This window comes from Pseudoalteromonas sp. SG45-2 (assembly GCF_014164115.1).
Lineage (GTDB): Bacteria > Pseudomonadota > Gammaproteobacteria > Enterobacterales > Alteromonadaceae > Pseudoalteromonas > Pseudoalteromonas distincta.
In genome coordinates this window covers 1-56,677 of record NZ_JACJEO010000028.1, presented here as the reverse complement: position 1 = coordinate 56,677, position 56,677 = coordinate 1, and the positions used below count along the sequence as shown (strand labels likewise).

Annotated in this window: 54 protein-coding genes; 21 read left to right on the top strand and 33 right to left on the bottom strand. The window is 39.6% G+C overall.

The annotated features are described in order from the left end of the window. Positions 1-393: 393 nt before the first annotated feature. The 24 genes from H5116_RS17770 to rpmH form a co-directional block, all read right to left on the bottom strand. Complete coding sequence (locus tag H5116_RS17770; protein WP_182716747.1) at positions 394-2,178, bottom strand: choice-of-anchor I family protein; 1,785 nt, start codon at positions 2,176-2,178, stop codon at positions 394-396. Positions 2,179-2,334: 156 nt separating this feature from the next. Further along, positions 2,335-2,940 carry a DUF1240 domain-containing protein gene (locus tag H5116_RS20435; RefSeq protein ID WP_182716746.1) on the bottom strand — a complete coding sequence of 202 codons (606 nt, stop codon included), beginning with the start codon at positions 2,938-2,940 and terminating at the stop codon, positions 2,335-2,337. After that, positions 2,937-3,299: a hypothetical protein gene (locus H5116_RS20430; RefSeq protein ID WP_259398866.1), complete on the bottom strand. Its 363-nt coding sequence runs from the start codon at positions 3,297-3,299 to the stop codon at positions 2,937-2,939. The genes H5116_RS20435 and H5116_RS20430 overlap by 4 nt, the downstream gene beginning before the upstream one ends. Then, positions 3,299-3,598: a hypothetical protein gene (locus H5116_RS20425; protein ID WP_259398865.1), complete on the bottom strand. Its 300-nt coding sequence runs from the start codon at positions 3,596-3,598 to the stop codon at positions 3,299-3,301. Before H5116_RS20425 ends, H5116_RS20430 begins: the two co-directional genes overlap by 1 nt. A 247-nt stretch (positions 3,599-3,845) precedes the next feature. Then, positions 3,846-5,204: a bifunctional UDP-N-acetylglucosamine diphosphorylase/glucosamine-1-phosphate N-acetyltransferase GlmU gene (glmU, locus tag H5116_RS17755; RefSeq protein ID WP_182716745.1), complete on the bottom strand. Its 1,359-nt coding sequence runs from the start codon at positions 5,202-5,204 to the stop codon at positions 3,846-3,848. Between the two features lie 304 nt (positions 5,205-5,508). Then, positions 5,509-5,931, bottom strand: coding sequence for a F0F1 ATP synthase subunit epsilon (locus H5116_RS17750; RefSeq protein ID WP_004335277.1), 423 nt, complete (start codon positions 5,929-5,931; stop codon positions 5,509-5,511). A 13-nt stretch (positions 5,932-5,944) separates the two neighbouring features. Continuing rightward, on the bottom strand, positions 5,945-7,330 hold the full coding sequence (atpD, locus tag H5116_RS17745; RefSeq protein ID WP_004335274.1) for a F0F1 ATP synthase subunit beta: 1,386 nt from the start codon (positions 7,328-7,330) through the stop codon (positions 5,945-5,947). Positions 7,331-7,363: 33 nt separating this feature from the next. Continuing rightward, positions 7,364-8,224 (bottom strand): F0F1 ATP synthase subunit gamma, encoded by an 861-nt coding sequence (gene atpG, locus H5116_RS17740; RefSeq protein WP_024597176.1) that lies wholly within the window; start codon positions 8,222-8,224, stop codon positions 7,364-7,366. Positions 8,225-8,284: 60 nt separating this feature from the next. Then, positions 8,285-9,826, bottom strand: a complete 1,542-nt coding sequence (atpA, locus tag H5116_RS17735; protein ID WP_004335270.1) for a F0F1 ATP synthase subunit alpha — start codon at positions 9,824-9,826, stop codon at positions 8,285-8,287. Positions 9,827-9,840: 14 nt separating this feature from the next. After that, positions 9,841-10,374: a F0F1 ATP synthase subunit delta gene (atpH, locus tag H5116_RS17730; protein WP_004335267.1), complete on the bottom strand. Its 534-nt coding sequence runs from the start codon at positions 10,372-10,374 to the stop codon at positions 9,841-9,843. A gap of 16 nt (positions 10,375-10,390) precedes the next feature. Continuing rightward, on the bottom strand, positions 10,391-10,861 hold the full coding sequence (gene atpF / locus H5116_RS17725) for a F0F1 ATP synthase subunit B (protein WP_004335264.1): 471 nt from the start codon (positions 10,859-10,861) through the stop codon (positions 10,391-10,393). Positions 10,862-10,902: 41 nt separating this feature from the next. Continuing rightward, entirely contained in the window at positions 10,903-11,136 is a 234-nt protein-coding gene (gene atpE / locus H5116_RS17720; RefSeq protein WP_004335261.1) for a F0F1 ATP synthase subunit C, read from the bottom strand. Between the two features lie 56 nt (positions 11,137-11,192). Beyond that, entirely contained in the window at positions 11,193-12,050 is an 858-nt protein-coding gene (atpB, locus tag H5116_RS17715; RefSeq protein ID WP_024597178.1) for a F0F1 ATP synthase subunit A, read from the bottom strand. A gap of 14 nt (positions 12,051-12,064) precedes the next feature. Beyond that, positions 12,065-12,445 carry an ATP synthase subunit I gene (locus H5116_RS17710; protein ID WP_004335240.1) on the bottom strand — a complete coding sequence of 127 codons (381 nt, stop codon included), beginning with the start codon at positions 12,443-12,445 and terminating at the stop codon, positions 12,065-12,067. Positions 12,446-12,587: 142 nt separating this feature from the next. After that, positions 12,588-13,514 (bottom strand): ParB/RepB/Spo0J family partition protein, encoded by a 927-nt coding sequence (locus H5116_RS17705; RefSeq protein ID WP_182716744.1) that lies wholly within the window; start codon positions 13,512-13,514, stop codon positions 12,588-12,590. Positions 13,515-13,534: 20 nt separating this feature from the next. Continuing rightward, positions 13,535-14,320, bottom strand: coding sequence for a ParA family protein (locus H5116_RS17700; RefSeq protein WP_004335235.1), 786 nt, complete (start codon positions 14,318-14,320; stop codon positions 13,535-13,537). A gap of 14 nt (positions 14,321-14,334) precedes the next feature. Then, positions 14,335-14,955 carry a 16S rRNA (guanine(527)-N(7))-methyltransferase RsmG gene (gene rsmG / locus H5116_RS17695; RefSeq protein ID WP_004335232.1) on the bottom strand — a complete coding sequence of 207 codons (621 nt, stop codon included), beginning with the start codon at positions 14,953-14,955 and terminating at the stop codon, positions 14,335-14,337. Between the two features lie 15 nt (positions 14,956-14,970). Beyond that, complete coding sequence (mnmG, locus tag H5116_RS17690; RefSeq protein WP_004335230.1) at positions 14,971-16,860, bottom strand: tRNA uridine-5-carboxymethylaminomethyl(34) synthesis enzyme MnmG; 1,890 nt, start codon at positions 16,858-16,860, stop codon at positions 14,971-14,973. Positions 16,861-17,288: 428 nt separating this feature from the next. Further along, the gene (mioC, locus tag H5116_RS17685; RefSeq protein WP_024604761.1) at positions 17,289-17,738 is read right to left on the bottom strand and encodes an FMN-binding protein MioC; all 450 of its coding nucleotides are present in this window, start codon (positions 17,736-17,738) and stop codon (positions 17,289-17,291) included. 1,061 nt (positions 17,739-18,799) lie between these two features. After that, a complete protein-coding gene (gene mnmE / locus H5116_RS17680; protein WP_007584209.1) occupies positions 18,800-20,164 on the bottom strand; it encodes a tRNA uridine-5-carboxymethylaminomethyl(34) synthesis GTPase MnmE in 1,365 nt (454 codons plus the stop codon). Between the two features lie 134 nt (positions 20,165-20,298). After that, the gene (yidC, locus tag H5116_RS17675) at positions 20,299-21,936 is read right to left on the bottom strand and encodes a membrane protein insertase YidC (protein ID WP_024597181.1); all 1,638 of its coding nucleotides are present in this window, start codon (positions 21,934-21,936) and stop codon (positions 20,299-20,301) included. 8 nt (positions 21,937-21,944) lie between these two features. After that, positions 21,945-22,220 carry a membrane protein insertion efficiency factor YidD gene (gene yidD / locus H5116_RS17670; RefSeq protein WP_004335219.1) on the bottom strand — a complete coding sequence of 92 codons (276 nt, stop codon included), beginning with the start codon at positions 22,218-22,220 and terminating at the stop codon, positions 21,945-21,947. Positions 22,221-22,349: 129 nt separating this feature from the next. Next, positions 22,350-22,772 carry a ribonuclease P protein component gene (gene rnpA, locus H5116_RS17665; RefSeq protein ID WP_004335217.1) on the bottom strand — a complete coding sequence of 141 codons (423 nt, stop codon included), beginning with the start codon at positions 22,770-22,772 and terminating at the stop codon, positions 22,350-22,352. A gap of 7 nt (positions 22,773-22,779) precedes the next feature. After that, positions 22,780-22,914 carry a 50S ribosomal protein L34 gene (rpmH, locus tag H5116_RS17660; RefSeq protein WP_004335215.1) on the bottom strand — a complete coding sequence of 45 codons (135 nt, stop codon included), beginning with the start codon at positions 22,912-22,914 and terminating at the stop codon, positions 22,780-22,782. A gap of 518 nt (positions 22,915-23,432) precedes the next feature. Between rpmH and dnaA the strand changes: the two genes are divergently transcribed. The 7 genes from dnaA to H5116_RS17625 all read left to right on the top strand — a co-directional run bounded on the left by dnaA (position 23,433) and on the right by H5116_RS17625 (position 33,119). Beyond that, complete coding sequence (gene dnaA / locus H5116_RS17655; RefSeq protein ID WP_004335207.1) at positions 23,433-24,815, top strand: chromosomal replication initiator protein DnaA; 1,383 nt, start codon at positions 23,433-23,435, stop codon at positions 24,813-24,815. A gap of 13 nt (positions 24,816-24,828) precedes the next feature. Beyond that, positions 24,829-25,932: a DNA polymerase III subunit beta gene (gene dnaN / locus H5116_RS17650; protein ID WP_004335206.1), complete on the top strand. Its 1,104-nt coding sequence runs from the start codon at positions 24,829-24,831 to the stop codon at positions 25,930-25,932. A gap of 15 nt (positions 25,933-25,947) precedes the next feature. After that, entirely contained in the window at positions 25,948-27,042 is a 1,095-nt protein-coding gene (gene recF / locus H5116_RS17645) for a DNA replication/repair protein RecF (RefSeq protein WP_024597182.1), read from the top strand. Between the two features lie 12 nt (positions 27,043-27,054). Further along, positions 27,055-29,481, top strand: a complete 2,427-nt coding sequence (gene gyrB / locus H5116_RS17640; RefSeq protein ID WP_182716743.1) for a DNA topoisomerase (ATP-hydrolyzing) subunit B — start codon at positions 27,055-27,057, stop codon at positions 29,479-29,481. 140 nt (positions 29,482-29,621) lie between these two features. After that, positions 29,622-30,524 carry a glycine--tRNA ligase subunit alpha gene (gene glyQ, locus H5116_RS17635; protein WP_004335201.1) on the top strand — a complete coding sequence of 301 codons (903 nt, stop codon included), beginning with the start codon at positions 29,622-29,624 and terminating at the stop codon, positions 30,522-30,524. Between the two features lies 1 nt (position 30,525). Then, on the top strand, positions 30,526-32,595 hold the full coding sequence (gene glyS / locus H5116_RS17630; RefSeq protein ID WP_182716742.1) for a glycine--tRNA ligase subunit beta: 2,070 nt from the start codon (positions 30,526-30,528) through the stop codon (positions 32,593-32,595). A gap of 74 nt (positions 32,596-32,669) precedes the next feature. Continuing rightward, positions 32,670-33,119, top strand: a complete 450-nt coding sequence (locus H5116_RS17625) for a hypothetical protein (RefSeq protein ID WP_182716741.1) — start codon at positions 32,670-32,672, stop codon at positions 33,117-33,119. Positions 33,120-33,142: 23 nt separating this feature from the next. Here H5116_RS17625 and H5116_RS17620 read toward each other — a convergent pair whose 3' ends face one another. The 5 genes from H5116_RS17620 to fadB all read right to left on the bottom strand — a co-directional run bounded on the left by H5116_RS17620 (position 33,143) and on the right by fadB (position 39,176). Continuing rightward, on the bottom strand, positions 33,143-33,802 hold the full coding sequence (locus H5116_RS17620; protein ID WP_182716740.1) for an RloB family protein: 660 nt from the start codon (positions 33,800-33,802) through the stop codon (positions 33,143-33,145). Next, entirely contained in the window at positions 33,802-35,202 is a 1,401-nt protein-coding gene (locus H5116_RS17615; protein WP_182716739.1) for an ATP/GTP-binding protein, read from the bottom strand. Before H5116_RS17615 ends, H5116_RS17620 begins: the two co-directional genes overlap by 1 nt. 107 nt (positions 35,203-35,309) lie before the next feature. Continuing rightward, positions 35,310-35,549 (bottom strand): sulfurtransferase TusA, encoded by a 240-nt coding sequence (gene tusA / locus H5116_RS17610; RefSeq protein WP_077536528.1) that lies wholly within the window; start codon positions 35,547-35,549, stop codon positions 35,310-35,312. A gap of 293 nt (positions 35,550-35,842) precedes the next feature. Further along, positions 35,843-37,012 (bottom strand): acetyl-CoA C-acyltransferase FadA, encoded by a 1,170-nt coding sequence (gene fadA, locus H5116_RS17605; protein ID WP_024597185.1) that lies wholly within the window; start codon positions 37,010-37,012, stop codon positions 35,843-35,845. Positions 37,013-37,016: 4 nt separating this feature from the next. Then, a complete protein-coding gene (gene fadB / locus H5116_RS17600) occupies positions 37,017-39,176 on the bottom strand; it encodes a fatty acid oxidation complex subunit alpha FadB (RefSeq protein ID WP_182716738.1) in 2,160 nt (719 codons plus the stop codon). A gap of 193 nt (positions 39,177-39,369) precedes the next feature. Here fadB and H5116_RS17595 point away from each other — a divergent pair, with 193 nt between their 5' ends. The 8 genes from H5116_RS17595 to H5116_RS17560 all read left to right on the top strand — a co-directional run bounded on the left by H5116_RS17595 (position 39,370) and on the right by H5116_RS17560 (position 47,132). Continuing rightward, a complete protein-coding gene (locus tag H5116_RS17595; protein WP_182716737.1) occupies positions 39,370-41,256 on the top strand; it encodes a transglycosylase SLT domain-containing protein in 1,887 nt (628 codons plus the stop codon). Positions 41,257-41,533: 277 nt separating this feature from the next. Next, a complete protein-coding gene (pepQ, locus tag H5116_RS17590; protein ID WP_024597188.1) occupies positions 41,534-42,856 on the top strand; it encodes a Xaa-Pro dipeptidase in 1,323 nt (440 codons plus the stop codon). An 86-nt stretch (positions 42,857-42,942) separates the two neighbouring features. Next, on the top strand, positions 42,943-43,557 hold the full coding sequence (locus H5116_RS17585) for a YigZ family protein (protein WP_004335181.1): 615 nt from the start codon (positions 42,943-42,945) through the stop codon (positions 43,555-43,557). A gap of 96 nt (positions 43,558-43,653) precedes the next feature. After that, positions 43,654-45,105: a TrkH family potassium uptake protein gene (locus H5116_RS17580; RefSeq protein WP_004335179.1), complete on the top strand. Its 1,452-nt coding sequence runs from the start codon at positions 43,654-43,656 to the stop codon at positions 45,103-45,105. A gap of 45 nt (positions 45,106-45,150) precedes the next feature. Beyond that, on the top strand, positions 45,151-45,810 hold the full coding sequence (locus tag H5116_RS17575) for a flagellar brake protein (protein WP_182716736.1): 660 nt from the start codon (positions 45,151-45,153) through the stop codon (positions 45,808-45,810). A 465-nt stretch (positions 45,811-46,275) separates the two neighbouring features. Continuing rightward, the gene (locus tag H5116_RS17570) at positions 46,276-46,488 is read left to right on the top strand and encodes an EF-hand domain-containing protein (protein ID WP_004335175.1); all 213 of its coding nucleotides are present in this window, start codon (positions 46,276-46,278) and stop codon (positions 46,486-46,488) included. 140 nt (positions 46,489-46,628) lie between these two features. After that, complete coding sequence (locus H5116_RS17565) at positions 46,629-46,841, top strand: calmodulin (protein WP_004335174.1); 213 nt, start codon at positions 46,629-46,631, stop codon at positions 46,839-46,841. A gap of 75 nt (positions 46,842-46,916) precedes the next feature. Further along, entirely contained in the window at positions 46,917-47,132 is a 216-nt protein-coding gene (locus H5116_RS17560; RefSeq protein ID WP_024597191.1) for an EF-hand domain-containing protein, read from the top strand. A gap of 81 nt (positions 47,133-47,213) precedes the next feature. Here the strand turns inward: H5116_RS17560 and trkA are convergent, their stop codons facing one another. The 4 genes from trkA to def form a co-directional block, all read right to left on the bottom strand. Continuing rightward, positions 47,214-48,590 carry a Trk system potassium transporter TrkA gene (trkA, locus tag H5116_RS17555; RefSeq protein ID WP_154904167.1) on the bottom strand — a complete coding sequence of 459 codons (1,377 nt, stop codon included), beginning with the start codon at positions 48,588-48,590 and terminating at the stop codon, positions 47,214-47,216. 86 nt (positions 48,591-48,676) lie between these two features. Then, entirely contained in the window at positions 48,677-49,972 is a 1,296-nt protein-coding gene (gene rsmB / locus H5116_RS17550) for a 16S rRNA (cytosine(967)-C(5))-methyltransferase RsmB (protein WP_004335167.1), read from the bottom strand. Then, positions 49,965-50,918 carry a methionyl-tRNA formyltransferase gene (gene fmt / locus H5116_RS17545; RefSeq protein WP_024594985.1) on the bottom strand — a complete coding sequence of 318 codons (954 nt, stop codon included), beginning with the start codon at positions 50,916-50,918 and terminating at the stop codon, positions 49,965-49,967. The genes rsmB and fmt overlap by 8 nt, the downstream gene beginning before the upstream one ends. Before the next feature lie 21 nt (positions 50,919-50,939). Continuing rightward, the gene (gene def, locus H5116_RS17540) at positions 50,940-51,446 is read right to left on the bottom strand and encodes a peptide deformylase (RefSeq protein WP_138489866.1); all 507 of its coding nucleotides are present in this window, start codon (positions 51,444-51,446) and stop codon (positions 50,940-50,942) included. A 118-nt stretch (positions 51,447-51,564) separates the two neighbouring features. Between def and H5116_RS17535 the strand changes: the two genes are divergently transcribed. From H5116_RS17535 to hemF, 6 genes are all read left to right on the top strand, one after another. Further along, positions 51,565-52,683, top strand: a complete 1,119-nt coding sequence (locus H5116_RS17535) for a LysM peptidoglycan-binding domain-containing protein (protein WP_182716735.1) — start codon at positions 51,565-51,567, stop codon at positions 52,681-52,683. A gap of 31 nt (positions 52,684-52,714) precedes the next feature. Next, on the top strand, positions 52,715-53,806 hold the full coding sequence (dprA, locus tag H5116_RS17530) for a DNA-processing protein DprA (RefSeq protein ID WP_182693018.1): 1,092 nt from the start codon (positions 52,715-52,717) through the stop codon (positions 53,804-53,806). Position 53,807: 1 nt separating this feature from the next. Next, positions 53,808-54,281, top strand: a complete 474-nt coding sequence (locus H5116_RS17525; protein ID WP_182693017.1) for a DUF494 family protein — start codon at positions 53,808-53,810, stop codon at positions 54,279-54,281. Between the two features lie 114 nt (positions 54,282-54,395). Further along, positions 54,396-54,971: a type I DNA topoisomerase gene (locus H5116_RS17520; RefSeq protein WP_004335155.1), complete on the top strand. Its 576-nt coding sequence runs from the start codon at positions 54,396-54,398 to the stop codon at positions 54,969-54,971. Positions 54,972-54,996: 25 nt separating this feature from the next. After that, positions 54,997-55,560, top strand: coding sequence for an L-threonylcarbamoyladenylate synthase (locus H5116_RS17515; RefSeq protein ID WP_004335153.1), 564 nt, complete (start codon positions 54,997-54,999; stop codon positions 55,558-55,560). A gap of 1 nt (position 55,561) precedes the next feature. Continuing rightward, positions 55,562-56,512, top strand: coding sequence for an oxygen-dependent coproporphyrinogen oxidase (gene hemF, locus H5116_RS17510; protein ID WP_182716734.1), 951 nt, complete (start codon positions 55,562-55,564; stop codon positions 56,510-56,512). Positions 56,513-56,677: the final 165 nt, after the last annotated feature.

Below are 56,677 nucleotides of genomic sequence, written 5' to 3'. Positions count from 1 at the left end.
AAGAACGTTTTGAGTCGCTTTAGCGTCTCAAGGGATGCGAATAATACACCCTTTATTTTTCGAGTCAACACTTTGTTTTAAACTTTCTTTTTAGAAGATTTAAAACCGAAGTTTTATTTAACTCTGTGAGTAGTTCGTGCCTCGCTATGCGTTGCTGTTTCCCGTCTCAGTGGGGTCGCATTATAGGGAGATTCGAGCGGGGGTCAATGTTTTATTTCAGCTTTTTGACAATTAAATGAATTTAGTATGAAAGCTATACAAATAAAGGGCTACAGGATACTTTTAGTTTAAAAAACACGCACAATATAAGTATCTATTGATGAGGTATTAGTAAGGTTTAAACTAAGCTGTATGTTAAACAAACAACACACAGCTTTATTTTAAATTAAAGGTTTATTTAGATGCTATTTCCCATACGGCAATGGAGCCTGATATTTCATTTCCAACGATTAATAGTGGGTTTCCTGTAGCACTTTGCTCAGCTGGAACGAATTCCATTCCTTCAGGCGCTAAATCGCCTGTAATATTAGCGTCTTTAATTAAGCCTCTATTATAGAAGTAGTCTTCAAACTGCACATTATATGGATTGGTAATATCATAAACCATAATCCCACCCATACGCTCGAGCCCTATAAAAGCAAATGTACGATCGTCAATTTTACCAATAGTCAGCGCTTCTGGCTCTGCGCCTTTATCATCTGAACGTGAGTCACCTTTGTTTTCATCTTCATTGTTGTTAAATGCTTCACCATGAACCGATGCAGTAATACGACCTATATCATCGCCTGAATCAAACACCACCAGCCCATTGCTGTCCAAAATGGTAAACGAACGTGCACCATAAGCATAAAGCGATTCGTATTGACCATCATTATTAGTATCGCCTTTTATTGTTGTTACTTTTAAGCGACCAATATCGTTATCGTCGTTATTTAAGTAATCAAAATTAGCTGCAAGCGTTAAGTCTTCAACGCGGCTCTCATCTATATAAGCTAAGCAGCCGTCGTCTTTATCGTAATCAAGTCCCCCCTTTGCTATACAATCTGCTTCATCCGTTGTATCAAAAAAGTATTCTCTTGCGTCACCTTCGTTGGCAGTGACTATAAAGTTAGCGCCTTTCCAACTAAAGCTTGAGATAGTATCGGGCTGGTACATACCATAGAGCCCTGGGTATGATTTAAAATTAACGCCGCCATCTTTATCTGAGGCATCAAGTTGTAAGCTTGACCAATCTTTAAAGCCTAAGCCCTTTAGCTCAAGGCTGTTGTCTTGTAGGTTAACTATTGCAAGTGCATTGTTTTCTTGAATAGATACATAAGCGTATTTGTTATCTTTAGAAATGCTAACGTACTCGGGCTCTAAATCCATAGCTACTGTGGTATTTATCAGATTACCGTTAATAGTACGACCATTGGGGTTTGCAAAAACGACCCCTTGCGCTTCTAGTTCGGTTTGTTTGTTGCTATAGGCTTTAAAATCAATATTTATTGCCGTATCGGCTATTACATTATTTGTTATATCGATAATACTAATAGAACCTTCAGGATCTACGCTGTAGTCGCCACTTGGTTCACCTTCGTTAGCAACCACTGCCTTTGCGCCATCATGGGTGAACGTCACCATGTCTGGTAAAAATCCGACTGTAACATTTTTAATAAATACAGGTGAGTCGCCGCTTATATCGTAAAAAGCAATTTGACCTGCATCACCCGTGCTTTTAGCAGCCATTGCGACCGCTAGTAAATTATTATTTTCATCAATAGCAATGCTGTTTGCATCGCCTTGGGTATGCTCGTTTAAAGACAACGTAATAACGGACGTTAAATTTGTGGCGCTGATAACCCCTTCGTTATCTTTAACGAGTGCGGCAGTATCAAAGGTATCGGCGGGTAAAATATTAATAACAGCGTCATCGCCTGAACTGTTAATAGCGTAAATCCATTTTTTAGATGCTTGGTAAGCAACTATTTCAGCGGCACCTTCTGGACTTTGTGCATTTAATACTCCTCTTCCTACGAGGCTAATATTTAATACTGAATTAGCATTTACACCATTTATCCCATTTGCGCCTTGTTCTCCCTGTAATCCTTGAGAGCCGTTTTGGCCATCGTCACCATCAAGTGAGCAACCAGTAAGAACAGATATAAGTGACAGCGCAATAATTGATTTTTTAAACATTTGATTTTCCTTAGTATTGTATTTGCTAAATATCAACACACAGGCATGACAAGATTATGGCAATTTTATTTTGATTAGCTTTCGGCAATAAAAAAGCGAGTATATAACTCGCTTGAAGCTAAGGAGTACTTATTGCCCATGAAAGCAGGTTTGTAGCTAAAACCTATTAATATACTCATTACGCCTTTTTCGAGTTTCTTTTATAAACTCTTTTAGCTCATCAACAGAAGGCTCAATACCTTGTTGGTTTTTTTGCTCGAACCAATCGGCTATATCACTGATTATGACAGAGCCATCTTGTAAGCATAACTCATCGTTTTTTAGCCAAACATCAGGTGCTCGAAGTGAGGATCCTGTATACCAACTACAATAAGTGTAACCTTTGCTTTTTAAATTAGACTCTATGACAAGATTCGTCGGGATTGATAGAATTAATAAAACAATTAAACCTACAACTGCACTTTTAAATGCATTAATTAAAGTTAACTTTATATCAAACCCCAAAAAACGCTGTAAAGTCGATAAAAACGTTAGAAATAGGCAAGGTAATAATAAAAAAGATAATAGTATGGTGGCTTGCTCTTTGATAAAAAATTGAGGCTGACTAACTAAAAATATAGTTTCCACTTCGGAAAAAAAGTTTAAGGCTATTTTGTAGCACAGCCCTCCACTAGCAATTAACAAGAAAAAAACAGATGCTAATTCTTTAATATTTACAAGAGATAACTTTTTATCTGCTTTTTTCCATTCTAAAAACTTCACAAGTTATAAGACCTAGTTTTTTTAAACATAGGAACTCCAAAGATTTCATGTAAAAATTCATTTGGATTTTCTTTATATTCGCTATTAATTTTTTGCGCTCCAGCCTTAATTTTAATTACACCACTCTGTATCTTATTTTCAATATTTCTTAACTCATCAGAAAGTACTTTTACATAATTACTGGTATCCGAAAATGCAATTGAAAAAGCCACCCCTACGATTACAACAACCAACAAGGGCATTAATAATGTAGCAGCAATTATTGTTGCTAAACCAGCTGCCGATGCGACACCTAATATTGTACTAATAGTCACAATAGCGGCTCCAACTACAGCCATATCTACGGCTACACCTGCCACTAAGTCATGCCATTTTTTTGATCGTTTAAAAGATAGTCTGTAGCATGAAATGTCACTGAAATTACTAGAGTGAGTACAAACCCACCCTTTATGGCTTTTACAGCTTCTAATTTACCGACACCGATAGTAAAAAGTTTGGGGTTACTTGCTAAATAACGAGTACCCGTTAAATGAGCTCTGATACCAGGGTAAGAAGACATTATAATAGCGGGGGAACCATTATAAACTTTAATTTTAAACTTACCGAAAACACTACCTTGGCGCTGCATTGCAGCCGCTATAATGGCTAATGCCTTCATATCATCAAATAAAGGGTATAACCCACCTCCTGTCTTTAATGGATCGTTAATTCGTTTCTATTTACCTGATAGAAGACTTTTAATTTGATTTTGACGTTGCCTTTCGGCAATAGCACAGCGAGCATATGCTGATATAAGAGTTCCTTGAGGGTATTTTTTAATCCGTTAACCATTAGTTTAAATAACAGCCAAAATATAAACAATAAAAAAGCGAGTATATAACTCGCTTTAAAAAGGTGTTGGCTTATTATTTTTTAACTGGGCGTTTCCAACCCGTTAAATTACGCTGTTTAGAGCGTGCTATTGCTAATTGGTTATCTTCAACGGTACTGGTGATCACAGAGCCTGCACCAATTGTTGCAGTTGCACCTATATTTACTGGGGCAACGAGTGATGAATTAGAGCCAATAAAAGCATTATCGCCAATAATAGTTTTTGATTTATTAACACCATCGTAATTGCAGGTAATAGTACCAGCGCCAATATTCACCTTTTCGCCAATTTCAGCATCACCTAAGTAACTTAAGTGGTTGGCTTTTGAGCCTTTGCCTAAACGGGTTTTTTTCATCTCAACAAAGTTACCAATGTGTGAGTCTTCTTCCATAACAGCGCCAGGGCGAAGGCGAGCATAAGGGCCCAGCGTACATTTAGCAGCTACGCTTGCATCTTCAATTAGGGTATTAGCCTTTATTACCACGTTATCGCCTATGGTACAGTTTTTAAGTACACAGTTAGGGCCAATTTGTACATTGTTACCAAGGGTCACATTACCTTCAAAGATAACGTTTATATCAACTAATACGTCTTCGCCTGTTTTAACATTGCCACGCACATCTATACGGGCAGGGTCGGCCAGGGTAGCGCCATTTAACATTAACTCTTCTGCTTGCCATGCTTGGTAAGCGCGCTCTAAGCCTGCAAGTTGTACACGGTTATTTGCGCCTTCAACTTCCATTGCATGATCTGGCTGCGCGGAAGTGATCTCTACGCCTTCACTGTGAGCCATTGCAACGATATCTGTTAAGTAGTACTCGCCTTGTGCATTATTGTTAGATAAGTTACCTAACCATGTTTTTAATAGCTTACCGTTAACAGCCATAATGCCTGTATTTACTTCGTTAATAAGTAACTGCTCTGAGCTTGCATCTTTTTGCTCAACAATACCGACTAACTTACCACCAACACGAAGCATGCGACCATAGCCATTTGGGTTTACCAAATTTACCGTTAATACCGCTAAACCATTTTTAGGTGTTGCAGCTAATAAACGCTCTAGAGTTGATTGTTTTGTTAGCGGTACATCGCCGTATAAAATCAATACTGTGTCTTCATCGTTAATATGAGAGTTGGCTTGCGCTACTGCGTGGCCAGTACCGAGTTGTTCTGCTTGAAGTACCCAATTTACATCGTTATCGGCAAGTTGTTGTTGTAATAGATCGCCGCCGTGTCCGTAAACTAAGTTTGTAGTCGTTGCACCTAATGCCATCGCATTATCAATAACGTGCTGTACCATTGGTTTACCTGCAACATTGTGCAAAACTTTAGGTAGAGCAGAGCGCATACGAGTACCTTTACCCGCAGCAAGAATAACAGTTGTTAGAGCCATTAAAACAATTTCCTTTTTCCGTTGTTTTAGCTAAATAAGTATTATGTTTGTGCAGAAGATTACGTAAATCACTTCTTGTGCAGATACTCAGTAGGTTAGTTTATTCGTACTGAATCTTGACTGAAAAACACACTTAATTGGATGACGTTATTGTAGCGAGGATTGGTGAAGGATATAAGTGATAAAGCACAGATAATAGTCTGATAGACCTGTTATTTAACAATTATAAATAAGCGATACACCATGTTTAAATTACAGACACAAAAAAGCCCACATAAAGTGGGCTTTTCAAAACCGGATAGGCTTACTTGTGACGTAATTGCTGAATTACGCGTAACTGAGCAACTGCTTCTGCCAGTCGCGTAGCCGCTTGTTGATAATCAAACTCAACAGCTGACGAATTCGCCATATGTTCTTCAGCTTCACGTTTAGCTTTTTGTACAGAATCTTCATCTAAATCTTCACCACGAACCGCAGTATCTGCAAGAATCGTGATGTGATTTGGTTGAACTTCTAATGTACCGCCAGCAACATATAACACATCTTCGTGACCATATTGCTTAACTAAACGTACCATACCAGGTTTAAGGGCAGTTAGTAGTGGAGCATGACCTAGGTTTACACCCAGCTCGCCTTCACTACCAGATACTTGAATCGATTCAACAAGACCAGAGAACAAGCTCTGCTCTGCGCTTACTACGTCAAGATGTACAGTCATAGCTGTCATACTACCCTCCTAGTTACATGCCTTTGGCTTTTTCTTGAGCTTCTTCGATAGAGCCAACCATGTAAAACGCTTGCTCTGGAAGCTCATCAAACTCGCCGTTTAAAATGCCTTTGAAGCCAGCAATTGTATCTTTCAGTGATACGTATTTACCAGACGCGCCTGTAAACACCTCTGCCACGAAGAATGGCTGAGATAGGAAACGTTGGATTTTACGTGCACGAGATACAAGTTGCTTATCTTCGTCAGAAAGCTCGTCCATACCTAGGATTGCAATGATGTCTTTAAGTTCTTTGTAACGCTGAAGAACTGTTTGAACGCCACGTGCTGTATCGTAGTGCTCTTGACCAATTACTTGTGGGTCAAGTTGACGCGAAGATGAATCAAGTGGATCTACCGCTGGGTAGATACCAAGTGATGCGATATCACGTGAAAGTACTACTGTTGCGTCTAAGTGAGCAAAGGTAGTTGCTGGAGATGGATCCGTTAAATCATCCGCAGGTACGTATACCGCTTGGATTGATGTAATTGAACCAGTCTTAGTTGAAGCGATACGCTCTTGAAGCACACCCATTTCTTCAGCAAGTGTAGGCTGGTAACCTACCGCTGACGGCATACGACCAAGAAGTGCAGATACTTCAGTACCAGCAAGTGTATAACGGTAGATATTATCTACGAAGAAAAGTACATCGCGACCTTCATCACGGAACTTTTCAGCCATAGTAAGGCCTGTTAACGCTACGCGTAAACGGTTACCTGGAGGCTCGTTCATCTGACCGTATACAAGCGATACTTTATCAAGTACGTTTGAATCGTTCATCTCATGGTAGAAATCGTTACCCTCACGTGTACGCTCACCAACACCTGCGAATACTGAGTAGCCGCTGTGCTCGATTGCGATGTTACGGATAAGTTCCATCATGTTTACAGTTTTACCAACACCGGCACCACCGAATAAACCAACTTTACCACCTTTAGCAAACGGACATACAAGGTCGATAACCTTGATACCAGTTTCTAAAAGCTCAACTGAACTTGATTGCTCTTCGTATGAAGGCGCTGCACGGTGAATAGACATACGGTCTTCTTCGCCGATTGGACCCGCTTCATCGATTGGCTCACCAAGTACGTTCATGATACGACCAAGTGTTGCTTTACCAACTGGAACTTGAATCGATTCACCTGTATTCATAACTAAAGCACTACGACGTAAACCATCAGTAGTACCCATAGCGATAGTACGCACTACACCGCCACCTAGCTGTTGTTGAACTTCTAAAGTCAAACCAGCTAAATCGCCATCTGTTACTCTTAGTGCGTGGTATACCGCTGGCACGCTATCTTGTGGAAATTCAATATCCACAACGGCGCCGATAATTTGGACGACCTTACCTAAACTCATGTCTATTCCTCTCGTTAATCTTTACCCGAAGCATTAAACTGCTGCTGAGCCAGAACAAATCTCACTAATTTCTTGTGTGATTGCTGCTTGGCGAGCCTTGTTATAAACAAGCTGTAGCTCGTCCATAAGGTCACCTGCGTTATCAGTTGCAGCTTTCATTGCAACCATACGAGCAGCCTGTTCTGAGGCAGCATTTTCTACCACACCTTGGTATGCTTGAGACTCAATAAAGCGTACTAACAAAGACTCTAAAATAGCCTCTGGGTTTGGCTCGTATAAGTAATCCCATGTGTGAGCAGATACTTCTTCTTCAGCTTTTGGCAAAGGGAGTAACTGATCTATAATTGGCTCTTGCTTCATGGTATTAACGAATTTGTTATATACCAAGAATAAACGGTCTATTTTGCCTTCAGAAAATGCATCAAGCATAATTTTTACAGGACCAATAACGTCTTGTACTGAAGGTTTATCTCCTAGGCCCGCTTTTTTAGCGAGTAGTTGACCACCAAAACGTTGAAAGAAGCCTGCTGCCTTACTACCTAAAGTAGCAAATTCAGCATCAACACCTTTCTCTTTCCACGCTTTAACATCAAGTGCAACTTTCTTAAACTCGTTTGAGTTTAGACCGCCACACAGACCACGGTCTGTAGAGATAACAATATAACCAACTCGTTTCACTTCACGTTCTTTTAAGAACGGGTGAGTAAAATCAAGATTTGCTTGAGCAACACGACCAATTACTTCACGTAATTTATTAGCGTATGGACGGCTTGAAGCAACGCGTTCTTGCGCCCTTTTCATTTTAGACGCAGCAACCATTTCCATTGCGCTAGTGATCTTTTGAGTATTTTTAATACTCCCGATCTTGCTTTTAATCTCTTTTCCGCTGGCCATGACTCTCTCTCCGAATCAAGGTGTGCTTTAGTTTCCTAAAGCGCACCATTAATAACTAAATTACCAAGTTTGCGTAGACTTGAACTTCGTAAGAAGTTCTTTAAGCTGCGCTTCGATCTCGGCATTCAAGTTACCAGTTTCATTGATTTGAGCCACAAGCTCTGCGTATGTGCTAGTTGCATAAGAAAGTAAAGCTGCTTCAAAGTCACCGATTTTCGCGATTTCGATGTCTTGAAGGAAGCCTTTTTCAGCAGCAAATAACGATAAAGACATTTCAGCAACAGACATTGGCGCGTACTGTTTCTGCTTCATTAGCTCTGTTACACGCTCACCATGCTCAAGTTGAGCACGAGTTGCATCATCAAGGTCAGACGCGAACTGCGAGAACGCAGCTAATTCACGGTACTGAGCTAGGGCTAGACGAATACCGCCACCTAGTTTCTTAACGATTTTAGTTTGTGCAGCACCACCAACACGCGATACCGAGATACCAGCATTTACTGCCGGACGGATACCTGAGTTGAATAAGTCAGTTTCTAAGAAGATCTGACCATCGGTGATAGAGATAACGTTAGTCGGTACGAACGCAGAAACGTCGCCGCCTTGAGTTTCAATGATTGGCAATGCCGTCAATGAACCAGTTTTACCTTTCACTTCACCATTAGTGAACTTTTCAACGTAATCTGCGTTTACACGCGATGCACGCTCTAAAAGACGAGAGTGAAGGTAGAATACGTCACCTGGGTATGCTTCACGGCCTGGTGGACGCTTAAGTAGTAATGAAATTTGACGGTAAGCAACTGCTTGCTTAGACAAATCATCATATACGATTAATGCGTTTTCACCACGGTCACGGAAGTATTCACCCATAGTACAGCCCGCGAACGGTGCTAAGTACTGAAGTGCCGCAGATTCAGAAGCAGATGCAACAACTACGATAGTATTTGCTAGTGCACCATGCTCTTCTAATTTACGAACTACGTTTGCAATAGTAGATGCTTTTTGACCAATCGCAACGTACACACACTTAACGCCTGTGTCTTTTTGATTGATGATTGCATCGATTGCTAGTGCAGTTTTACCTGTTTGACGGTCACCGATGATAAGTTCACGTTGACCACGACCAACTGGAATCATCGCATCGATAGATTTATAACCAGTTTGAACTGGCTCATCTACTGATTTACGCTCGATTACACCAGGTGCAATTTTTTCTACAGGTTCAAACCCGTCGTTATCTAAAGCGCCTTTACCATCGATTGGAGCACCTAGTGTGTTTACAACACGACCAAGTAGACCAGGACCAACAGGAACTTCTAAAATACGACCAGTTGTATATACTTTTACGCCTTCAGTAAGGTCAGCGTACGGACCCATTACTACTGCACCAATTGAGTCGCGCTCAAGGTTTAGTGCGATAGCATAACGGCTGCCAGGAAGCTCAATCATTTCACCTTGCATACAGTCAGCAAGACCGTGGATGCGGATGATACCGTCAGTAACAGATACAATAGTACCTTCGTTACGAGCTTCACTTACAACTTCGAACTTCTCAATACGTTGTTTGATCAGATCTGAAATTTCAGTGGAATTAAGTTGCATGCTCTTTTTCCCAATTACGATTGTAGTGTTGTAGCTAAGCGGCTTAATTTACCGCGAATAGTACCGTCGATTACAGTGTCGCCAGACCTAATAATAAGTCCACCAACCACTGACGCGTCTTCACTACAATTCAGCTTAACTTTGCGTGCGAAACGTTTTTCAAGTGCCGCTACCAATGACTCTTGTTGCGCAGCAACAAGAGGAGTTGCAGAAATCACATCTACTTCGATTTCTTTATCGTATTCTGCTTTAAATTCAGCAAATAACTCAGCAACGTCAGGTAGAGCTGTCAAACGTCCATTTTCAGCCATCACCTTAACTAGGTTCTGACCTTGTTCGTTGAGCTGCTCAGCACAAAGTTGAATAAATAATTCAGCTTGTGCAGTAGCTGTAGGCATACCTGCTAAAGCAGATGATGCTTGTTCATTGCTGGCTACGTGGCCTGCAAAGAACAACATATCATTCCAGCTTTCTAGAGTGCCTTTCTCAACGGCAAGTTCAAAAGCCGCTTTAGCGTATGGGCGAGCGATAGTAGTCAAATTAGACATGCTCATACCCTCCTAATTACAGCTCAGCGACAAGTTTTTCAACGATGTCACTATGTGCGGCTTGATTAATTTCACGCTCTAAAATACGTTCTGCACCAATCACTGCCAGAGTTGCTACTTGCTTACGTAGCTCTTCTGTTATGCGATTACGTTCAGACTCAACTTCAGAGTGCCCTTGAGCAATGATACTTTCACGCTCTTGCTGACCACGAAGTGTTTCTTCGTCAACAATTAGCACTGCACGCTTTTTAGCTTGATCAATGATATCAGCCGCTTGAGCTTTTGCATCTTTAAGCTGTTCAGCAGCTTTCTTTTGCGCAAGTTCTAAGTCTTTTTCGGCTCTATCAGAGGCAGCTAAACCATCTTCGATTTTTTTCTGGCGAGCTTCAATTGCACCGTTTAGTGGTGGCCATACGTATTTCATACAAAATAATACGAACACCGTAAACGCAATCAATTCACCGATAAGAGTGGCGTTTAAGTTCACAACCGCTCCTCCTTAAATAGTAAGCTGTTCAAAAAATAAAATTAAAGTACGAACAACAATACCATAGCGATACCAACACCAATCATTGCTACAGCATCGATTAGACCAGCAAGAATAAACATCTTAACTTGTAGCGAAGGTGCAAGCTCAGGTTGACGCGCACATGCTTCAAGGAATTTACCGCCCATGTTACCAAAACCGATTGCTGTGCCGATTGCACCAAAGCCGATTAGTAAAGCTACTGCGATATACTTAAGACCTAATACTAGTTCCATTTTTTTCTCCAAAGTTTCAATTGTAAATTAAAGTTAAATATTAAAGGTTGTAAAAATTAGTGATTATCTGAGCTTGCCATACTTAGGTATACAATCGTAAGCATCATAAATACGAATGCTTGCAATACAATTACTAAGATGTGGAATACAGCCCAAACAAAATGCAATGGTAATTGCATAAATCCGATAGCGCCGATCAAGATGAAAATCAATTCACCTGCATATAAGTTACCAAACAAACGTAGCGCTAATGAAAACGGTTTAGAAACCAGCGCAATCAGTTCAAGTAATAAGTTAAACGGGATTAAAAGGATTTGTAGTGCAGTATTATTTGAACTAAACGGGTGAAGTGTTAGCTCTTTAATAAAACCACCGATGCCTTTTATTTTAATTGAGTAGCCTATCATTAAAATAAATACACCCAGCGCTAGCGCTGCAGTCATATTAATGTCTGTCGTTGGTACAATTTTCATGTACACATCGTGTGAATCCATACCAAACGCAGTTTCACCAACAAAACCAGCTAATGCAGGTAAAAAGTCAACCGGTATTAAATCCATTAAGTTCATTAAAAATATCCAAACGAATATTGTTAATGCTAATGGTGCAATAAGCTTGCTTTTACCATGGAAAGTATCACGTACGTTGTCACCAACAAACTCTACTACCATTTCAATGAAACATTGAAATTTTCCAGGTACACCTAGTGTTGATTTTTTAGCGGCACTACGAAAGATCCATAAAAATATAAGACCTAAACCGATAGACCATGCGAGGGTATCTATATGCCATGTCCAGAAACCACTATCCGTACATGCTTTATTGAAGGCGAGACCTGTATCGGTCGAACACATCTTAGCATTGGTCAAATGGTGCTGGATATGGCCAGATAGAGTAACTTCTTCTGCTGCCATGTTATATCCCAAAGTTAATGTTTAAAAAAAACGGGTGCGAACAATCCAGTAAAGAGCGCCAGTATATAAGTACTAAAAAAGGGTAATAAAATTACCGGAAAATGCTTCAGTACTAGCGCAAACAATACAATTGTTAGCATAAATTTTAATCCGTTGCCGCGTTTCAACGAGGCATACGCTTGATTTGCTCGACTTGCACCCATATGTCGGAATGCATAAAGACCAAATACAAAGTGCGGAAGTACTGCGACAACTCCACCAGCGAGTGATGAAAGCGCGGCATTGACTCCCGAACTAAAACAAATAATTACAGCAGCAACTAATGCTACAACACCCTGAAGGCAAATTAACTTTAATACGGCAAGTCGATATGGACTCGCTAACTTATCAGTCACGTTTAGTTAACCTTTATTGCGTTCTAATTGTTAGGGTGTGAAAACTGGCGAAATTATACTTAATCCTGCCAGTTTTGCAACTTGAGTAGACGCTTTGTAACACGAAATAGCTACAAATGTCCCTTTTTAGACATGTAGAAAACTAATGGTGGGTATTGTCTTGATTAATGCGATTTAAAATGCCGTCAAGTTCGTCCAAATTAGTATAAGAAATAACAAGCTTACCTTTGCCTTTTTTGTTGTAATTTATTTCTACTTTGGCACCTAGGTTTTCAGCGAGTTGTTGCTCTAACTGTTTAACATCTGGATCTTTTTCAGCTATTTCTTTAGCTGGCACGGGTTCTAAAATTGAACGAACTAACTTCTCGGTTTCACGAACGGTTAGTGCTTTAGCAACAGCTAAACGAGCAGCATCTGATTGTGCTTCTCCCTCAAGGGCTAATAAACAGCGAGCGTGCCCCATTTCAATGTCGCCATGTTCTAACAGAATTTTTACATCACTGTTTAAATTATTTAAACGAAGTAAGTTAGTTACTGTAGTGCGTGATTTGCCAACCGCATCTGCTACTTGCTGATGTGTTAGTTCAAATTCACTAAGTAAGCGATTTAACGCAACCGCTTCTTCCATGGCATTTAAGTCTTCACGTTGAATATTTTCTATTAGCGCAATAGCAACTGCAGCTTCATCTGGTACGTCTTTAATAATACAAGGTACTGTTTCAAGCTTAGCTATTTGCGCTGCACGCCAACGACGCTCACCGGCGATAATTTCAAAACTATTCTGTGCAATAGGGCGCACGACTATAGGTTGAATAATACCTTGTGAGCGAATAGAACTAGCAAGCTCTTCTAGTGCCTCTTCGGACATGTCTTTACGAGGTTGATATTTACCAGAGTGTAAAAACTCGATTGGGAGTTTTTGTAATTCACTGTTATTTGGCCCAGCCGCATTTTTTACAGCTTCAGTCACGTTTGATGTGTCTTTTTCCTTGCTTGCGCTCGGTGTAGGCTTTGACGAACTTAAAAGTGCATCGAGTCCTCGGCCTAAACCTCGTTTTTTAGCAGACATGTTATTTTTTTACCTCAAAGTTAGGCGACAACGGACGCTGTTTTTTCTTTTCTACGTAACATTTCACCAGCGAGTGCTAAATATGCTTTAGCGCCACTTGATGCCCGGTCATAATACATAGCAGGTGTACCAAAACTAGGTGCCTCTGCTAAACGAACATTACGCGGGATCACCGTACGGTATACTTTGTCGCCAAAATGTTGTTTTAATTGTTCTGATACGTCATTCGCTAAACGGTTACGCGGATCGTACATAGTACGAAGTATGCCTTCAATTTGTAAGCTAGGGTTTACTAACTTAGCAAGCTGCGTAATCGTATCCATTAATGCGGTTAACCCTTCAAGTGCATAATACTCACACTGCATTGGCACTAAAATAGAATCAGCTGCGGCCATTGCGTTAACAGTTAACATATTTAAAGAGGGTGGACAGTCGATAAAAATAAATTCGTACTGATCCTGAATTTTTTCAAGTGCGTTACGTAAACGCACTTCACGGGCAAATAATTCCATAAGTTTAACTTCTGCAGCGGTTACATCACCGTTTGCAGCAATCATATGGTATTCGCCAGACGTTTCTTTGATAATAACGTCTTCTATAGGTTTATCTTCAATGAGTAAGTCGTAAATAGTTGGTACGTCGCCGTACTTATCTACGCCACTTCCCATAGTCGCATTGCCTTGCGGATCGAGATCAATTAACAGCACTTTACGTTTCGTTGCAGCCATAGACGCAGCGAGGTTAACAGCGGTTGTAGTTTTACCCACTCCACCTTTTTGATTTGCTAATGCGATGACTTTTGCCACAGTGTCTCTGATCCCTAGTCTTTAGAAAGAATAATTAAATGTCGTTGTGCATCTAACTTAGGTACTTCTAATGCAATTTTTTGCTCAAACTTAACGCCAGTAGGTAATGACTCTAGCTCTTCACTAGGGAACACACCTTTAAGCGCTATAAATTTACCCGAATGATCAATTAAGTGCGAACACCAGTCAACCATATCTTGTAATGAAGCAAATGCACGACTGAGTACGCCATCTAATTTAACACTTGGCTGATATTCTTCAACTCTTGACTGAACAGGTGTTACGTTATCAAGGCCAAGCTCATGTTTAACATGCATTAAAAAGCGAACGCGTTTACCTAGACTATCTAGTAACACAAATTGTGTGTTAGGTAATGCAATCGCTAATACAATGCCCGGAAGGCCAGGCCCTGTGCCAACATCAATATAATGATGACCGGGTAAGTGAGGTGCAACAACTAAACTATCCATAATATGCTTAATCATCATTTCTTCAGGTAAGCGTACCGAAGTTAAATTATAAGCTTTATTCCACTTATCTAATAACTCGACGTAACGAACTAGCTGTTGCTGTTGTTTTTCCGTTAGCGCAATATCAGTTTGCGCTAACAATGTAGTTAATTGTTGCTGTAACACTATGTACCCTTATCGTTACGCAGATTTGCGTAATAAGCCTTGCTTCTTCAGATACACTAATAATAGCGAAATCGCCGCTGGGGTGATACCAGAAATACGCGATGCTTGGCCAATAGTGTCTGGACGTGACTCAATAAGCTTAGCAACAACCTCATTTGATAAACCTGATACAGTTTTGTAATCAAACTCTTTTGGTAAAATTGTTTGCTCATGACGAAGCTGCTTATTGATCTCATCTTGTTGACGCGCAATATAGCCTGCGTATTTAGTATGGATCTCAACTTGTTCAAGTGCTGCTACGTTTGTAAATTCAGATCCTAAACCGTCAATAGCCATAAGATCGTTATAACGAATCTCTGGACGACGAAGTAATTCTTCTAAACTTGCTTCACGAGTTAATGGTGTTTTTAGTAATGCATTTACTTGATCAACAACGACGTGATCTTTATGAATCCACGTATCTTTAATGCGTTGCTTCTCTTTTTCGATTACTTCCATTTTTTCGTTAAATGCCTGCCAACGTTCGTCATTAACTAAACCCAGCTCACGGCCTTTTTCAGTTAAGCGAATATCTGCATTATCTTCACGAAGTAGTAAACGGTATTCGGCACGGCTAGTAAACATGCGGTACGGTTCTTTCGTACCTAGTGTTGCTAAGTCGTCAATTAATACACCCACGTAAGCTTCATCGCGACGTGGTGTCCAAGAATCTTTACCTTGCACTTTTAACGCAGCATTCATACCTGCAATTAAGCCTTGTGCACCCGCTTCTTCATAACCGGTAGTGCCGTTAATTTGACCCGCGAAAAATAAGCCTTCGATAAATTTTGTTTCTAAAGACTGTTTTAAGTCGCGTGGATCAAAGTAGTCATATTCTATTGCATAGCCTGGTCGACAAATATGTGCATTTTCAAAACCAGAAATAGATTGCACAATCTCAAGTTGTACATCAAACGGTAAACTAGTAGAAATACCATTTGGATATAATTCGTATGATGTTAAGCCTTCAGGTTCAACAAATATTTGGTGCTTATCTTTATCCGCAAAACGTACAATTTTATCTTCAATTGATGGGCAGTAGCGTGGACCAATACCTTCAATAACACCTGAGTACATAGGTGAGCGATGTAGGTTTTTACGAATAACATCATGTGTTTTTTCGTTGGTGTAAGTGATGTAACACGGTATTTGTTGTGGGTGATCTGATTGTTTACCCATAAATGAAAATACAGGTGTTGGCATATCACCAGGCTGTGCTTCCATTTTTGTAAAATCAACAGTACGTGCATCAATACGTGGCGGAGTACCTGTTTTTAAACGATCCACTCTAAAAGGGTGTTCGCGTAAACGTTCAGCCAATGCAATCGATGGTGGATCACCAGCACGACCGCCTTTGTAATTTTCTAAACCAATGTGTATTTGGCCACCTAAAAAAGTACCCACGGTTAAAACAACACTTGGAGCACTAAAACGTAAACCCATTTGAGTTACTACGCCAGTAACACGATCGTTTTCAACAATAAGATCATCACATGATTGTTGAAAAATCTTAAGGTTATCTTGATTTTGTAATGTTGTTTGAATAGCTGCTTTGTACAAAGCGCGATCTGCTTGTGCTCGAGTTGCACGAACAGCAGGTCCTTTTGAAGAGTTTAGTGTGCGAAATTGGATCCCGCCTTTGTCAATGGCCTGTGCCATTGCACCGCCAAGCGCATCAATTTCTTTTACCAAATGACCTTTGCCAATCCCACCAATCGCTGGGTTACAAGACATTTGACCAAGGGTATCCATATTGTGAGTCAGTAGCAGGGTATTCATCCCCATACGGGCAGCTGCTAATGCGGCTTCAGTGCCAGCATGTCCACCACCTACTACGATAACGTCAAAATTTTCGTGAAAAATCATTAATGGGATCCTACTTAAATCAAACCGGTAAACTTCAAAAGGGAGCGTATTCTACCTAGAAATTGGCAGAAGATAAATGATTAAACATAGAGCAAGATCTAAGTATGTGATCTCTAATAATATAAAGGATCTTTTAAAGAGATCTTTTATTACTATAACTACTACTGATCAGCTTTTCTGTTGATAAGGTTTAGATCTTCATTTAAAACATGAAATTAGATCAGATCTAAAGGTGTTAATATGATCGGATCATCCCGCAAATAAGCTCTGATCAAAAAGGCACCTTATGCACAGGGCTGAATCAGTTGGATCTTATCCCATGGATAAGCATGCTTTAAAAAGCAGTTTATTCAATCTTTATCCACAAAATCTATTAAATTATTAGTAAATTGTGGGTAACTTTATATATAACTTTTTACTTGATCTATCTATTTTAAGCCTGTTTTGGTTATCCAAGAGTCTAACCATGCTAATGCTGTGTCTTCTGGTAGTGCTTCATCGAGAATATTAAGCTCTAAGCGTTCTGCTACTTTTATAGCGCCTTTTTGAGATAATAAGGCATCTATATTACGTCCAGCTTGGTTGTAAGTGTCATAACTGGTATCACCTAAAGCGATTACTGAGTATTTTAATTCTGATAAATCATTAGCTTGAGTCACATCTTCAACAAAGCTAATAAAGTTTTCAGGATAATCACCTGCACCATAAGTAGATGTGCAAATTAACCAAATAGTATTTTGCTGATCTATATCGCTAAATTCAGGTTGATCATGTAGTTGTGTAGTAATACCAAGGTTATTAAGCGCGTCGCTTAGTTGCTCTGCAACATACTCGGCTGATCCCATTTGGCTGCCAACAATAAGATTTACTGAACTCATGAATATTAGTGATCACATTGGTTTTAATTGCTGCCTATGATAACTGAGTGTGAGTAACAGTAAAGTTAAGAGTGCTTTTTTGTATAACTATTTTTGTGCTAATTTTACTCTTATTTGAAAGTGCCTCCTTAAGTTTTTGATATTATAGGAATTAACAAAATATCTTTAAATGTAATCTTCTGATCAAGTTGTTGATAACAGTGGGGAAAGCTCTGTTTAAACACACCTTTTAGGTTGTTTAATAATCGCTAAGTTATTGATATTACTATTTAGTGAAAGATTTAATTATAAATCTAGGCATAAAAAGCACAAGGTGATCATAATGTGGATATAAAGGTTGTTGATAACCTTAAATTTAGATCGAAAATAATTTTATTAAATGATCTAATTGAGCTGATCTAACGAAATTAATTAAAAATAAGCTTATAAACAGATAATTTTTAATAGAACATTAGGTTTTTCTCTGCGAGGTGGCTCAATTTACTATTTATTTGAGCTAAAAATTAGGTTTTGTGGATAAGTGATCTCAATATATTTAATTTAATGCGTATTTATAGCTGCTTTTTTTATGTATTTTGCTGGTGGATTAGTAGATCAAAAGTTTGATGCACTCAAATCTCGAGTCATTTTTATTAAAAAGCCGCAGTGATCGTCTGTCCATATGTTGTATAAAGTTGATTATTTAGAGTGTTTATCGTCACGTTTTAGCTCTTAAATTGAGCAAATAACATTAGTTTTTATGAGCTAGGTAATTATAAAAAAGCTATTTATAACTAACTTTTGTGTGGAGGATAACGATTTTAAAACGTATTTTTGTTTGAAATATGTATCGGTTTTGACCTTAAAATGGGTGTTACTTGCGCTATTAATACCTTACTTAAAGGCTCTTTTCACTGTCTAATCTACATGATCTGGCTGGTAATAACTATCGCTTTGGGTATGATTTTATTGGCAGAACTGGCTGGGATTGACGGTATAAATACATATTTTATAGTGAATATTTTACATAAAAAAGAGCACCTAAGTGCTCTTATAATAAACATATATCTGTAATGAGGTGCTTATTTACCAATACAAAATGAGCTAAATATCTTGCCAAGTAAGTCGTCTGAGGTAAATTCACCGGTTATTTCGTTTAAATACTGCTGTGTTAAACGTAGTTCTTCAGCCAATATTTCACCAGCAATGTGCATTTCTAATTGTGTTTTACCTGTTTCTAAATGATACGCAGCACTCTCTAGTGCATCCAAATGACGACGGCGCGCCATAAAGCCACCCTCTGTTGCGCCTTGAAAGCCTATACAGGCTTTTAAATGCTCGCGAACAAGTTCAATACCGTCAGCATTTTTAGCACTTAAGCTGATGACCGGGTATTGTTGCTCTTGCTCCATTCCGACTATATCACCCGATAAATCAGCTTTATTTCTGATGACCGTAACCCCCATACCTTCTGGTAATTTGGCCATAAATTCAGGCCAAATTTTATGCGGGTCAGTATCTATAGTGTCAGTGCCATCAAGCATAAATAAAACGCGATCGGCTTGGTTTATTTCATCCCACGCCCGTTCAATACCTATTTGTTCTACGCGGTCAGGGCTCTCTCGTAGGCCTGCGGTATCTATAATATGCAGTGGCATACCATCTATATGTATATGCTCTCGTAGTACGTCGCGAGTGGTACCGGCTATTTCTGTTACGATTGCAGCTTCACGACCGGCTAGGGCGTTTAGTAGGCTTGATTTACCGGCATTTGGGCGACCAGCAATAACAACACGCATACCTTCGCGCATGATGCTGCCTTGTTTTGCTTGGTTGGTTACGGTATTAAGCTGGGTAATAATGGCGTCTAAGTCGCCTGATACCTTACCGTCTGATAAAAAATCAATTTCTTCATCAGGAAAATCTATTGCCGCTTCTACATACATACGTAAGTGAATTACTTTTTCTACAAGCGTTTCTATGTGTTTAGAAAATTCACCTTGGAGAGACTGTAGGGCGCTTTTGGCAGCTTGTTCGCTCGTAGCATTAATTAAGTCGGCGATGGCCTCTGCTTGTGTTAAATCAAGCTTGTCATTCATAAATGCGCGCTCAGAAAACTCACCAGGCTTTGCTAAACGAACGCCCTCTATTTTACTAATTTCTTTAAGTAGCATATCAAGTACTACAGGACCGCCGTGGCCTTGTAGTTCAAGTACGTCTTCACCAGTAAATGAGTTAGGACCTGCAAAGTAAATGGCAATACCTTGGTCAAGTTGCTCGCCAGCTAGGCTTTTAAATGGCACGTAATCGGCGTAGCGAACTTTAGGAATTTTACCTACTACTTTTTCGGCGACACTTTTAGCAAGGCTACCTGAAACGCGAATAATACCAACACCACCACGTCCGGGGGCAGTTGCTTGTGCTGCAATTGTATCTTGATTGATCATGCTATTAATTTGCCAACGATGAGTAACTTTATGGCGGTATTGTAACCTATGAAATAAACACTCGCGAATACTCTGGTGAAAAACAGGCAATAAAAAAGGCGACCGAAGTCGCCTTTATATAAGTAGGAGCTTAGTTAGCCTCTTACTTTAATTCCTTTCTTTTCCATGCCACGGTAGATGATTAACATCTGGACAATAGAAATAAGGTTAGACACTAACCAGTAAAGAACTAAACCCGATGGGAACCATAAGAAGAATACAGAGAAGATAACCGGCATAAAGGTCATCATTTTTTGCTGCATTGGATCAGTTACCGTCATAGGCTGTAGTTTTTGCGTCACAAACATACTCGCACCAAATAAGATTGGTAATACGTAGTACGGGTCTTGTGCAGAAAGGTCTGTTAACCAAAAAATAAATTCAGCATGGCGAAGTTCAGTTGACTCTAAGAATACGTAGAACAAGGCTAAGAAAATTGGCATTTGTAGCAAAATAGGGAAACAGCCACCCATTGGGTTAACTTTTTCTTTTTTGTACATTTCCATAGTTGCTTGGCCGAACTTTTGACGGTCGTCACCAAACTTTTCTTTAAGAGCTGCCATTTTAGGCTGTAGGGCACGCATTTTTGCCATTGAAGTGTATTGCGCTTTAGTAAGTGGGTACATTAACGATTTAACGATAATAGTGATGGCAATAATTGCTACACCCCAGTTACCTAAAATGCTATGTAGCCATTTTAGCAATACAAATAAAGGTTGCGAAATAAACCATAACCAACCGTAATCTACAGTTAAGTCTAAGTCTGGGTGAATTGCTTCAAGAATATCTGACTCTTTCGGACCCATATAATAAGTAGCAGTTAGTGTTTGCTCACTACCAGCTTGAATATTTACAGCGGGATCTTTAGCACCAATAATAGCGGCATTACTTTTTGTAATTAAACTATAAATTGTATTTGTTTGATCCTGCATTGGAACCCAAGCACTTACAAAGTAATGTTGTATAAATGCAACATAACCACCTTGCGTGTTTTTGTTTAGGTTTTTATCAGCCATATCTGAAAAACTATACTTTTCGTATGGTTCTTCGTCAGTACCGTATGCAGCACCTAAATAGTTTTGATCAACCATGCTACCTTTTTCTTGTACGGTACGCTTAATTTGCGTGTATAGCTGTACTTGAAGAGGTGCGCTGGTAGTGTTGTTGATTTTGTATTCTAAGCCTACGTCATACTGACCTTTTTTGAATACGTATGTTTTAGTAAAACTAACACCATTACTATCAGTAAACTGAAGTGGAACGCGAAGCTCATCACCCGTTAAGGTATATGATTTTTGTTCGGTACTATAAGTAGGGCGACCGTTAGCTGATGCGTCAGGGCCATTTAAGCCAATTAAGCCACTTTGTGAAAAGTATTGTTTGCCACTATCAAGCTGACCAAGAAGCATATAAGGTGTTTCACTTCCTTTAGTTTCTTCGTATTGAAGAAGGTCTGTTTCAACAATGTCACCGCCTTTGGTGTCAATTTTAACTTTAAAAACGTCAGTTGTGATTTCAATAACTGAACGTTTAGCTAAAGTTGCTGAAGCGGGTAAACCTGAATCTGACGATGAAGGAATATAATCATCCGACTCTGGTGAATTTGCTTGTAGTGTTTGTGTTGTGGCACTTGGATCGGCTTTAGGCTTGTTGTAATCATTATCCCATTCTTGGAACAATAAAAACGACACTAGCATTAGGCCAATTAATAAAAACGTGCGTTGCGATTCCATAACAGCTCTTATTTCTCGTGTTGGTGGTTAATATGGGTTAATTTTTCAGGTACGGGATCGTCTCCACCTGAATGTAAAGGATGGCATTTTAATATGCGTTTTAAAGCTAACCAACTACCTTTTATAAATCCATGCAAATTAATTGCTTGAATTGCATAATGTGAGCAGCTTGGATTAAAACGACAATGCGGACCTAACAGCGGGCTAATCCACTTTTGATAACCGCGGATAAATAACACTAAACAAATCTTAGGAAAAGCAACAAGTGGTTTAATTAACCTCATGATGTTTATGCCCCTACTTAAGTTTAGTGAGATAGATATCATGTATTTAAAGACTCAATTAGAAATTTTAAATGCATGATTAAAAGGTGAGCTAAAGATACATTAATTAACCCTGCAATTCTATTGCAATTAGGTTTGTTTATTAGATTTAGCTGATTTGTTTGGGCGTTTCTTAAAAGGTGGCGGTTTAGGTGCACCTGGTTTACAGCGTTCGTTAATTTTTCGCCATAATTTAGTAAGTTGTTTGGTTAATTCTTCATTAGACTGTTCATCAATACCACTTTTCACCATAAGCACAATATCAATATTATCGATGCTGTGTTGATTTAAACGAAAACTTTCGCGAGCGAGACGTTTAATACGGTTTCGTTGGCATGCCTTTTTTACGCGTTTTTTAGCAACAGTAAGACCTAACCGAGGTTTTTCTTGGTCATTTGGTTTAGCTAATAGAGTAAAGAAAGGAGTTGCAGCCCGAGCGGGTTCATTAAATATGCGAGAGTAATGCGAGGGAGTTAACAGACGTAACTCCCTGCCAAAGCTAAAGTCTTCCACTTATAAATTAAGCAGAAAGAACTTTGCGGCCTTTAGCGCGGCGACGTGCTAATACTTTACGGCCATTTACAGTTGCCATGCGAGCACGGAAGCCGTGTGCACGTTTGCGTTTTAAAACGCTAGGTTGAAAAGTTCTTTTCATAACAATCTCATCCGATCGGTTAAAGTTAAAACATCCTATACAGGTCGCGATCCTGGCATAGGTGCCATTGCGAGCGCGAGATATTATAGAGTAAGTAACGTAAAGTCAATCATAATTACGTTCGCAGTATAGAGCCTACTTATGGTTCATAAAGAGATCATGTAGAGCGTTCTGATAGGATCATCATAAATAAGAAGTTTTCCACAGCCCCTGTATAAAAAGTGAATAAAAGCGGGGGAAAAGAAAATTGGATCGTAAATTTGGTTCGCGATCTTGGTGTTATTTTGTTATGATCTCCTCTTCGAATCTAAAATAAAAACTGTTTTAAATCAGGTTGTTAATGATTTTATACATCGATATCAACAATTTTATAAAAATCAATCTTTTACTTGTGGATAAAGTGCCTTCATAATACGCGGTCTTGGGTCGCTTATTGGACCATTTGAACGCAATAAATGTATGATTTATAATCATTAATGATGTGCGGGAATAAAAATTATATCTCTGGGAGTTTAACTGTGTATCTGTCGGTTTGGCAAAGTTGTTTATATGTATTGCAAGATGAGCTGCCTTCGCAGCAATTCAGTATGTGGGTAAGACCACTACAAGCAGAAAGTACCGAAGATACCTTGACGATTTATGCACCTAATCGCTTTGTGCTTGATTGGGTAAGAGAAAAGTACCTAAATAGAATTAACGAATTATTAGTAGAAATTTGTGGTGTTGAAGCACCAAAGCTACGTTTTGATGTAGGTAGTAAGCCTTTATTAAATGCACAAGCTGCACCTGTTATAGAAACACAATCAGCACCACAAGCTTCTACAAAACAACAGCCTCGTGAGCAAAAGCCTGTTGTTGAACCTGCACCTAAGTCAGGTTACAAATCTAACATTAAAGAAAACTATACCTTTGACAGCTTTGTTGAGGGTAAGTCAAACCAATTAGCAAAAGCAGCGGCCACTCAAGTTGCCGATAATCCAGGCTCTGCTTTTAACCCTGTATTTATTTACGGTGGTACTGGTTTAGGTAAAACTCACTTATTACATGCAGTAGGCAACGGCATTATGGCAAACAAGCCAGATGCTAAAATTGTTTACATGCATTCAGAACGCTTTGTTCAAGATATGGTAAAGGCACTTCAAAATAATGCGATAGAAGAATTTAAGCGCTATTACCGCAGTGTTGACGCATTAATGATTGATGATATTCAATTTTTTGCTAATAAAGAGCGTTCACAAGAAGAGTTTTTTCATACCTTTAATGCATTACTTGAAGGCAACCAACAAATTATTTTAACCTCTGACCGTTATCCAAAAGAGATTGAAGGGGTCGAAGACCGTCTTAAATCACGTTTTGGTTGGGGATTAACAATCGCGATTGAGCCACCAGAGCTTGAAACTCGCGTTGCTATTTTGATGAAAAAAGCACAACAAAGTAAGATTAACTTACCACATGAAGTTGCCTTTTTTATCGCCAAAAAATTACGTTCAAATGTACGTGAACTAGAAGGCGCACTTAACCGTGTAATTGCTAATGCTAATTTTACAGGTCGTCCAATTTCGATTGATTTTGTAAAAGAAGCACTACGCGATTTACTTGCCTTGCAAGATAAGCTGGTTACGATAGATAATATTCAGCGCACCGTTGCTGAGTACTACCGAATTCGAGTGTCAGATCTATTGTCTAAGCGCCGCAGCCGCTCTATAGCAAGGCCACGCCAAGTTGCCATGGCATTATCTAAAGAATTAACTAATCACAGCTTACCTGAGATTGGTGACGCATTTGGTGGACGCGATCATACGACCGTATTACACGCATGTCGTAAGATAAAATCACTACGTGACGAAAGCCACGAAATTAAAGAAGATTACCAAAACTTAATAAGAACATTGTCATCTTAGGGCTGACTTTATTATGCAAATAACAATATCAAGACAACAATTTTTAAAGCCATTGGTGCAAGTGTCGGGTGCAATAGAGCGCAAACACACGCTACCAATCTTATCTAACGTTTTGTTAGTGGTAGAAAACGGACAACTTTCAATGACGGGTACTGACCTTGAAATTGAATTAGTTTCTGGCGTATTTGTAGGTGATGATATTGCCGATACAAAACTAACGTTACCCGCTAAAAAGTTACTCGATATTTGTAAAAGTCTACCTGATGGTTCAGACATTACTTTAAGCTTGCAAGAGCACCAATTACTTTTAACCAGTGGTAAAAGCCGTTTTTCATTAACGACTTTATCAGCTGATGATTTTCCTAATTTAGAGCAGTGGGATGGTGAGGTTGAATTTCAACTAACTCGTTTAGAGCTTCGTAAGTTACTTGAAAGCACGCATTTTTCGATGGCAAATCAAGATGTACGTTATTACTTAAACGGTATGTCGTTTGAAGTAGATAATACAGACATAAAAACAGTAGCAACAGATGGTCACCGTTTAGCTATTGCACAAAAGCAATTAACGCAATCGCTTAACACTCAACGTCAATTAATTATACCTCGCAAAGGTGTGCAAGAAATTATGCGCCTTATGGTAGCTGACGACGAATTGGTAACAATTCAGTTTGGTGCTAACCATATCCGTATTATTGATATTGAGTTTACATTTACAAGTAAGCTAGTTGATGGACGCTTTCCTGATTACCGTCGTGTATTACCACGTGGTGGCGACAAAGTAATTACAGCTAATCGAGAATGGTTACGAAATGCGTTTCAACGAGTGTCTATTTTATCGAATGAAAAATTTCGTGGTGTACGCTTAAACCTATCAAACGGTTTATTAAAAATTACTGCCAATAACCCAGAGCAAGAACAAGCTGAAGAAGTTGTTGAAGTAAGTTACGAAGGCGCGGACCTAGAAATAGGATTCAACGTGTCTTACGTATTAGATGTACTAAACACATTAAAAACAGAAGACGTACTATTTACATTAGCCGACTCAAACAGCAGTGCATTAATTGAAGGTGCAGGCGATGAAGAAGCAATGTACGTTGTTATGCCTATGCGTTTATAAGACTATAAATACATAATGAGCTTAAGTCATTTGAGCCTCAAATATTTTCGTAATATTGAGGCGCTGACGCTAGAACCAGTCAACGGCGTTAATATAATTTATGGTGAAAATGGCAGCGGAAAAACCAGCCTTTTAGAGGCTATATATTACCTTTCTCATGGCAAATCTTTTCGTACTCCAAAACACAAAAGTATTATTGCGCACCAGCAAGAGCAATTTGTAATTCACGGGCGTAAAACAATACACGATTTATCAATTCCAATTGGTATTAGTAAAACGCAAACGGGTGAGACCAATTTAAAAATTCAAGGTAAGGCGAGCCGTAAGATATCAGAACTCGCTCAACTTATGCCTGTACAAATTATTACACCAGAGAGTTATTCTTTGTTTTTTGGTGGACCTAAAGAGCGCAGAAAGTTTTTAGATTTAGGTTTGTTCCACGTGGAACATGAGTTCTTTTTTTTGTGGCAATCATTTAATAAAGTACTTAAACAACGTAATGCATTATTAAAAACTAAGCCCAAGAATTATTTTGACCAAATTAAGTTTTGGGACAAAGAATTTGTTAGACTGGCTGAAGAAATAAATAAATTAAGATTGGCGTATATAAGTAGGTTTAAGCAGCAATTTTTTGATAAAATGTGTGCAGAATTGACGCTTGTACGTGATTTAGAAATGACCTTTAGCGCAGGCTGGAAAGAGACTGAATCTCTTGCAGATGCGTTAGAGCAAAACTTTGAGCGAGATGCTCGCCAAGGGTTTACAAGTAAAGGCCCTCATAAGGCCGATTTTAGTTTTAGTGTCGCTGGCAACAGTGTGGAGAATACATTCTCACGCGGTCAATTGAAGCTATTATTGTATGCGTTGAAAGTTACGCAAAATAGCTTAATTGAGTCAGAGACAGATAAGCAATCTATATTGCTAATAGATGATCTACCTTCAGAATTAGGCGAAGATACAAAAGAGAAAGTGGGACAATTACTTGCTCACTGCAGTTCTCAAATTTTTATCTCTTCAATTTTATCTGAAAGTATTTCTGCTGTGGTGGAACCCATGCAACGAGAACTACAAATGTTCCACGTGAAACATGGCAACCTAATAACAAGATAAGTGGGATTAACCATGTCTGAGAATTATGACTCGTCGAGTATTAAAGTACTTAAAGGATTAGACGCAGTAAGAAAGCGTCCTGGAATGTATATTGGGGACACCGATGATGGCACAGGCTTACACCACATGGTGTTTGAGGTCGTTGATAACTCGATCGATGAAGCCTTAGCAGGTCATTGTGATGATATTTATGTAACGATTCACTTAGACGGTTCTGTCTCAGTTCGAGATAACGGTCGTGGTATCCCAACTTCTATCCATGAAGAAGAAGGCGTATCTGCAGCCGAAGTTATTATGACGGTACTTCATGCCGGTGGTAAGTTTGATGATAACTCTTATAAAGTATCAGGTGGCTTACACGGTGTTGGTGTTTCTGTTGTAAATGCACTTTCAGAAAAACTAAAACTGACTGTTCGTCGTGAAGGAAAGCTTCATGAGCAGTTTTATACTATGGGTGTTCCAGATGCACCTTTAGCTGTAATTGGTGACTCAGAAACAACTGGTACAGAATTACGTTTTTGGCCAAGCGCTGAAACATTCACAAATTTAGATTTTCATTACGACATTTTAGCTAAGCGTTTACGCGAGCTTTCATTCCTAAACTCAGGTGTGAGCATCATCTTAAATGATGAGCGTGAAGAAAATAAATCTGACCACTTTAAATATGAAGGTGGTATTCAAGCTTTCGTAGAATACTTAAACCGTAATAAAACACCTATACATAAAGGTGTGTTCCATTTTACTCACGAACGTGAAGAAGATGGTATTAGTGTTGAAGTATCAATGCAGTGGAATGATGCATACCAAGAAAACATTTACTGTTTCACAAATAATATTCCACAACGTGATGGTGGTACTCACTTAGCCGGTTTTAGATCAGCGCTAACACGTACACTTAATAACTACATGGAAAAAGAAGGCTTTAACAAAAAAGCTAAAACAACCAGCAATGCTACCGGTGATGATGCCCGTGAAGGCTTAACGGCTGTTGTTAGTGTTAAAGTTCCTGATCCTAAGTTCTCATCACAAACTAAAGACAAGCTAGTATCAAGTGAAGTTAAATCTGCGGTTGAACAAGGAATGGCTGAAAAATTCACTGAGTTTTTACTAGAAAACCCAACTGATGCAAAAATTGTTGTAGGTAAGATTATTGATGCCTCACGTGCACGTGAAGCGGCGCGTAAAGCCCGTGAAATGACACGACGTAAAGGTGCAATGGACTTAGCAGGCTTACCAGGTAAGCTAGCTGATTGCCAAGAAAAAGACCCAGCCCAATCTGAACTATATATAGTGGAAGGGGACTCTGCTGGCGGATCAGCCAAGCAGGGACGTAACCGTAAAAACCAAGCTATTCTTCCGCTTAAAGGTAAAATATTAAACGTAGAAAAAGCACGTTTTGATAAAATGCTATCTTCGCAAGAAGTAGCAACACTAATTACTGCATTAGGGTGTGGTATTGGTCGTGACGAATATAACCCTGAGAAATTACGTTATCACCGTATCATCATCATGACCGATGCGGACGTGGATGGTTCTCACATTCGTACGTTACTACTAACATTCTTCTATCGTCAAATGCCTGAAATTGTAGAACGCGGTTATATTTATATTGCTCAACCACCACTTTATAAAGTGAAAAAAGGTAAGCAAGAGCGTTATATTAAAGATGATCCAGCATTAGTAGAGTACTTAACGTCGCTTGCACTTAATAATGCTGCTTTATATCCAAGTGCAGATGCTTCTGCGCTAGAAGGTGAAGCGCTAGAGAAAGTCGTTCACGATTACCAAAATACAGTTAAAGTTATTGAGCGTTTAAAGCGTAAATATCCTAACACGGTAATGGAACGCTTAATCTACCAAACAGAGTTGAAAACTGATGACCTTTCTGACGAAGCTAAAGTAATTGCTTGGACAAAAGAGTTAGTTGATGACCTGATTGCACGTGATGAAGATGCAACTATTTTTCATGCAGGCACAGAGTTTGACGCTGAGCGTAATATGTATTACCCGGTTGTGAATATTCGTCAGCACGGTGTTGATAAAGCACATGTACTTCATTATGACTTTATTGCATCACGTGACTACCAACGCATTGCTGTGACTGGTACTAACATTGCAAACATCCTAAAAGAAGGTGCTTATATTCAACGTGGTGAGAAAACAAAACCTGTTGATAACTTTGTGGATGCTTTGGAATGGTTGATCACAGAATCTAAGCGCGGGATCTACATTCAACGCTATAAAGGACTGGGTGAAATGAACCCAAGCCAGCTTTGGGAAACGACAATGGATCCTAGTGCTCGTCGTATGTTACAAGTAACGATTGAAGATGCTGTTGGCGCGGATCAATTATTTGCCACCTTAATGGGTGATCAAGTAGAGCCTCGTAGAGAGTTTATCGAAACTAACGCTCTACGCGTAGTTAATCTAGACGTGTAAAAATATCACTTGCACCGAAAAAGGAGCCTAATGGCTCCTTTTTTATTTTTTCAATTACACAAACTGCTTAAAACCTGAGTGTACACACGGTATACTAAGGGTAATTTTCACGCTACTTCTTAGATAGTAAAAAGCCAAATATGCAAAAATATGACGTAAAAACCTTTCAAGGTTTGATCCTGGCTTTACAGGATTATTGGGCGCAGCAAGGCTGTGTCATTATTCAACCACTTGATATGGAAGTGGGCGCCGGGACATTTCACCCGCAAACATTTTTAAAGTCTATTGGCCCAGAGCCAATGTCGAGCGCGTACGTTCAGCCTTGTCGTCGTCCTACGGATGGCCGCTATGGTGAAAACCCAAATCGCCTACAACATTACTACCAATTCCAAGTAGTTTTAAAGCCATCGCCAGATAACATCCAAGAGCTTTACTTAGGCTCATTAGCGGCAATGGGTATCGATACCCTTACTCACGAAGTTCGCTTTGTAGAAGATAACTGGGAATCACCTACGCTAGGCGCATGGGGCTTGGGATGGGAAATTTGGTTAAACGGCATGGAAGTAACGCAGTTTACCTACTTTCAACAAGTGGGTGGCTTAGAGTGCTCACCAGTAACAGGCGAAATTACTTACGGCCTAGAGCGTTTAGCAATGTACATTCAAGGCGTAGATAGCATTTACGACCTAGTATGGGCAGACGGCCCACTAGGGCGCGTAACATACGGCGACGTGTTCCATCAAAATGAAGTAGAGCAATCTACTTATAATTTTGAACATGCAAACGTAGAAGACTTATTTGCACAGTTTGATAAGTGTGAAGCAGAAAGCCAAAAGTTAATTGAAGCTAACTTACCACTACCTGCATACGAGCAAGTAATGAAAGCATCGCACGCATTTAACTTACTAGACGCACGCCACGCAATTTCGGTAACCGAACGTCAGCGTTATATTTTACGCGTTCGTGCGTTATCAAAAGCGTGTGCACAAAGTTACTATGACAAACGTGAAGCGCTTGGTTTCCCGCTGTGTAAGGATAAGTAAAATGTCAGCACAAAATTTATTAGTAGAAATTGGCACTGAAGAGTTACCACCAAAAGCACTGCGTAAATTAGCAGAAGCCTTTGCTGCAAACTTAACTCAAGAGCTAGAAACATTAGAATTAGCACACCAAGGCGTAAGCTGGTATGCATCGCCTCGTCGTTTAGGTTTACAAGTAAAAGCGCTTGAAGCTAAACAACAAGACAAAGAAGTTGAAAAGCGTGGCCCAGCAACAAAGGCAGCGTTTGACAGCGAAGGTAACCCAACAAAAGCAGCAATGGGTTGGGCACGTGGTTGTGGTATTGAAGTAAAAGACGCACAAACACTTGAAACTGATAAAGGCGCTTGGTTATTGCACATTGCTAAAGTAGCAGGGCAAGAAACTAAAACCCTAATGACAGATGCAATCACAAAAGCGTTAAGTAAATTACCAATCCCTAAACCAATGCGTTGGGGCGCGAATAAAACACAATTTATTCGCCCTGTGCATACAGTAACTATTTTATTTGGTGATGAGTTACTTGAAGGCGAAATTCTTGGTAAGCAAATAACTAACCAGCTTCAGGGTCATCGTTTTCATCACCCAGAAAAAATTAGCATTAACCATGCAGATGACGTTTTTGACGTACTTAAATCTGCTTACGTTATTGCTGATTACGAGCAACGTAAAGCGCAAATTCGAGCACAAATAGAAGAGGCTGCAAGCGCAGTTAACGCTGTTGTTGCAATGGATGAAGATTTACTAGAAGAAGTAACATCACTTGTAGAGTGGCCAGTTACTTTAACGGCAACATTTGAAGAAGCATTTTTAGATGTACCAGCCGAAGCGTTAATTTACACCATGAAAGACGATCAAAAATATTTCCCGTTATTAGATCAAAACGGCAAACTTTTAAATAAGTTTTTGTTTGTATCTAACATCGAAAGTAAAGATCCAAGTGTGGTTATCTCTGGTAACGAAAAAGTAGTGCGCCCGCGTTTAGCCGATGCACAGTTCTTCTTTGAAACAGATAAAAAGAAAACCCTAGAAAGCCGATTAGAGTCGCTTGATAGCGTATTGTTCCAAAAGCAACTTGGTACGCTTAAAGATAAGTCTGAGCGCATTAGTGAACTTGCAGGTTATATTGCTGAGCAATTAGGTGCAGATAAAGACCTTGCACAGCGTGCAGGCTTATTAAGTAAAACTGACCTAATGACTGAAATGGTTATGGAATTTACCGACGTGCAAGGTGTAATGGGAATGCATTACGCTCGCCACGATGGTGAAGCCGAAGATGTAGCCGTAGCGCAAAACGAGCAGTACATGCCACGCTTTGCAGGGGATAACTTACCAACAAACTTAATTAGCTGCGCAGTAGCGATTGCTGATAAGTTTGACACGCTGGTGGGTATTTTTGGTATAGGCCAAGCACCTAAAGGTGACAAAGACCCATTTGCTCTTCGTCGTGCTGCTATTGGTGCACTGCGCATCATGGTAGAAAAAAAACTACCACTTGATATTTTAGACCTAGTAGCTAAATCGCAAACATTGTTTGGCGACAAGTTAACTAACTTAAATGTATCAACTGACGTATTTGAGTTTATGCTAGGGCGCTTCCGTGCTTGGTATCAAGACGAAGGTATTGAAGTAGACGTAATTCAAGCAGTGCTTGCACGTCGTCCGACTAAACCTGTTGATTTTGACCGCCGTGTTAAAGCCGTAAGCCACTTCCGTACATTAGACGCAGCAGAAGCGCTTGCAGCAGCTAATAAGCGTGTAGGTAATATTCTGGCTAAAAACGACATTACCAGCCAAGGTAGTGTTGATGAGAGCTTATTAAGCGACGACGCCGAAAAAGTATTGGCATCACAAGTAGCAAAATTTGCCACTGACCTTGCGCCACTTTACGCAGATGGAAACTACCAAGAAGCATTAAGCCAATTGGCGGGTATTCGTGAAAGTGTTGATAACTTTTTTGACAACGTAATGGTTATGGCCGACGATGAAGCTGTTAAGCAAAATCGTCTTGCGCTATTAAGCCAGTTAAGCGGATTGTTTTTAGGTATTGCAGATATTTCTGTTTTACAAAAATAACACCGATTAGCAATTTTAAAAGCCAGCGTTTTGCTGGCTTTTTAGTTTTCACTGTATGCAAAGGATACCCATTGATGATTTCTATGAAACGAATTTTAACCTTAGCAATTGCTGGTTTACTTACTGCCTGTACAAGCCAAATTTCGATTAACGATGTATTGCCACAGCAAGAGCTTGACCGCACTATTTACTTACGTGGCGACTTTACATTGTGGGATGCAGAACCCCAGTATCAGTTTGCGCCAGTTGACCCTGCGCTTTATCAAGCACAAGTTAAATTTTCGACCCCAGGTAAAGTGTACGAATTTAAAATAGCCGATGCCGATTTTAGTGAAGGTTATAACTGTGGTTACAGCGATGAACAACCAGCAGGGCAAAAACTAACACTGGGCCAGCCAGCTATCGCAGACTGTAATACTATTTATAACTACTTTAGTTTCACACCAGCAATAAAAGGCACGTACATAGTAAGTATTGATTACAGTGACTACGATAAGCCACAAGTGACGATAACGAAGAAATAGGGGAAGATAACAAGCTGAATTTTTCAGCTTGTTATTAAATATGGATTAATTAATTCTATTAATTGCTGCATTGAAGTACCTAGATGCTTTGGAGGATCTGTTAAATCAAACTGTAATGATTGATTATTTTCAATAGCGATAGTTGTATTTGGGATTAAGTCAGAAATAACTGAATTATTATCATCTAAAGCTTTTCTCATTCTTTTTTTTAAGAACTGGTTTGAGTTTGTAATGAGTTGTTTTTTAGTCTTTTCATCTAGTAGAGCAACACTTTCATAATGAAGGAGTGGCCATATATCAAATGCAGGGTTACTAATGATTAAGTATACACCTTTTTGCTTAGCTTCTTGAATCGTTGTTTTAGTATTTCTTTGATGAGCTTGTGAAAAATAATGGTCAACATCAAAAGCTATGAACCCATAAACATTATCACTTTTAAGTTTATAGTTCATCTGGGTGGCTTTATTTTCTAAATCTTTTAAAACATGCTGTGGTGAGCTATGGTGTACGTCTGATTTCTCTACTGGGATAAAGAAAACTAAGTTTTCAAACCGCCTACTTATAGTGTTCTTCATACTCTCAAAATACTTTCTTTCGTCTTCACCACCCTCATAAGAAACTAAGAAATATTGGATATCTATTTTTTTGCTATATCTACTCCCACTTCTCTTCCTTGAGCTCATTATTTAAATTTCCTAACAATATTGGGTATCCCACCAAAGACTCCGTCTAAATATGCTTTATGGATATCTTTGTCGTGACGAGTTGTATAATCATTTAAACTATATAACTTGGTGGAGCCATCATTTTCTTTTTGAGTAAACCAAACTTCATCCCTTCGTAATAGCTCATTATTTAATAGTTCTGCCTCATGAGTCGTAGCTATAATTTGATCATTATTATTTTGGTTTAAAAAATTTTCTATATAGCTATAGGAAATGATGGGGTGGAGACTACGATCAAACTCATCGATAATATAAGTAAAATCTAATAAGCTTTCTACTTTAGATTCAGAGCCATTGTGAAGTGCTGGAATGAGATCTAATAACCTTTGTGTACCATCAGATTCATCAACAACCTCAAATTGAACGCCCCCATTATGTATCGTAGCGAGCTTAGTTATTTTAATTTGGTTCTTATCTTGATCAAACTCAGCTAAATGTTCAACTCCCTCATACTTGAAAGTAAATGGGTCTGATTCACTTTTTATTTGCTCTTCAATATCATTCAATAAGTCACTTGAAAAGTCACTTAAAGGAACATCCACCTCAGTAAGATCTGTTATGCCTGTATCTAATTTCGTTATCAAATCAAAATAGCGGCCGTTTCCGGACCTAATTTCAGGTAGAGATCCTGAATATTTAGTTTCTGGGAATATTGTAATTAACGATGTTTTGAAAAAATAAAATGCGTTAATGAGTTGAAGGAAAAAAATATCTATAGGATTATCTGGGCGAAGATCTTTATTGTTAAAAGACTCTAAGAATTTCTCAGATGCTTCTGCTAAAAATAAAGTGTTCTTCGGAGTATATTTATATAAAAAGTTAAGCTCTGCAACAGTAGCTGCGATACTTTCTTTATTACTAATATTACCTAGATAACCACTCTCTATAAATTCAGAATTAAACTTTTCTTTACCTGAGTTTTCATTTCTATAGAAAATGATGATTTCTTTCTGTCCATTGATTAAAACCAGCTCTTCTTCTAAAATTTTTTCGTCTTTAGTCTTGAAAAAATACGCATATGAACGTTTGTTAAAAGTGAATTCAAATGTGAAAGATCTTTCATTGCTCGTATTACCGTTTAAGGCAAAATAAGAGTTCCGCAATTTAGGGCAATAAGTTAGTTCAGTTTTCCCAGTGATTAACCGTTTCGCATAGTCTATAGCTTTAATTATATTTGATTTACCGCTAGCGTTAGCGCCGTAAATTATACTGCCTTTTAAAACTTTTAACTTTTCATTGTTTGGAATAGGCGTACGAACGTGTGATTTGAGGCGTCTTAATCTGGGAGCAGCTTTTAAGTTGAGCTCAACAGCATCATTTATTGATCTAAAATTCTCCGCACTAAAATAGATAAGCATATATTCACGTGATAAAATCTCTTAATAGGGTATTTATACACTATAAAAATTACATACTCAAAGTTTTACGAGATTTTTTCACTTAAAATCACGGGTAGCTATCATTTTTACAGCCCTTTCTTCACCACATATCTATACGGTGCTTCTGCTGCATCTTTAGCCACCAGCGTGTGATCCATAAACGTACAAAAACTCGGAATGTCGCGAGTTGTTGATGGGTCATCAGCAGTTATTAATAACGTTTCACCATCATTCATTTTACGAATAGCAGCACGTACCATCATTACTGGCTCTGGGCAGCGAAGGCCTATGGCATCTAATTGGTGATCGGGATTATCAAAGCTCATAATAAATTGGCCTGTTTAATTAAAGTGATTGCTGCGTACGTGAGTGCTTAGGTATAGCAATTAATAAGTTTGGCAGTTTAACGCAATTTTAAGTGTAATTTAACTATTTTACTTAATGCTTTTAGCAGTTTCAAAATGCTTTATTTAATAATACGCCCGATCACATAATTACGCTGTTACATGCTTGTTTGATAATGGGACGTTTTTATAAATTGAAGCTAATAAAAAAGGCGAACTGAATAAAATCAGTTCGCCTTTTTAATCACCAAGATGGTTTTACATGTTTAAACTAATTAGTCTTGAACACGCTCAAATACAGTTGCAATGCCTTGGCCTAAACCAATACACATAGTTGCTAAACCATATCGTACATTTTTGTCTTCCATTAAGTGAATAAGCGATGTGCTAATACGCGAACCCGAACAACCCAGTGGGTGACCAAGTGCGATTGCGCCGCCATTTAAATTCACTTTTTCGTCAACTACATCCATTAACCCTAAATCTTTCATTACAGGTAATGATTGAGCTGCAAAGGCTTCGTTAAGTTCTACTACACCTAAGTCATCAATTGTAATACCGGCTTGTGCAAGTGCTTTTTTACTTGCTGGTACTGGGCCGTAACCCATAATTGATGGATCGCAACCAGCGACTGCCATTGCTTTAATACGTGCACGAATTGGTAAACCAAGTTCTTTAGCTTTTTCTTCGCTCATTACTAACATTGCAGATGCGCCGTCAGAAAGTGCAGAAGACGTACCGGCTGTTACCGTACCCGATGCAGGATTAAATACAGGGCGAAGCTTTGATAGACCTTCTACTGTTGTTTCTGGGCGAATTACTTCGTCGTCTTCAACTAAGATAAGCGAACCATCTGCATCGTGACCTTCCATTGCTAAAATTTCGCGACGGAAGCGGCCTTCAACAGTTGCAGCTTGTGCACGTTGATGTGAACGGTAAGCAAATTCATCTTGTTGCTCACGGCTAATGCCATGAAGCGTTGCAAGGTATTCTGCTGTTAAGCCCATAGAGCCAGACGCTTGTGCAATTGATGTTGCTAAGCCTGGGTGAAAGTCGTTGCCGTGAGTCATAGGTACGTGACCCATGTGCTCAACACCACCAATTAGGTAAGTGTCGCCAGCGCCTGTCATTATTGCGCGTGCTGCGTCATGCAATGCTTGCATAGAAGAGCCACATAAACGGTTAACCGTAACAGCAGGAACGCTGTGGGGAATACCGGCAAGCAATGATGCGTTACGCGCTACGTTAAAGCCTTGCTCTAATGTTTGCTGTACACAACCCCAATAAATATCGTCAATTGATGCTGGATCAACTGCTGGGTTGCGATCTAGTAAGCCTTTCATTAAATGTGCGCTTAAGTCTTCTGCACGTTTATGTTTGAATACACCACTTTTAGAGCGACCCATTGGTGTGCGGATACAATCTACAATTACTGGATTATTCATGATATTAACCTTCCACCTTATAGAAAACACGACCTTCTTCGGCCCACTTGCGAGTTTGTTCAGATACTTGGTAAATCGCACCTAGGTGAGCGTATTTGTCTGCTGCTGCAACAAAGTTAGCTAAACCAGTTTGATCTAAGTAACGGAACGCGCCGCCTCTAAATGGAGGGAAACCAACACCGTAAACTAATGCCATATCTGCTTCTTGCGGCGAGGCAACAATGCCTTCTTGCAAGCACAGTAGCACTTCGTTGATCATTGGAATCATACAACGGTCGATGATTTCTTGTTTATCAAATTCTTTTGGTGCGTCTGTAATTGGGCTTAGTAGCTCAATTGCTGTCTCGTCATGAGACTTTTTAAGACGACCGCGACGATCTGTTTCGTATTTGTAAAAACCGGCTTTGTTCTTTTGACCAAAACGTTTTTCGTTGGCAAAAATAGTCACAGGGTCTTTATCAGCACGAGCCATACGCTCAGGGAAACCGTCAGCCATTACGCCAGTACAATGGAACGCTGTATCAATACCTACAACATCAAGTAGGTAAGCCGGACCCATAGGCCAGCCAAATACGTTTTCCATTACTTTATCTACTTTTGCAAAGTTAGCGCCTTCAACCACTAATTTGCTAAAACCTGCAAAGTAAGGGAATAAAACACGGTTTACAAAAAAGCCTGGGCAATCGTTAACAACAATTGGCGATTTACCTAATTTAAGCGCGTAATCAACTACTGCATTAATTGTTTTATCTGAGGTTTTTGCACCACGGATAATTTCTACTAATGGCATTTTTGGCACTGGATTGAAAAAGTGCATACCACAGAAATTTTCTGGCTTATCTAGCGCTTCTGCAAGCAAGTCGATACAAATAGTCGATGTATTTGAAGTAAGTACAGTGCCTTCTGGCATGTTCTTTTCAAGATCAGCGAGTACTGCTTGCTTAACTTTAGGGTTTTCTACAACGGCTTCAACAATGATGTTGGCACTTTGTAGGTCTGACTCGTTAAGTGTTGGCTTAATTTTGCTAAGTGTTGCCAACATTTTTTCCATTGGCATGTGACCACGCTTAACTTTTGCACCTAATAACTTAGATGCTTCACCCATACCTAAATCAAGCGCATCTTGTTGGATGTCTTTCATTATAATAGGTGTACCTTTATAAGCAGACTGGTATGCAATACCGCCACCCATAATACCAGCACCTAATACAGCGGCTTGTTTAATTGCTACATCGCTGTGCTTAGCAAATTTACGTGCTTTACCTTTAATGTATTGATCAGCTAGGAATATACCTGTCTGTGCAGCTGCTTCTGGTGTACGTGCTAATTTAGCAAAGTTGGCATTTTCGATTGCCATTGCTTCATCGCGAGTACAGTTTGCCGCTGCTTTAATAGTACGTACAGCCATAACCGGTGCAGGATAGTGGCCTTTGGTTTTACCCATTACCATACCTTCTGCCATAGCAAAGCTCATGCCTTGCTCAACACGGTTTAATTTAAGTGGCTGTAGTTTTACGTTGCGTTTTGCTTGCCAATCTAGCTTGCCAGCAATAGCCAGTTCAAGTGTTGATACACTTGACTCTAGAAGTTTGTCAGCACTAACTACCGCATCAAACGCACCTACTTTAAGGGCATCTGCTGCGCGGTTTTCTGCGCCTGAGGTAATCCACATCATCGCGTTATCGGCGCCAATGATACGTGGTAAGCGCACTGTGCCACCAAACCCTGGCATTATGCCAAGTTTAACTTCTGGTAGGCCCATTTTAGCTGTTTCGCTTGCCACACGATAATCGGTAGCAAGTGCCCACTCACAACCACCGCCAAGTGCCATACCGTTTATAGCGCTTAGAGTTGGGAATGGTAAATCTTCAATTGCATCAAAAGCGTCGGTTGCGTTTTTGATCCACACTACTAATTCTTCTTCAGGTTTAGTAAATGTAGGTAAAAATTCGAAGATATCGGCACCAATAATAAAGTGGTCTTTATCACTGGTAAAAATCATGCCTTTGATATCAGTATTGACGGCTAATTCTTTTAATGCTGCTGCGCAATCTGAAAGAGTTTTTTGAGATAGTGTGTTTACAGAACCTGCAACACAAAACTTAAACTCGGCGATGTTTTCCTTCAGGAAGCTAACTTCAAAGGAATCGCTTTTATATAACATTATTATTCTCCCTAGTTGACGAACTAAGACTGGTACGATGAGTTTGCATTTCAATCAGTGTGCTTGCTTTAAATTAAAAATGCAACGAAAAATTTAACTCGGTTACAATCGACTGGTTAAAATATAGCTGGTTTGGTGCTAAGGTGGTTGAAAAGTTTTTATTCACTACTTTAATTTTTTATTAAAGGACATTATGAAAAAATATTTATTAAGCATTGCGGCAGCTGCATTCATTTTCCCTCTTCATTCTGCCGAGGCAAGTATTGATAACGATGCATTTTTAGATGCCGAAAAAAAAGTAAGGTACGGCAGTTACCAAGACTTTAAACAAGCGGTTAGTAACCTAAATCATCCGTTAAAACCTTATGTTGAAAAAACGTATTGGCAACGCCATCCGAGCATTAAACATCAGGCAGAAATAGAAGAATATTTAAATATATACCAGCATACGCCGCTTGAGTGGCCGGTCCGTAAAGCGTGGTTAGAGTATTTAAAAGATAACAACGAAAAGGCGGCGTATATCCGCAACTATCGTGAAACGTCTAATACGGAGCTTACTTGTACTTATTTAGATTTTCAGCTTGATTTAGGTGCGCCCGAAAAGGCAATTCTAAATCAGGTGACCGACTTATGGGCTGTAGGTAAATCGCAACCTAATGGTTGTGATAGTTTATTTTCTACGTGGCGTAAAAAAGGCTACATGAAAGAAGAAACGGTTTGGAAGCGTGTAACACTTGCTGCACAAGGCGGAACGCAAAGCTTATTACCTTACTTAAAAACTTTATTACCAAGTAAGGAGCGTTACTTAGCTGACTTATATTTAAAAGTGCGAAAAGATCCAAGCGCAGCCGCTGGATTATATAGATATAAAAACAAGTCGGCTAAAGAAGGGCAAATAGCTATTTATGGTGTTAAGCGTTTGGTTTGGCGCGATAAAGAGCTAGCTTTAAAAGCATGGGAAAAGCTAGAAAAAATATTTAAGTACAGCGATGAAGAAAAAGCGGATGTGTATTACACTTTTGCATTGTCACTTGCCTCTAGCGGGCATAAACAAGCGAGCTTTTGGCTAAATAAAGTGCCAAAAGAGCGACTAGACAGCAAGCTTATTCAGTGGCAACTGGGCAATATGCTCAAAACCCAAGATTGGGAAGGGATTGCTGCATTTTTTACAGGTAAAGAAAATTTAAGTCTTGGTCAGCAATATTGGTTAGCTTATAGCTATGCACAACGTGGCGAGCAACAAAAAGCAGACGACATTTGGAAAAAAGTAGCGGCTAATCGTGATTATTACGGCTTTTTAGCCGCAGCACGTTTGGGGTTGCCCGTTGATTTAAATAATCAGCCTTTAGCAGTCGATAAGGTACTTGTAGATAAAGTGAGTAATGCACCAGGCTTTAAGCGTGCAAAAGCACTTTATGATATTGAGCGCTTTACGTCGGCACGCCGTGAATGGAATTACCTAACGGATACCTCCAGCGATGAAGAAAAGCTGGCAGCATCACAGTTATCTACCGATTTAGGTTGGCACGACAGTACTATTTTTACTTTAGCAAAAATTAAAGCATGGGATAACGTAGAGCAACGTTTTCCGTTTGCGTTTCAAGATGTTTTTGAGCGCTACAGTAAACGTAGCAAGATAGATGTTGCTTGGAGTATTGCTATTGCAAGGCGCGAAAGCTCTTTTGCGCCAGATGCACGCTCGCATGCTAATGCGCGTGGTTTAATGCAGTTATTACCTAGTACTGCTGAGTATGTAAATAAAGGCAGTGTGACAAGTAGTCGTTTATATCAACCTAAAACAAATATTAGGTTAGGTACGAGTTACTTACAGTACTTAAAAAAGAAAAACCATGGCAATGAAGTACTGGCTACGGCTTCTTATAATGCGGGTTATCACCGTATAAAGCGTTGGTTACCTGATGACGCTATTCCGGCTGAGTTATGGGTAGAGCTTATTCCGTATCGCGAAACCCGCGATTACGTAAAAAATGTATTTGCGTACAGGCAGGTTTACCATACAAGAATGGGCCGAGAAGGTAATGTATTAGCGCCGCTACTCGAAATGAAAATGGGCGGTTAGTAAACATAAGTTTAAAGTAGGGGGGATATCTAATGCGTTTAGATATCCCCTTTTTTGAGCGCTGAGGGTAATACCAATTTTATTAAAAACGTGATCATTCTAGCGTATTAAATAATTCAATAACTGCGTTAAAAATTATTTATATAGAACAACTATGTATCATAATTTTAGCCTTGTTATTAAGCTATTTTCTTATCGCTATAATAGATCATTAATTTAATGCAATTGGTATAAGTGATAGACTCATAGCAAGTTAAATTTAACAGATGGATTAACAATGGATAAATTAGCCGTTTTATACGCCGAACATATTGCAACACTGCAACAGCGTACTCGTACAATTTGTAATAGCGAAGGGTTAGAAGGATTAGTAATTCATTCAGGCCAAGCTAAGCGCCAGTTTTTAGATGATATGTATTATCCATTTAAAGTTAATCCACAGTTTAAAGCGTGGTTACCGGTTATTGACAATCCTCATTGCTGGATTGTGGTAAATGGCAGCGACAAACCAAAACTCATATTTTATCGTCCAGTAGATTTTTGGCATAAAGTACCAGACGAGCCTCGCGACTTTTGGGCTGAGTACTTTGATATAGAGCTACTACTTCAGCCTGATCAAGTAGAAAAGTTATTACCATACGATAAAGCTAAATATGCTTACATGGGTGAATACATTGAAGTAGCGCAAGCTCTTGGTTTTAGTATTATGAACCCTGAGCCTGTACTTAACTATTTTCATTACCACCGCGCTTATAAAACGCAGTACGAACTTGAATGTTTACGCAACGCTAACCGCATTGCAGTAGATGGGCATAAAGCTGCACGCGATACATTCTTTAATGGTGGTAGCGAGTTCGACATTCAGCAAGCGTACTTAATGGCGACACGTCAAAGCGAAAATGAAATGCCGTACGGCAACATTGTTGCGCTTAACGAAAACTGCGCTATTTTGCACTACACGCACTTTGATCCAAAAGTGCCACACACCCACAACTCATTTTTAATTGATGCCGGTGCAAACTTTAATGGTTACGCTGCTGATATTACTCGTACGTATGATTTTAAAAAGCAGGGTGAGTTTGCTGAGCTTGTGCAAGCGATGACTGTTCAACAAATCGAGTTAGGTAAAGGTTTAAAGCCGGGTATGCTTTATGGTGATTTACACGTTGAATGTCATAATCGTATCGCACAAATACTTAGTGACTTTAAAATTGTTAACCTACCCGCGGAGGAAATTGTTGAGCGTAAAATTACATCTACTTTCTTCCCGCATGGACTAGGACATCACCTAGGTTTACAAGTGCATGATATGGGCGGTTTTATGAGTGACGAAAAGGGCACACATCAACCATCGCCTGAAGGGCATCCGTTCTTGCGTTGTACTCGCCTGATCGAAAAAAACCAAGTGTTTACTATTGAGCCAGGTTTATACTTTATTGATTCACTGCTTGGTGATTTAGCGCAAACCGATAATAAGCAGTTTATTAACTGGGAAAAGGTAGAGTCATTTAAACCATTTGGCGGCATTCGTATTGAAGATAACATTATTGTTCACGAAGATAGCCTAGAGAATATGACGCGTAATTTAGAACTCGATTAATTTCTATAAAGACGAGTTAGCGAATAAACGTTAAAATATGCATATGAACGGGGCCTTTAGGCCCCATTTTTAATTGAGCTTTTAATATGTCTGAATATAAATATCCTGCTGCTGACGTTTTTCATCAAGAAGAAATAAAAAAAAGTACGTTTATAGTCCACATTGCACACACCCCCGATTTAAATTCAGCAAAAACATTTATTAAAAGCATTGAAGAAAAGTATAGCGATGCACGTCATAACTGCTGGGCACATGTGGCAGGCAATCCTGGTGGCAGCCATGTTTATGGTTTTTCGGATGATGGTGAACCTAATGGCACTGCGGGGAAACCTATGTTAAATGTGCTGGTGGGTTCGGGCCTTGGCGAAATCACTGCCGTGGTGACACGTTATTTTGGCGGCATAAAATTAGGCACCGGCGGGCTAGTACGTGCTTATGGTGGCTCATTAAATAATGCACTAGTAAAATTGCAAACGGTGCTTAAAGTTCCCAGCGTTGAAATTACTGGGAGTAGTGAGTACAGCATGCAAGGCGCGATTGAGCAGTTATTAAAAACAAAGTATCAAGTGCTTAATATTGATAAGCAATTTACTGCTAATATTGAGTGGGTGATTACAATCGATAGCCGTGAAGCTCAGCAAGCAATCAAAGATATTTTTGATTTAAGTCACGGCGCAGTTGAGTTAACTATTAAAGAGTAATAACCTACACAAATTGCATATAATGCATACTGACCCTATTTAATTTGGTTGATACTACTCAGCCTGAATTTACTAATAATAAAAGCGACAAGCTAAATGCAATTTCGTACCATCATAAAAATTCTTGGCCAACTTGTTGCGCTGTTTAGTATTACCATGGTGCCTCCGGCACTGGTGTCTTTAATATACAAAGACGGTGGTGGTGTTCCTTTTGTTTTAGCATTTATCTTTAGTGTTGTTATTGGCATGATGGCTTATTACCCAAACCGCCATGAAAACGGTGATTTAAAAGCACGTGAAGGCTTTTTAATTGTTGTTTTGTTTTGGCTGGTACTTGGGGCGTTTGCGTCCTTGCCGCTTATCTTTTTACAAGAACCGAACTTATCGCTCGCCGATGCGGTGTTTGAAGCATTCTCTGGCTTAACAACCACCGGCGCTACGGTGCTTACCGGTATTGAGTATTTACCCAAGTCGGTATTGTTTTATCGCCAGCAACTCCAGTGGTTTGGCGGTATGGGTATAATCGTACTCGCTGTTGCTATACTACCTATGCTAGGTGTTGGTGGTATGCAGTTGTACCGCGCTGAAATACCAGGGCCTGTAAAAGATTCTAAAATGACCCCGCGAATTGCCGATACTGCAAAGCACCTTTGGTATATTTATGTGTCGTTGACTATTACTTGTATGCTGGCTTATTGGGCTGCAGGAATGGAGTGGTTTGATGCTATATGTCATGCATTCTCAACGGTGGCGATAGGTGGTTTTTCTACTTACGACGCCTCCATGGGGCACTTTGACAGCCCTGTAATTAACTTTATTTGTGTGTTCTTTTTAATTATTGCCGCTGTTAACTTCTCCCTGCATTACGCCGCAGTGGCGAGCCGAAACATACAAGTTTATATTAGAGATCCAGAGTTTAAGGTGTTTTTGTGTATTCAATTAGCGCTGGTGGTTATTTGTTTTACTGTACTTTCCTCTAACGAAATATTTGCTAATGGTGATGAAACCCTCGATCAGGCGTTATTTCAAGCTGTTTCAATGAGTACAACAGCAGGCTTTGCTACTGATAACTTTTCAACATGGCCTTTGTTTTTACCTATTTTACTTATATTTTCGAGCTTTATTGGTGGCTGTGCAGGCTCTACCGGTGGTGGTATGAAAGTAGTGCGCGTGTTCTTACTGTACTTGCAGGGTGTGCGTGAGCTTAATCGTTTGGTGCACCCACGGGCTATATATTCAATCAAGCTGGGTCGTAAGGCGTTGCCAGACAAAGTAGTAGAAGCCGTGTGGGGATTTTTCTCTGCATATGCGCTTGTATTTATTATTATCATGTTAGCGCTTATGGGCACGGGTATGGATAACATAACTGCGTTCTCAGCCACTGCGGCTTGTTTAAATAACTTAGGGCCTGGCTTAGGAGATGTAGCGTCGCATTATGGTGCTATAACCGATGGTGCTAAATGGTTGCTTACTATTGCAATGGTGTTTGGTCGCCTAGAAATATTTACTTTATTAGTGTTATTTACGCCTACTTTTTGGCGTGGATAAACGAGCGGCTTAAGTTTTAAATTACAAAATATTGGAAAAAGGGATATGCCAACAAATTTAGAAAAGCTAAAGCATATAGGTGTAGGCAGTTTAGTTGACCTAGAAATATTAACACCTACAAGCAGTAAGCGTGTTAAAACTGAATTAGTTGGTTTACTCGATAAACAGTTTATTATTTTAAATTATCCCAATGCTAAGCGTTTACCTGCAGCGAGTGACTATTTACGTGATGGTGTAATGGTTGTTGTAAGAGCACTGATTGAAGGCTGTGGCGGGCAAGTTATTGCGTTTCGCCAGCAAATTATGTCAGTAGCCTCTCATCCCGCTAAACTCGTCTTTATTAATTTTCCTAAGCAAGTGCAGCTATTTGCGCTACGCTCGCAAACACGCATACCTACCTTGTTACCTGCAAAGCTAAAACTAAGTGACGATAGAGTGCTTGAAGGCCTTATTAAGGACATTTCACTCACTGGTGTAATGTTTGATATTAGAGGCGATCAGCAAGTTGAAGGTATTAAAGATATGCAATGCACTGTCGTACTCAATAGTAGTGATAAAGATTTTGAAGGTGAAATTTGCAGTGTTAAAGAGCATGTCGCAGGTGTGCACTGCGGAATTAAGCTACTAGCAAGCGAGGATGAAATGAAAACCTTTATGAAAGAGCATTTTATAGACCCATCTGCGCTTGAGCCCACCGTTGACTAAATCGTTTTTCGCTTATTTGCAACAAAATGTCGTTTTACGTGAGTATTTATAAAGTGTTTTTTTGTTTTTATATAATTAAAAATATTATTCATATAAAACAATGTTTTACGTATTTTTTGTTATGGCTTGTTTTTTGTTGTTATAGCTACTTCGTTAAAATTAACCTTAATTATTTTTTAAAATCCCTCCTTTTATAGCTCTACATTTTAAAATGTATCTTTTTATATAAACATAACTATTTGTTTTTAATGACTTTAGTTTTTCACCTCTAAAGCGTGTTGCGAAAAGGCAACAGTAATGACTCTGAAAATTCCTACTTATTGTATGTTTTGTTTTTAACTTGTTGAAAGTTAATGGCTTTTCAATGTTGGCATTTAAGTTGTAATAGTCAGGGTGTACTGAACGAAATCGTGATTCAAAGTGAAACACTTAATCGCACACACATAAATTTGAAGGATACATATTATGAAAAGCATTAATAAAACTTTAGCACTTATCGCTATTGCATCTTCTTCAGCCGCTTTTGCAGCAACAGATTTTGACACACTTGATGTAGACGGCAGTGGCACAATTAGCCAAGCAGAAGCATCAGTAGACGCAAAATTAATGAGCATGTTTTCTGAGCTTGATACTGACCAAAATGGTGAGTTATCAAAAGAAGAATTTTCAGAAGCTTAATTAAAAAGTATTTATCCTGAGTTGCCAAAGACAACCTAAGTAGGCAAGGGAGCTTACGAAAGAGGATAACAAGGAAGTGAAAAATTACGTTTTAAGTTAAACGAAGCAATTTTTTTGATAGAACATTGAAGGATTAAGTTATGAAACATTTAAATAAAGCATTAGCACTTATAGTACTAGCATCTTCTTCAGCTGCATTTGCAGCATCAGATTTTGACAGCCTTGATATCGATGGTAGCGGCACAATTAGCCCAAGCGAAGCGGCTGTCGATACCGATTTAATGGCTGAATTTATTGAGCTAGATACCGACGGTAGCGGCGAGCTTTCTAAAGAAGAATTCGCTAATTACTAATCTTTTTTCAGATTAAACATTTTTCACAGTCAGGGATCTTTGAAAAGGACTTCCCATATTACTAGGAATATTATTATGAAAACATTCAATACAACACTTGCAGTTATCGTTTTAGCATCTTCATCAGCAGCATATGCTGCAGTAGATTTTGCCTCTTTTGATGCAGATGGCGACGGTGCGATTACAATGGAAGAAGCGAAGGTTAACCCTCAACTTGTGAAGATTTTTGATGATTTAGATACTGATGGAAATGGTGAAATCTCTAAAGAAGAGTTTTCAAAGGTACAGTAATCAATATTCGAAGATACTCCACTAAAGCCGCCTTAGTCAGCGGCTTTTTTGTATTTTAAATTAACTAATTAGCGTAACTAGTTAAAGGAATATAGCACTTACTTGGAATAGTTTTTCTACAACGGTAATATGTTTTTTGTCGATTAAAAACATAATGACATGATCGCCCGACATAATAATTGTATCATCGTGAGCTATCAGTACATCGTCATTACGTACTATTGCGCCAATAGTTGTACCCGCTGGAAGTTTTATGTCGGCAATCGCGCGACCAACAACTTTAGATGTGCTTTCATCACCATGAGCAACCGCTTCTATGGCTTCTGCCGCACCTTTACGCAGTGAATACACATTAACAATATCACCACGGCGTACGTGCGTTAATAACGCTGATATTGTTGCTTGTTGTGGCGATATGGCAATGTCTATTTCGCCGCCTTGTACCAAATCAACGTAAGCACCACGCTGGATAAGCACCATGGTTTTCTGTGCGCCCATACGTTTTGCAAGCATGGCTGACATAATGTTTGCTTCATCGTCATTGGTTACGGCAATAAACACATCTACTTGTTCAATATGCTCTTCTGAGAGCAGTTCTTGATCAGATGCGTCACCACAAAAAACGACCGTGTTATCGAGCATTTCTGAGAGTTGCTCAGCACGTTCTTTACTGCGTTCAATTAGTTTAACGGTGTGGTTTTTTTCAAGTGAGCGGGCAAGGCCTGCCCCAATGTTACCGCCACCAGCTATCATAATTTTTTTGTACGAACGCTCAAGTTTTTGTAGCTCGTTCATTACTGCGCGTATATGTTTTGTAGCGGCAATAAAGAATACTTCGTCATCGGCTTCAATAACGGTGGTACCCAATGGTTTTATTGCTTTACCTTGACGATAAATAGCGGCAACACGAGTTTCTACATTAGGAATATGTTCTTTAAGTGCAGATAACGCATAACCTACAAGTAAACCGCCATAGTAAGCTTTTACGGCTACTAACGAGAGCATGCCATCAGCAAACTGCAATACTTGCAGAGCACCAGGGTAGTCAATTAAACGGCGAATATACTTAGTGACCAGTGCTTCGGGAGCAATGTAATGATCGATTGGTAAATCATCGTTTTGAAATAGTTTTTCGCGGTATTTTAAATATTGCTCTGAGCGAATGCGGGCAATTTTAGTGGGCGTTTTAAAAATACTGTACGCCACTTGGCATGCAACCATGTTCACTTCATCTGAACTGGTTACCGCTATAATCATATCGGCATCTTCAGCACCTGCACGGCGTAATACATCAGGATGCGCACTGTGGCCCATAACCCCTTGTAAGTCGTACTTATCTTGAAGTTCACGTAATCGGTTACCGTCTATATCAACAACGGTAATTTCGTTTTGTTCGCCAACTAAGTTTTCAGCAAGCGTAGCACCAACTTGCCCGGCACCGAGTATAATTATTTTCATTATTTACCCGTGGTATTGATCATAATTTAATTAAAAAAATAGCCATTTAATGTTTCATAAATGGCTAACTATTTAGTGTACGGCTATTAGGCTTTTTTAACTAGCTTAGCGTAATAAAATCCATCACTTTCACCGGGCAGTAACTGCAAACCTGGCGTTGTTACGGTATCGTTTTCGTGTAGAGGTATATGTTCTACATCATCGTTATTAGCTAAAAACTTAGCAACTTGCTGTTGGTTTTCTTGTGGAAGAACCGAACACGTAGCATATACCAATGTGCCACCTGGTTTTAACAGTGGCCAAATGCTATCAAGAATATCGCTTTGTAACTTGGCTAAGTCTTCGATATCTGATGCGCGACGTAACCATTTTATGTCAGGGTGACGGCGAATTACGCCAGTGGCCGAACAAGGCACATCAAGCAAAATACGATCAAATAATTTTTCATCCCACCAGGTATGTGGTTGCGATGCATCGCCACATTGTAGGTCTGCACCTAAGCCAATACGAGTTAAGTTTTGCTTAACACGTTCAAGGCGAGTTGAGTCGCTATCAAGTGCAAGTACATCAGCATCAGCAAGCTCTAAAATATGACATGTTTTACCGCCAGGGGCTGCGCAGGCATCCAAAATATAGTCGTCTGCTTTAGGTTCTAAAAAGCGGGCTGCCAACTGTGCTGCAGCATCTTGTACTGAACATGCACCTGTATCAAACTCAGGTAACGAAAATACATCACGTGGTTTGGCAAGCTTAATCCCATCAATAAAATCAGGGTTTAAGGTGTGTTCAATATCGTTAGCGCTGAGCATGTCACTGTATTCTTGCGTGCTAAATTGGGCTTGATTGACACGAAGCCACATTGGCGCTTGTTGCTGGTTTTCTTCAAGTAGTGCTTCCCAGCTATCTGGGTAGGCTGTTTGCACCTGTTTAATAAACCAATTTGGATGGTTGTATAAACATACCGGAATAAGCTTCGCTTTTTCTTCAAGCTCAGCTTGTTGACGCTGAAAGCTACGTAAAATGGCGTTTATCAGTCCTTTTAATCCTAAAGCGCGTAGTTGAGCCAGTGCGTTAACCGTTTCTGAAATGGCAGCATGAGGTGGTACGCGCATATGCTGCAGTTGATAAATACCTACGTATAATAAAAACTGAAATATTCTACGTTTACCTTTTAATGGCTGCTCTACTAAGTGTTGGCAGTAATTTTCAAGGCTCGGTAAGTAGCGTAAAACGCCATAACAAATTTGCTGTAGCAACGCTTTATCTTTAGGCGGCAAGCCTTGGCTTGCAAATGGAAGTTCTTGATTAAGCGATGCGCCTTTATCAACTACGTTATATAAAGTTTCAGCGGCAAGCGCTCGTACGTTTGGAACATTACTCATTGTTTTCGCCTAATATTGTGCCAGGAGTAACCCAGTCACTACGACCATTTAAAAAGTCGTTAATTGCCATTGGTTTTTTACCTTGCGGCTGTAATTGCGTAATACATAAAGCGTGTTCGCCACACGCCACTACTACGCCATTTTTGTCGCTTGATAAAATTTGCCCAGGATCACCTGATTGCAGCATAACCTGCGCTTGATGAATCTTTACTGTTTGCCCACCCATTTGGGTAAAGCACATTGGCCACGGGTTAAAAGAGCGAATGTTTCGCTCGATTTGAAGCGCACTCAAGGACCAGTCGATATTAGCTTCCTCTTTAGAAAGCTTTTTAGCGTAGTTAGCAAGTTCATCGTTTTGAGGTTCAGGGGTGATCTCACCATTAGCTAATTTATTAATGGTTTCAATTAACGCATCTGGACCTAGCTCAGCAAGCTTTGTATATAAGCTTGCGCTAGTTTCTGTTGTGCTAATAGGGCAGCGGCTTATATGTAGCATATCGCCGGTATCTAGCCCTTCATCCATTTGCATTATTGTTACGCCGGTTTGTTCATCACCTGCCCAAATTGCGCGTTGAATAGGTGCAGCACCGCGCCAGCGCGGTAATATAGAGCCATGCACATTTAAACAACCTAAACGTGGCGCTTCTAAAATAGCTTTAGGTAAAATTAAGCCATATGCTACAACAATCATAATGTCGGCATTTAAGCTTGTTAGCTCAGCTAGTGCTTCATCATTTTTTAATGACTGTGGCTGAAAAACCGGTAAGTTGTGCTCAAGCGCTAGCTCTTTCACTTCACTGGCTTTTAATTTTTTACCACGACCTGCAGGGCGATCTGGCTGGCTATATACACCCACTATTTGGTGTTCGCTTTGTATCAGCGCTTGTAAATGACGTGCGGCAAAGTCCGGCGTACCGGCAAATATAATGCGTAATGGTTGAGTCACTGAGTTTTCCTAAGGTGCTTATTACTGTTCTGCAAACTTGGCTTCTTTTTCAAGCTTTTTACGAATACGTTGGCGCTTTAATGGAGATAAGTAATCAATGAATAGCTTACCTTGAAGGTGATCTAGTTCATGTTGAATACAAATAGCCAATAATTCATCTGCATCTAGTAAAAATTCTTCACCGTTTTCGTTAAGTGCAGCGACTGTTACTGTTTCTGCGCGATCTACTTTTGCATACGAGTTAGGTACTGATAAACAGCCTTCTTCGCTAACGGTAGAGCCGTCTTTTTTTATGATTTGTGGATTAATTAATACCAGTGGCTCATTGCGCTCTTCTGATACATCAATAACAACGATTCGTTGATGAATATCTACTTGCGTGGCCGCAAGACCAATGCCATTTTCATCGTACATTGTCTCTAGCATGTCTTTTACAATTTGGCGTACTGTGTCATCAACTTGTACAACATCTTTTGCTACAGTACGTAAACGTTCATCTGGAAATCTTAAAACTTCTAACCTAGCCATAGTTACCTTTTTCACTTGTGCTTAATTTAGGGTATTGTATGCTCTTATTTTAGCCATTCGCGTTCACCTTTAACAGGTTTTGGGCAATAATAATGAAAAAACAATACAAGGAAGCTCGATGAAATCTCCACTACTTGCAATCATGCTTACGTTAAGCGCTGCGTTTCCCGCAGTTGCTGATGTACTTAAAATAAAAAAAGGCGCACCAAAACAGTATGTTGTAAAAAAAGGCGATACACTTTGGGATATTTCTGGCATCTATTTAGATGAGCCTTGGCTATGGCCTGAACTTTGGCAAATGAATCCACAAATTGACAACCCACACCTAATTTACCCCGGTGATGCATTAGCGTTGATATACGATGCAGATGGAAACCCACGTTTAGTGATAAATAAAGGATATAGAAAGCTATCTCCTCAGGGTCGTATTACACCAAAAGGGCGTGATGCTATTACTACTTTGCCGCTTGAAATGATCAAACCTTATATCAGTTACGAGCAAGCAATGAACAGTGACGATATTAAAGGTAAACCTTATATTTTAGGTGCAAACGAAAATACTAAAACACAAACGCTAGGCCATATTTTATATGTTAAAGGCGACTTACAAGTACATAAAGCATATGCTATTTACCATAAAGGTGACCCCTACACTGATTTAACCGGTGAAGTGTTAGCAACGCGTGCATCTTACGTGGGTATAGCACGTGCTTTTAGAGCGGGCGATGAGAAAAATGGCGTGCCTTCGTCATTACGCGTTGAGTCTGTTAAACGAGAAATTCAGCAAGGTGATTTTTTAATGCCGGCAATGGAAGGCCAAATGCTTCCTGCGTACTTTGATATACACCGTCCTTTAGAACCTGTAACAGGTAATATTATTGCTTCACCACGCGAAGTTAGAGAATTCAGCACAATGGATGTTGTGGTGCTAAACTTAGGCAGTGAACAAAATATAGAAGCGGGTCATGTATTAGATCTAGAGCGTCAATCACCAACGGTTATTGATGGTCCTCGTGGCCCTCGTTATCCAGAAGATTCTAGTAAATATGAGAAGCTTTTATCTGATGTGAGCCAATTATTTGGTGATGAGTCTGACGAACAAAACACAACGTGGACCATGCCTAAAGAAAAAGTTGGTGAGCTAATTGTCTTTAAAGTGTATGACAAAGTAAGTTATGCATTAATAACTAAAAACCAGCACCCAATTCGCATTGGAGATATTGCAGTTATTCATTAAGAAGTAGCGAGTCGGTGCTCTAGGAGAGAGCATGGATCAGTCATCTGGCAAGCTAGCCCACTGGCTTGCCTTTTATATGTGTAAAGGGTTGGGTATAAAAACCCTTTTAGCACTATCTACAAACTATTCCCTTGGGTCGTTATTCGACTTATCTCATGACAAGCTTTTACAGCTTGGGTTAACCGCTAATCAAGCGAGCAATTTACTCAACACCAATTGGCAACAAGTCAGTCATTATGAGCAATTAATAGCGCTGAACAACATTACTGTTGTCTGTATTTTTGATCCGCTTTACCCAGAAGATCTCCGGCAGATTGCCAGTGCGCCTTTATTACTATTTTGCAGGGGAGATGTCTCGTTATTATCAACTCCACAGATTGCAATTGTAGGCAGCCGTAATGCTACACCTACCGGGCTTGAAATAGCCTCAGAATTTGCATACGAGTTAACTTTGGCGGGTATTACGGTTACTTCAGGTATGGCGCGGGGAATAGATGGTGCAGCACATAAAGGCTCTCTTGCTGGTACAGGTAAAACCATAGCGGTGCTTGGTACTGGGGTTGATATTTACTATCCCAAACGCCATAAACTATTAACAAACCAAGTTTTAGAAAGCGGTTTGCTGGTGAGTGAGTTTTTACCAGGCACAGCTGCTCATGCGCACAACTTTCCGCGCCGTAATCGTATTATTTCTGGATTATCGTTAGGAGTGCTTATTGTTGAAGCTGAAATTAAAAGTGGTTCGTTAATTACAGTACGCTATGCGCTTGAACAAAATAAAGAGGTATTTGCAGTACCGGGTTCTATTAAAAACCCGTTAGCGCAGGCAAGTCACTTTTTAATAAAGCAAGGTGCTAAGCTGGTAGAAAACGTGGCTGACATTCTTGATGAGGTGAGTTTCACTTACGACAATAATGTATTTAATAAAGAGCAGCCGATTCAAGCCAATTCTCAATGTGAGGTTCTAAATAGTATTGGCTTTGAAGTAACCAGTGTAGATGACATTGTGCGTCGTGCGCAGTGGCCAATAGATAAAGTACTCAGTAGGTTGCTCGATTTAGAATTAGACGATCAGATTGAGCGAGTCTTAGATGGTTACATCAAGTTAAGCGCAGGAAGGTAATATGTTTGATATTCTTTTGTATCTTTTTGAAAATTACATTCATAGCGAAGCGGATATATTTGCAGAGCAAAATGAGTTAACCGATGAGCTACTGCGTGCGGGCTTTAATAAGCCTGAGATATTTAAAGCTCTTGATTGGTTAGAGCAACTAGCCGATTTACAACACAGCGATGAGTCTCCTTATCTTATTGCTAACCCTAAAGATGCTGTGCGTATATTTACCGATAGTGAATGCCAAAGGCTCAGCGCTGAGTGTCGTGGCTTTTTAATGTTTATTGAGCAAATAGGCGTAATTAACAATGTAACACGTGAAATGGTAATGGACTGTTTAGCCTCTCTCGATAAACCAACTATAAGCCTAGAAGACTTAAAGTGGATTGTACTTATGATCTTGTTTAACGTTCCTGGCTCTGAAGAGGCATATGAGCAAATGGAAGATTTGATTTTTGATGAACCCAACGAACTTCTTCATTAGAGATAATTATCTTGATTGTACTCAAATTACTTAAAAGGATAAGCACGGCATTGCTTGTATCTTTAAGTGGTTTGGGTATATTAGGCGAAAATTCACCAACCTATTAGGATCACCATGAGTAAAATCGACCATTCGCTTTTCTCGGCGAACAAGCACGCCCTCGAAAAAGAATACGAGATATGCCCACAGTGTGGTTCAGAGTTAGTGATCCGCAATAGTAAATCAGGCCCTTTTTTAGGATGCGCAAGTTATCCCAAATGCGACTTTATTAGGCCGCTGGCACATCACGACAGTAACGAAATCAAAATATTAGAAGATTCTGCATGTCCTGAGTGTAGCAAACCGCTGGTGGTTAAAAATGGCCGCTATGGTATGTTTATTGGGTGTACGGGTTATCCAGAGTGTCATTATATTGCTAACGAAAATGAAGAAAAGCAAAGCGAAGATACTTTGCCTAGTTGCCCTAAATGCAAAAAAGGTCATTTAGTCGCGCGCAGTAATAAGTTTGGTAAAGTATTTTATTCTTGTGATTGCTACCCAAGTTGTAAATACACGCTTAATAATAAACCGGTTGAACATCCGTGTCCTGAATGTGACTGGCCTATCGTCATAGAAAGAAATATGGCAAACGGCATATTATTGCAATGCCCACAAAAAAGCTGCATGCATAAGCTCACCCCAACTGAATAACGTTTAATTATATCTGGAGACTACTTTGTCAGACCTTTCAAATACGCCCACTGCAATAACATGCTTAACGCAAGGCGAAGTTATTTTATACCCAACAGAAGCTGTATATGGTTTAGGTTGTGATCCAGATAATCAACAAGCCGTTGAGGCACTATTAGCTATTAAGCAGCGCCCGGTTGAAAAAGGGCTTATTTTAATCGCTGATAACTACGGACAATTATTAAAATACGTAGATGATGCAAAAATACCAATGGATAAACGCGCTGATATTTTTTCGAGTTGGCCTGCTGCAATTACATGGGTTATGCCTGCATCTAAAAATACGCCTAAATGGCTCACAGGGCAGTTTGATACCATCGCGGTAAGAGTAACAAACCATCCAACAGTAAAGCGTTTGTGCCAAGAGTTTGGTAAGCCATTAGTATCAACCAGTGCAAACTTAACCGGTCAAGAAACGGTAATTAGTATTGAGCAAGCCAAAGCGCAATTTGCAGAACAAGTTGGCTTTTACGTTGACGAGCCGTTAGGTGGTAATACTCAACCAAGCACAATAAAAGACGCCATGACTGGCAAAATATTTAGAGGTTAATATGCAAAGCGAATTATTAAATCAAGTAAAAGCATACTTTATGGCTTTGCAAGACACTATTTGCCAAGGTTTGGAGGCTGCAGATGGCAGTGCTAAATTTATAGAAGATAACTGGCAGCGAGCAGAAGGCGGTGGTGGTCGTACACGCGTAACCACTAATGGCACTGTAATAGAGCAAGGCGGAGTTAATTACTCTCATGTATTTGGCGCTTCAATGCCTGGTTCGGCAACAGCGCACAGACCAGAGCTTGCAGGGCGCAGCTTTCATGCGTGTGGTGTGTCGTTAGTTATTCACCCTAAAAACCCTCATGTACCAACAAGTCATGCCAATGTGCGCTTTTTTATAGCCGAAAAAGAAGGCGAAGAGCCAATATGGTGGTTTGGTGGCGGGTTTGATCTCACTCCTTTTTATCCAGTATTAGAAGACGTACAACATTGGCATCAAGTTGCTCACGACATTTGTGCGCCTTTTGGCAGCGACGTTTATCCAAAATACAAAACCTGGTGCGACGAGTACTTTTATTTAAAGCACAGAGATGAGACTCGCGGAGTAGGCGGTTTATTCTTTGACGATTTAAACGAACTTGGTTTTGAAAAGAGTTTTGCGTTTATGCAATCGGTGGGTAATGGATTTTTAGATGCCTATTTACCTATTATTGGACGTCGCAAAAATGACGAATACACAGAGCAACAACGTGATTTTCAGCTTTATCGTCGCGGGCGCTACGTTGAGTTTAATTTAGTATGGGATAGGGGCACTTTATTTGGATTACAAAGTGGCGGGCGCACTGAGTCTATATTAATGTCTATGCCACCACTTGCACGCTGGGAATATAACTATAAACCAGAGCCAAGTAGCCCAGAAGCTAACCTATATCAGTATTACTTACGCCCGCAAGAGTGGTTAACGAGTCAACCAAGTGAGCTGATAGCCAGAGAGTGGCAATTATAAAAATTAAACAATAATCAAAAAGGCGCTAATTAGCTGTCTTTTGATCACAAGTCTGACTCAAGAGATTTTGCTAAATCGTAGCCTTCCAGGATGGCTTGTAACTTAAGCCATCCTTGCCATAACACTTTCACAGATGCACGCCCTGTGCGCTTGGTATCTTTCCAG

Bases quoted from the DNA above. Each gene is read 5' to 3' on its own strand.
- H5116_RS17625 (WP_182716741.1), top strand. From the start codon at position 32,670: ATGATTTCTATGAAACGAATTTTAACCTTAGCAATTGCTGGTTTACTT.
- mnmE (WP_007584209.1), bottom strand. From the start codon at position 20,164: ATGATCAATCAAGATACAATTGCAGCACAAGCAACTGCCCCCGGACGT.
- H5116_RS20425 (WP_259398865.1), bottom strand. From the start codon at position 3,598: ATGAAGGCATTAGCCATTATAGCGGCTGCAATGCAGCGCCAAGGTAGT.
- H5116_RS17560 (WP_024597191.1), top strand. From the start codon at position 46,917: ATGAAAACATTCAATACAACACTTGCAGTTATCGTTTTAGCATCTTCA.
- mnmG (WP_004335230.1), bottom strand. From the start codon at position 16,860: ATGATTTTTCACGAAAATTTTGACGTTATCGTAGTAGGTGGTGGACAT.
- atpG (WP_024597176.1), bottom strand. From the start codon at position 8,224: ATGGCCAGCGGAAAAGAGATTAAAAGCAAGATCGGGAGTATTAAAAAT.
- atpA (WP_004335270.1), bottom strand. From the start codon at position 9,826: ATGCAACTTAATTCCACTGAAATTTCAGATCTGATCAAACAACGTATT.
- H5116_RS17520 (WP_004335155.1), top strand. From the start codon at position 54,396: ATGAGTAAAATCGACCATTCGCTTTTCTCGGCGAACAAGCACGCCCTC.
- fadB (WP_182716738.1), bottom strand. From the start codon at position 39,176: ATGTTATATAAAAGCGATTCCTTTGAAGTTAGCTTCCTGAAGGAAAAC.
- yidD (WP_004335219.1), bottom strand. From the start codon at position 22,220: ATGAGGTTAATTAAACCACTTGTTGCTTTTCCTAAGATTTGTTTAGTG.
- H5116_RS17570 (WP_004335175.1), top strand. From the start codon at position 46,276: ATGAAAAGCATTAATAAAACTTTAGCACTTATCGCTATTGCATCTTCT.
- H5116_RS17770 (WP_182716747.1), bottom strand. From the start codon at position 2,178: ATGTTTAAAAAATCAATTATTGCGCTGTCACTTATATCTGTTCTTACT.
- rsmB (WP_004335167.1), bottom strand. From the start codon at position 49,972: ATGAGTAATGTTCCAAACGTACGAGCGCTTGCCGCTGAAACTTTATAT.
- glmU (WP_182716745.1), bottom strand. From the start codon at position 5,204: ATGGCTCTAACAACTGTTATTCTTGCTGCGGGTAAAGGTACTCGTATG.
- glyQ (WP_004335201.1), top strand. From the start codon at position 29,622: ATGCAAAAATATGACGTAAAAACCTTTCAAGGTTTGATCCTGGCTTTA.
- dprA (WP_182693018.1), top strand. From the start codon at position 52,715: ATGGATCAGTCATCTGGCAAGCTAGCCCACTGGCTTGCCTTTTATATG.
- mioC (WP_024604761.1), bottom strand. From the start codon at position 17,738: ATGAGTTCAGTAAATCTTATTGTTGGCAGCCAAATGGGATCAGCCGAG.
- atpB (WP_024597178.1), bottom strand. From the start codon at position 12,050: ATGGCAGCAGAAGAAGTTACTCTATCTGGCCATATCCAGCACCATTTG.
- H5116_RS17705 (WP_182716744.1), bottom strand. From the start codon at position 13,514: ATGTCTGCTAAAAAACGAGGTTTAGGCCGAGGACTCGATGCACTTTTA.
- gyrB (WP_182716743.1), top strand. From the start codon at position 27,055: ATGTCTGAGAATTATGACTCGTCGAGTATTAAAGTACTTAAAGGATTA.
- H5116_RS17750 (WP_004335277.1), bottom strand. From the start codon at position 5,931: ATGACAGCTATGACTGTACATCTTGACGTAGTAAGCGCAGAGCAGAGC.
- H5116_RS17525 (WP_182693017.1), top strand. From the start codon at position 53,808: ATGTTTGATATTCTTTTGTATCTTTTTGAAAATTACATTCATAGCGAA.
- def (WP_138489866.1), bottom strand. From the start codon at position 51,446: ATGGCTAGGTTAGAAGTTTTAAGATTTCCAGATGAACGTTTACGTACT.
- glyS (WP_182716742.1), top strand. From the start codon at position 30,526: ATGTCAGCACAAAATTTATTAGTAGAAATTGGCACTGAAGAGTTACCA.
- H5116_RS17595 (WP_182716737.1), top strand. From the start codon at position 39,370: ATGAAAAAATATTTATTAAGCATTGCGGCAGCTGCATTCATTTTCCCT.
- recF (WP_024597182.1), top strand. From the start codon at position 25,948: ATGAGCTTAAGTCATTTGAGCCTCAAATATTTTCGTAATATTGAGGCG.
- H5116_RS17565 (WP_004335174.1), top strand. From the start codon at position 46,629: ATGAAACATTTAAATAAAGCATTAGCACTTATAGTACTAGCATCTTCT.
- rpmH (WP_004335215.1), bottom strand. From the start codon at position 22,914: ATGAAAAGAACTTTTCAACCTAGCGTTTTAAAACGCAAACGTGCACAC.
- atpH (WP_004335267.1), bottom strand. From the start codon at position 10,374: ATGTCTAATTTGACTACTATCGCTCGCCCATACGCTAAAGCGGCTTTT.
- H5116_RS17615 (WP_182716739.1), bottom strand. From the start codon at position 35,202: ATGCTTATCTATTTTAGTGCGGAGAATTTTAGATCAATAAATGATGCT.
- H5116_RS17575 (WP_182716736.1), top strand. From the start codon at position 45,151: ATGCCAACAAATTTAGAAAAGCTAAAGCATATAGGTGTAGGCAGTTTA.
- atpD (WP_004335274.1), bottom strand. From the start codon at position 7,330: ATGAGTTTAGGTAAGGTCGTCCAAATTATCGGCGCCGTTGTGGATATT.
- pepQ (WP_024597188.1), top strand. From the start codon at position 41,534: ATGGATAAATTAGCCGTTTTATACGCCGAACATATTGCAACACTGCAA.
- H5116_RS17620 (WP_182716740.1), bottom strand. From the start codon at position 33,802: ATGAGCTCAAGGAAGAGAAGTGGGAGTAGATATAGCAAAAAAATAGAT.
- trkA (WP_154904167.1), bottom strand. From the start codon at position 48,590: ATGAAAATAATTATACTCGGTGCCGGGCAAGTTGGTGCTACGCTTGCT.
- H5116_RS17580 (WP_004335179.1), top strand. From the start codon at position 43,654: ATGCAATTTCGTACCATCATAAAAATTCTTGGCCAACTTGTTGCGCTG.
- atpE (WP_004335261.1), bottom strand. From the start codon at position 11,136: ATGGAACTAGTATTAGGTCTTAAGTATATCGCAGTAGCTTTACTAATC.
- H5116_RS17585 (WP_004335181.1), top strand. From the start codon at position 42,943: ATGTCTGAATATAAATATCCTGCTGCTGACGTTTTTCATCAAGAAGAA.
- hemF (WP_182716734.1), top strand. From the start codon at position 55,562: ATGCAAAGCGAATTATTAAATCAAGTAAAAGCATACTTTATGGCTTTG.
- H5116_RS17535 (WP_182716735.1), top strand. From the start codon at position 51,565: ATGAAATCTCCACTACTTGCAATCATGCTTACGTTAAGCGCTGCGTTT.
- tusA (WP_077536528.1), bottom strand. From the start codon at position 35,549: ATGAGCTTTGATAATCCCGATCACCAATTAGATGCCATAGGCCTTCGC.
- yidC (WP_024597181.1), bottom strand. From the start codon at position 21,936: ATGGAATCGCAACGCACGTTTTTATTAATTGGCCTAATGCTAGTGTCG.
- dnaN (WP_004335206.1), top strand. From the start codon at position 24,829: ATGCAAATAACAATATCAAGACAACAATTTTTAAAGCCATTGGTGCAA.
- fadA (WP_024597185.1), bottom strand. From the start codon at position 37,012: ATGAATAATCCAGTAATTGTAGATTGTATCCGCACACCAATGGGTCGC.